The 54,972-nt window shown below is 43.9% G+C and carries 63 protein-coding genes (2 of these 63 running past the window's edge); 41 read left to right on the forward strand and 22 right to left on the reverse strand.

Annotated features, from left to right (window positions below):
- From ACH6CZ_RS13140 to ACH6CZ_RS13165, 6 genes are all read left to right on the forward strand, one after another.
- Positions 1–1,650, forward strand: the 3' portion of a protein-coding gene (locus ACH6CZ_RS13140) for a LytS/YhcK type 5TM receptor domain-containing protein (RefSeq protein ID WP_374097923.1). The gene continues 111 nt to the left of window position 1, outside the view; only the last 1,650 of its 1,761 coding nucleotides appear in the window; the start codon falls outside the window, past its left edge; it ends in the stop codon at positions 1,648–1,650.
- Positions 1,651–2,370, forward strand: a complete 720-nt coding sequence (locus ACH6CZ_RS13145; RefSeq protein WP_374097924.1) for a LytR/AlgR family response regulator transcription factor — start codon at positions 1,651–1,653, stop codon at positions 2,368–2,370.
- A gap of 138 nt (positions 2,371–2,508) precedes the next feature.
- Positions 2,509–3,966, forward strand: coding sequence for a carbon starvation CstA family protein (locus tag ACH6CZ_RS13150; protein ID WP_374097925.1), 1,458 nt, complete (start codon positions 2,509–2,511; stop codon positions 3,964–3,966).
- Between the two features lie 243 nt (positions 3,967–4,209).
- Positions 4,210–4,764: a methyltransferase family protein gene (locus tag ACH6CZ_RS13155; RefSeq protein ID WP_374097926.1), complete on the forward strand. Its 555-nt coding sequence runs from the start codon at positions 4,210–4,212 to the stop codon at positions 4,762–4,764.
- A gap of 18 nt (positions 4,765–4,782) precedes the next feature.
- Entirely contained in the window at positions 4,783–6,282 is a 1,500-nt protein-coding gene (locus tag ACH6CZ_RS13160) for a phytoene desaturase family protein (protein ID WP_374097927.1), read from the forward strand.
- 156 nt (positions 6,283–6,438) lie between these two features.
- Positions 6,439–6,918 carry a hypothetical protein gene (locus ACH6CZ_RS13165; RefSeq protein ID WP_374097928.1) on the forward strand — a complete coding sequence of 160 codons (480 nt, stop codon included), beginning with the start codon at positions 6,439–6,441 and terminating at the stop codon, positions 6,916–6,918.
- 44 nt (positions 6,919–6,962) lie between these two features.
- On the opposite strand, the gene ACH6CZ_RS13170 is transcribed toward ACH6CZ_RS13165, so the two are convergent.
- Entirely contained in the window at positions 6,963–8,519 is a 1,557-nt protein-coding gene (locus ACH6CZ_RS13170) for a BCCT family transporter (protein ID WP_374097929.1), read from the reverse strand.
- A 149-nt stretch (positions 8,520–8,668) separates the two neighbouring features.
- Here ACH6CZ_RS13170 and ACH6CZ_RS13175 point away from each other — a divergent pair, with 149 nt between their 5' ends.
- From ACH6CZ_RS13175 to ACH6CZ_RS13185, 3 genes are all read left to right on the forward strand, one after another.
- The gene (locus ACH6CZ_RS13175; protein ID WP_374097930.1) at positions 8,669–9,271 is read left to right on the forward strand and encodes a class I SAM-dependent methyltransferase; all 603 of its coding nucleotides are present in this window, start codon (positions 8,669–8,671) and stop codon (positions 9,269–9,271) included.
- A 288-nt stretch (positions 9,272–9,559) separates the two neighbouring features.
- Positions 9,560–10,612: a ribosome small subunit-dependent GTPase A gene (gene rsgA, locus ACH6CZ_RS13180; RefSeq protein ID WP_374097931.1), complete on the forward strand. Its 1,053-nt coding sequence runs from the start codon at positions 9,560–9,562 to the stop codon at positions 10,610–10,612.
- Between the two features lie 123 nt (positions 10,613–10,735).
- A complete protein-coding gene (locus ACH6CZ_RS13185; protein ID WP_374097932.1) occupies positions 10,736–11,374 on the forward strand; it encodes a DUF4166 domain-containing protein in 639 nt (212 codons plus the stop codon).
- 207 nt (positions 11,375–11,581) lie between these two features.
- On the opposite strand, the gene ACH6CZ_RS13190 is transcribed toward ACH6CZ_RS13185, so the two are convergent.
- The 3 genes from ACH6CZ_RS13190 to ACH6CZ_RS13200 form a co-directional block, all read right to left on the reverse strand.
- Positions 11,582–12,163, reverse strand: coding sequence for a sulfurtransferase TusA family protein (locus ACH6CZ_RS13190; RefSeq protein ID WP_374097933.1), 582 nt, complete (start codon positions 12,161–12,163; stop codon positions 11,582–11,584).
- Positions 12,164–12,183: 20 nt separating this feature from the next.
- A complete protein-coding gene (locus ACH6CZ_RS13195; RefSeq protein ID WP_374097934.1) occupies positions 12,184–12,483 on the reverse strand; it encodes a rhodanese-like domain-containing protein in 300 nt (99 codons plus the stop codon).
- Positions 12,484–12,549: 66 nt separating this feature from the next.
- A complete protein-coding gene (locus ACH6CZ_RS13200; RefSeq protein WP_374097935.1) occupies positions 12,550–13,962 on the reverse strand; it encodes an MBL fold metallo-hydrolase in 1,413 nt (470 codons plus the stop codon).
- A gap of 191 nt (positions 13,963–14,153) precedes the next feature.
- Here ACH6CZ_RS13200 and ACH6CZ_RS13205 point away from each other — a divergent pair, with 191 nt between their 5' ends.
- The 5 genes from ACH6CZ_RS13205 (at position 14,154) to ACH6CZ_RS13225 (ending at position 18,036) form a co-directional block, all read left to right on the forward strand.
- Entirely contained in the window at positions 14,154–14,957 is an 804-nt protein-coding gene (locus ACH6CZ_RS13205; protein WP_374097936.1) for an amino acid ABC transporter substrate-binding protein, read from the forward strand.
- Positions 14,944–15,645, forward strand: a complete 702-nt coding sequence (locus ACH6CZ_RS13210; RefSeq protein ID WP_374097937.1) for an amino acid ABC transporter permease — start codon at positions 14,944–14,946, stop codon at positions 15,643–15,645. The genes ACH6CZ_RS13205 and ACH6CZ_RS13210 overlap by 14 nt, the downstream gene beginning before the upstream one ends.
- A 12-nt stretch (positions 15,646–15,657) precedes the next feature.
- Positions 15,658–16,407, forward strand: a complete 750-nt coding sequence (locus ACH6CZ_RS13215) for an amino acid ABC transporter ATP-binding protein (RefSeq protein WP_374097938.1) — start codon at positions 15,658–15,660, stop codon at positions 16,405–16,407.
- Positions 16,408–16,713: 306 nt separating this feature from the next.
- A complete protein-coding gene (locus ACH6CZ_RS13220; protein ID WP_374097939.1) occupies positions 16,714–17,493 on the forward strand; it encodes an HAD family hydrolase in 780 nt (259 codons plus the stop codon).
- An 81-nt stretch (positions 17,494–17,574) separates the two neighbouring features.
- On the forward strand, positions 17,575–18,036 hold the full coding sequence (locus tag ACH6CZ_RS13225) for a DUF4064 domain-containing protein (RefSeq protein ID WP_374097940.1): 462 nt from the start codon (positions 17,575–17,577) through the stop codon (positions 18,034–18,036).
- Between the two features lie 148 nt (positions 18,037–18,184).
- Here the strand turns inward: ACH6CZ_RS13225 and ACH6CZ_RS13230 are convergent, their stop codons facing one another.
- Genes ACH6CZ_RS13230 through ACH6CZ_RS13240 form a run of 3 tightly spaced genes read right to left on the reverse strand, consistent with a single transcriptional unit; the run spans position 18,185 to position 20,954 of the window.
- Positions 18,185–18,898, reverse strand: a complete 714-nt coding sequence (locus ACH6CZ_RS13230; RefSeq protein ID WP_374097941.1) for a hypothetical protein — start codon at positions 18,896–18,898, stop codon at positions 18,185–18,187.
- Positions 18,895–19,956 carry a FecCD family ABC transporter permease gene (locus tag ACH6CZ_RS13235; protein WP_374097942.1) on the reverse strand — a complete coding sequence of 354 codons (1,062 nt, stop codon included), beginning with the start codon at positions 19,954–19,956 and terminating at the stop codon, positions 18,895–18,897. The genes ACH6CZ_RS13230 and ACH6CZ_RS13235 overlap by 4 nt, the downstream gene beginning before the upstream one ends.
- Positions 19,953–20,954: a FecCD family ABC transporter permease gene (locus tag ACH6CZ_RS13240; protein ID WP_374097943.1), complete on the reverse strand. Its 1,002-nt coding sequence runs from the start codon at positions 20,952–20,954 to the stop codon at positions 19,953–19,955. The genes ACH6CZ_RS13235 and ACH6CZ_RS13240 overlap by 4 nt, the downstream gene beginning before the upstream one ends.
- A 159-nt stretch (positions 20,955–21,113) precedes the next feature.
- On the opposite strand from ACH6CZ_RS13240, the gene ACH6CZ_RS13245 reads away from it, so the two are divergent.
- Positions 21,114–22,082, forward strand: coding sequence for an ABC transporter substrate-binding protein (locus tag ACH6CZ_RS13245; RefSeq protein WP_374097944.1), 969 nt, complete (start codon positions 21,114–21,116; stop codon positions 22,080–22,082).
- 126 nt (positions 22,083–22,208) lie between these two features.
- Positions 22,209–22,634, forward strand: a complete 426-nt coding sequence (locus ACH6CZ_RS13250) for a pyridoxamine 5'-phosphate oxidase family protein (protein WP_374097945.1) — start codon at positions 22,209–22,211, stop codon at positions 22,632–22,634.
- A 9-nt stretch (positions 22,635–22,643) separates the two neighbouring features.
- Here ACH6CZ_RS13250 and ACH6CZ_RS13255 read toward each other — a convergent pair whose 3' ends face one another.
- Entirely contained in the window at positions 22,644–22,772 is a 129-nt protein-coding gene (locus tag ACH6CZ_RS13255; protein ID WP_374097946.1) for a hypothetical protein, read from the reverse strand.
- Between the two features lie 84 nt (positions 22,773–22,856).
- Here ACH6CZ_RS13255 and ACH6CZ_RS13260 point away from each other — a divergent pair, with 84 nt between their 5' ends.
- Together ACH6CZ_RS13260 and ACH6CZ_RS13265 are read left to right on the forward strand one after the other, a co-directional pair.
- Entirely contained in the window at positions 22,857–23,324 is a 468-nt protein-coding gene (locus ACH6CZ_RS13260; RefSeq protein ID WP_374097947.1) for a GNAT family N-acetyltransferase, read from the forward strand.
- Positions 23,321–23,473 (forward strand): hypothetical protein, encoded by a 153-nt coding sequence (locus ACH6CZ_RS13265; RefSeq protein WP_374097948.1) that lies wholly within the window; start codon positions 23,321–23,323, stop codon positions 23,471–23,473. Before ACH6CZ_RS13260 ends, ACH6CZ_RS13265 begins: the two co-directional genes overlap by 4 nt.
- 44 nt (positions 23,474–23,517) lie before the next feature.
- Here the strand turns inward: ACH6CZ_RS13265 and ACH6CZ_RS13270 are convergent, their stop codons facing one another.
- Positions 23,518–23,709: a DUF2187 family protein gene (locus ACH6CZ_RS13270; protein WP_374097949.1), complete on the reverse strand. Its 192-nt coding sequence runs from the start codon at positions 23,707–23,709 to the stop codon at positions 23,518–23,520.
- Between the two features lie 252 nt (positions 23,710–23,961).
- On the opposite strand from ACH6CZ_RS13270, the gene ACH6CZ_RS13275 reads away from it, so the two are divergent.
- Entirely contained in the window at positions 23,962–24,423 is a 462-nt protein-coding gene (locus tag ACH6CZ_RS13275) for a hypothetical protein (protein WP_374097950.1), read from the forward strand.
- Between the two features lie 102 nt (positions 24,424–24,525).
- The gene (locus tag ACH6CZ_RS13280; RefSeq protein ID WP_374097951.1) at positions 24,526–24,795 is read left to right on the forward strand and encodes a hypothetical protein; all 270 of its coding nucleotides are present in this window, start codon (positions 24,526–24,528) and stop codon (positions 24,793–24,795) included.
- A gap of 321 nt (positions 24,796–25,116) precedes the next feature.
- Here the strand turns inward: ACH6CZ_RS13280 and ACH6CZ_RS13285 are convergent, their stop codons facing one another.
- The 4 genes from ACH6CZ_RS13285 to pulA all read right to left on the reverse strand — a co-directional run bounded on the left by ACH6CZ_RS13285 (position 25,117) and on the right by pulA (position 28,536).
- Entirely contained in the window at positions 25,117–25,374 is a 258-nt protein-coding gene (locus ACH6CZ_RS13285) for a metal-sensitive transcriptional regulator (protein WP_322422167.1), read from the reverse strand.
- Between the two features lie 79 nt (positions 25,375–25,453).
- The gene (locus ACH6CZ_RS13290; protein WP_374097952.1) at positions 25,454–25,681 is read right to left on the reverse strand and encodes a DUF2164 domain-containing protein; all 228 of its coding nucleotides are present in this window, start codon (positions 25,679–25,681) and stop codon (positions 25,454–25,456) included.
- A gap of 50 nt (positions 25,682–25,731) precedes the next feature.
- A complete protein-coding gene (locus ACH6CZ_RS13295; protein ID WP_374097953.1) occupies positions 25,732–25,917 on the reverse strand; it encodes a YqaE/Pmp3 family membrane protein in 186 nt (61 codons plus the stop codon).
- A 33-nt stretch (positions 25,918–25,950) separates the two neighbouring features.
- Positions 25,951–28,536, reverse strand: a complete 2,586-nt coding sequence (gene pulA / locus ACH6CZ_RS13300; RefSeq protein ID WP_374097954.1) for a type I pullulanase — start codon at positions 28,534–28,536, stop codon at positions 25,951–25,953.
- Between the two features lie 180 nt (positions 28,537–28,716).
- Between pulA and ACH6CZ_RS13305 the strand changes: the two genes are divergently transcribed.
- Entirely contained in the window at positions 28,717–29,340 is a 624-nt protein-coding gene (locus ACH6CZ_RS13305; RefSeq protein ID WP_374097955.1) for an FMN-dependent NADH-azoreductase, read from the forward strand.
- A 4-nt stretch (positions 29,341–29,344) separates the two neighbouring features.
- On the opposite strand, the gene ACH6CZ_RS13310 is transcribed toward ACH6CZ_RS13305, so the two are convergent.
- Together ACH6CZ_RS13310 and ACH6CZ_RS13315 are read right to left on the reverse strand one after the other, a co-directional pair.
- Positions 29,345–29,668: a DUF4870 domain-containing protein gene (locus ACH6CZ_RS13310; RefSeq protein WP_374097956.1), complete on the reverse strand. Its 324-nt coding sequence runs from the start codon at positions 29,666–29,668 to the stop codon at positions 29,345–29,347.
- A gap of 99 nt (positions 29,669–29,767) precedes the next feature.
- Entirely contained in the window at positions 29,768–30,580 is an 813-nt protein-coding gene (locus tag ACH6CZ_RS13315) for a DUF368 domain-containing protein (protein ID WP_374097957.1), read from the reverse strand.
- Positions 30,581–30,706: 126 nt separating this feature from the next.
- On the opposite strand from ACH6CZ_RS13315, the gene ACH6CZ_RS13320 reads away from it, so the two are divergent.
- The 4 genes from ACH6CZ_RS13320 to ACH6CZ_RS13335 all read left to right on the forward strand — a co-directional run bounded on the left by ACH6CZ_RS13320 (position 30,707) and on the right by ACH6CZ_RS13335 (position 33,508).
- Positions 30,707–31,606, forward strand: coding sequence for a diacylglycerol/lipid kinase family protein (locus tag ACH6CZ_RS13320; protein ID WP_374097958.1), 900 nt, complete (start codon positions 30,707–30,709; stop codon positions 31,604–31,606).
- A gap of 22 nt (positions 31,607–31,628) precedes the next feature.
- On the forward strand, positions 31,629–32,369 hold the full coding sequence (locus tag ACH6CZ_RS13325) for an SDR family NAD(P)-dependent oxidoreductase (protein ID WP_374097959.1): 741 nt from the start codon (positions 31,629–31,631) through the stop codon (positions 32,367–32,369).
- A 116-nt stretch (positions 32,370–32,485) separates the two neighbouring features.
- Positions 32,486–32,755, forward strand: coding sequence for a DNA primase (locus ACH6CZ_RS13330; RefSeq protein WP_374097960.1), 270 nt, complete (start codon positions 32,486–32,488; stop codon positions 32,753–32,755).
- A gap of 150 nt (positions 32,756–32,905) precedes the next feature.
- On the forward strand, positions 32,906–33,508 hold the full coding sequence (locus tag ACH6CZ_RS13335; RefSeq protein WP_374097961.1) for a pyroglutamyl-peptidase I: 603 nt from the start codon (positions 32,906–32,908) through the stop codon (positions 33,506–33,508).
- 88 nt (positions 33,509–33,596) lie between these two features.
- On the opposite strand, the gene ACH6CZ_RS13340 is transcribed toward ACH6CZ_RS13335, so the two are convergent.
- The 3 genes from ACH6CZ_RS13340 to ACH6CZ_RS13350 form a co-directional block, all read right to left on the reverse strand.
- Positions 33,597–33,770, reverse strand: coding sequence for a hypothetical protein (locus tag ACH6CZ_RS13340; protein WP_374097962.1), 174 nt, complete (start codon positions 33,768–33,770; stop codon positions 33,597–33,599).
- 63 nt (positions 33,771–33,833) lie between these two features.
- Positions 33,834–34,973, reverse strand: coding sequence for an MFS transporter (locus ACH6CZ_RS13345; protein WP_374097963.1), 1,140 nt, complete (start codon positions 34,971–34,973; stop codon positions 33,834–33,836).
- Positions 34,974–35,120: 147 nt separating this feature from the next.
- Complete coding sequence (locus ACH6CZ_RS13350; protein ID WP_374097964.1) at positions 35,121–35,537, reverse strand: organic hydroperoxide resistance protein; 417 nt, start codon at positions 35,535–35,537, stop codon at positions 35,121–35,123.
- A gap of 299 nt (positions 35,538–35,836) precedes the next feature.
- Here ACH6CZ_RS13350 and ACH6CZ_RS13355 point away from each other — a divergent pair, with 299 nt between their 5' ends.
- The 4 genes from ACH6CZ_RS13355 to ACH6CZ_RS13370 all read left to right on the forward strand — a co-directional run bounded on the left by ACH6CZ_RS13355 (position 35,837) and on the right by ACH6CZ_RS13370 (position 39,654).
- Positions 35,837–36,676 carry a M15 family metallopeptidase gene (locus tag ACH6CZ_RS13355; protein ID WP_374097965.1) on the forward strand — a complete coding sequence of 280 codons (840 nt, stop codon included), beginning with the start codon at positions 35,837–35,839 and terminating at the stop codon, positions 36,674–36,676.
- Between the two features lie 160 nt (positions 36,677–36,836).
- Entirely contained in the window at positions 36,837–37,766 is a 930-nt protein-coding gene (locus ACH6CZ_RS13360) for an ABC transporter permease subunit (protein ID WP_374097966.1), read from the forward strand.
- Positions 37,763–38,653, forward strand: coding sequence for an ABC transporter permease subunit (locus ACH6CZ_RS13365; RefSeq protein WP_374097967.1), 891 nt, complete (start codon positions 37,763–37,765; stop codon positions 38,651–38,653). The genes ACH6CZ_RS13360 and ACH6CZ_RS13365 overlap by 4 nt, the downstream gene beginning before the upstream one ends.
- Before the next feature lie 11 nt (positions 38,654–38,664).
- Positions 38,665–39,654: an NAD-dependent epimerase/dehydratase family protein gene (locus ACH6CZ_RS13370; RefSeq protein WP_374097968.1), complete on the forward strand. Its 990-nt coding sequence runs from the start codon at positions 38,665–38,667 to the stop codon at positions 39,652–39,654.
- Between the two features lie 390 nt (positions 39,655–40,044).
- On the opposite strand, the gene cls is transcribed toward ACH6CZ_RS13370, so the two are convergent.
- Positions 40,045–41,508, reverse strand: coding sequence for a cardiolipin synthase (gene cls, locus ACH6CZ_RS13375; RefSeq protein ID WP_374097969.1), 1,464 nt, complete (start codon positions 41,506–41,508; stop codon positions 40,045–40,047).
- Between the two features lie 284 nt (positions 41,509–41,792).
- On the opposite strand from cls, the gene ACH6CZ_RS13380 reads away from it, so the two are divergent.
- From ACH6CZ_RS13380 to ACH6CZ_RS13390, 3 genes are read left to right on the forward strand one after another with little or no spacing between them, the layout of a single operon-like run.
- On the forward strand, positions 41,793–42,116 hold the full coding sequence (locus tag ACH6CZ_RS13380) for a metal-sensitive transcriptional regulator (RefSeq protein WP_374097970.1): 324 nt from the start codon (positions 41,793–41,795) through the stop codon (positions 42,114–42,116).
- Positions 42,117–42,139: 23 nt separating this feature from the next.
- A complete protein-coding gene (gene copZ / locus ACH6CZ_RS13385) occupies positions 42,140–42,346 on the forward strand; it encodes a copper chaperone CopZ (RefSeq protein WP_374097971.1) in 207 nt (68 codons plus the stop codon).
- Positions 42,347–42,404: 58 nt separating this feature from the next.
- Entirely contained in the window at positions 42,405–44,825 is a 2,421-nt protein-coding gene (locus tag ACH6CZ_RS13390) for a heavy metal translocating P-type ATPase (protein ID WP_374097972.1), read from the forward strand.
- Positions 44,826–45,053: 228 nt separating this feature from the next.
- On the opposite strand, the gene ACH6CZ_RS13395 is transcribed toward ACH6CZ_RS13390, so the two are convergent.
- On the reverse strand, positions 45,054–45,461 hold the full coding sequence (locus ACH6CZ_RS13395) for a CBS domain-containing protein (protein ID WP_374097973.1): 408 nt from the start codon (positions 45,459–45,461) through the stop codon (positions 45,054–45,056).
- 263 nt (positions 45,462–45,724) lie between these two features.
- On the opposite strand from ACH6CZ_RS13395, the gene ACH6CZ_RS13400 reads away from it, so the two are divergent.
- Both ACH6CZ_RS13400 and ACH6CZ_RS13405 read left to right on the forward strand, forming a co-directional pair.
- Positions 45,725–45,859 carry an Lmo0850 family protein gene (locus ACH6CZ_RS13400; RefSeq protein WP_248782141.1) on the forward strand — a complete coding sequence of 45 codons (135 nt, stop codon included), beginning with the start codon at positions 45,725–45,727 and terminating at the stop codon, positions 45,857–45,859.
- Positions 45,860–45,969: 110 nt separating this feature from the next.
- Positions 45,970–46,878, forward strand: coding sequence for a diacylglycerol/lipid kinase family protein (locus tag ACH6CZ_RS13405; protein ID WP_374097974.1), 909 nt, complete (start codon positions 45,970–45,972; stop codon positions 46,876–46,878).
- Positions 46,879–46,921: 43 nt separating this feature from the next.
- On the opposite strand, the gene ACH6CZ_RS13410 is transcribed toward ACH6CZ_RS13405, so the two are convergent.
- Positions 46,922–48,103 (reverse strand): FtsW/RodA/SpoVE family cell cycle protein, encoded by a 1,182-nt coding sequence (locus ACH6CZ_RS13410; RefSeq protein WP_374097975.1) that lies wholly within the window; start codon positions 48,101–48,103, stop codon positions 46,922–46,924.
- A 232-nt stretch (positions 48,104–48,335) separates the two neighbouring features.
- Here ACH6CZ_RS13410 and ACH6CZ_RS13415 point away from each other — a divergent pair, with 232 nt between their 5' ends.
- The 7 genes from ACH6CZ_RS13415 (at position 48,336) to ACH6CZ_RS13445 (ending at position 54,333) form a co-directional block, all read left to right on the forward strand.
- On the forward strand, positions 48,336–49,088 hold the full coding sequence (locus ACH6CZ_RS13415; protein ID WP_374097976.1) for a hypothetical protein: 753 nt from the start codon (positions 48,336–48,338) through the stop codon (positions 49,086–49,088).
- A 142-nt stretch (positions 49,089–49,230) separates the two neighbouring features.
- Positions 49,231–50,448, forward strand: a complete 1,218-nt coding sequence (locus ACH6CZ_RS13420; protein WP_374097977.1) for an ABC transporter substrate-binding protein — start codon at positions 49,231–49,233, stop codon at positions 50,446–50,448.
- Positions 50,429–51,292, forward strand: a complete 864-nt coding sequence (locus ACH6CZ_RS13425) for an ABC transporter permease (protein WP_374097978.1) — start codon at positions 50,429–50,431, stop codon at positions 51,290–51,292. Before ACH6CZ_RS13420 ends, ACH6CZ_RS13425 begins: the two co-directional genes overlap by 20 nt.
- Positions 51,293–51,301: 9 nt before the next feature.
- On the forward strand, positions 51,302–52,093 hold the full coding sequence (locus ACH6CZ_RS13430; RefSeq protein ID WP_374097979.1) for an ABC transporter permease: 792 nt from the start codon (positions 51,302–51,304) through the stop codon (positions 52,091–52,093).
- The gene (locus ACH6CZ_RS13435) at positions 52,090–53,049 is read left to right on the forward strand and encodes an ABC transporter ATP-binding protein (RefSeq protein WP_374097980.1); all 960 of its coding nucleotides are present in this window, start codon (positions 52,090–52,092) and stop codon (positions 53,047–53,049) included. Before ACH6CZ_RS13430 ends, ACH6CZ_RS13435 begins: the two co-directional genes overlap by 4 nt.
- Positions 53,050–53,073: 24 nt before the next feature.
- Positions 53,074–53,739, forward strand: a complete 666-nt coding sequence (locus tag ACH6CZ_RS13440) for a TVP38/TMEM64 family protein (RefSeq protein ID WP_374097981.1) — start codon at positions 53,074–53,076, stop codon at positions 53,737–53,739.
- Between the two features lie 51 nt (positions 53,740–53,790).
- Positions 53,791–54,333: a CDP-alcohol phosphatidyltransferase family protein gene (locus tag ACH6CZ_RS13445; protein WP_374098007.1), complete on the forward strand. Its 543-nt coding sequence runs from the start codon at positions 53,791–53,793 to the stop codon at positions 54,331–54,333.
- 51 nt (positions 54,334–54,384) lie between these two features.
- Here the strand turns inward: ACH6CZ_RS13445 and ACH6CZ_RS13450 are convergent, their stop codons facing one another.
- Positions 54,385–54,972: the final stretch of an ABC transporter ATP-binding protein gene (locus ACH6CZ_RS13450; protein ID WP_374097982.1), read on the reverse strand. The gene runs 1,143 nt beyond the window's last position; the window shows 588 of its 1,731 coding nt (coding positions 1,144–1,731); its start codon lies beyond the right edge, outside the window; its stop codon occupies positions 54,385–54,387.

Here is a 54,972-nt window from a genome sequence, read left to right on the forward strand (position 1 = left end):
GTCAGACAGAGGATTCTTTTAGTCATTGTATTTGGCTGTTTTGGGATTATTGGGACATATACCGGTATTGTCGTTAACCCTGTTGATGACTCTTTGAACAGGTGGACCACTGTGTTAAATGAAGATGAGGCGCTCGCTAACTCCAGAGTGCTCGGCGTTGTGGTTGCCGGGTTGCTCGGCGGCTGGCGGATTGGTGTGGGTGCCGGGATGATTGCAGGGGTTCACCGCTTTTTCCTTGGCGGCTTTACAGGGTTAGCGTGTGGACTTGCAACGATTGTAGCAGGTGCAATGGCAGGTATAATCTCTAAGAAACAAAAGAAAACAAGAATTGTCTCACCGCAAATTGCATTTATCGTAGGGGCTTCCGCGGAGGCTGTTCAGATGTTTATCATCCTCGGGGTTGCGCGCCCATTTGATCTGGCGCTCTCTCTTGTACAGGATATCGGTCTGCCGATGATTATCGCCAATGGCATTGGAACAGCGTTATTTGTTCTTATTATACGCAGTGTTATTCAGGAAGAAGAACGGATGGGTGCTGTGCAGTCCCAAAAAGCGCTTAGAATCGCAAATCTGACGCTGACACATATGAGAAAAGGATTAACACCTGTTTCAGCAGGAGAGGTCTGTGCCATTTTGTATAAGGAAATTCCGTCTTTAGCCGTTGCGATTACAGATCGTCATAAGATTCTGTCACATATTGGCAATGGTCTTGACCATCATGGGTCAGGTGAAGAAATCCGGACGGAAGCAACTAAATATGTGATTGCTTCTGGTCAGGGTATAACAGTTGGAAAAGAATCGATTCAGTGTGAAAATCCGGAATGTATGCTGCAGGCTGCAGTGATTGCTCCGCTGAAAAGAAAAGACCAGACCATTGGTACGCTGAAAGTCTATTTCTCTTCGGAGCGTATCATTTCTCCTATTATGCTTGAATTGATCACTGGATTATCAACCCTTCTCAGCCATCAGCTTGAAATTGCAGATGGTGAGAAGCACCGTGAACTTGCAAGGGAATCAGAAATTAAAATGCTACAGGCACAGGTCAGCCCACATTTTTTATTTAATGCACTGAACACGATCGTATCATTGATCAGGACAAACCCGGATCACGCGAGAAAGCTCTTAATCTCCCTTTCCGCCTTTTTCAGACAGAACTTAGCAGGGACAACAAGGAAAGTCTCTACATTAAGTGAAGAAGTGGAGCATGTAAAATCCTATTTATCCATTGAAGAAGCAAGGTTTTATGACCGGCTGGATGTAACCTATGAAATTGAAGACGACGCACTGATGGCTTCAGTCCCGCCACTTACACTTCAGCCGCTTGTTGAAAATGCAGTGAAGCATGGACTAAAGGGGAAAAGTGAGAATGGAAGGCTGGTTGTAAGAGCCGGTAAAGAAGGAGAAAGAATCAGAATTGAGGTTGAAGACAACGGAGAAGGCATTGATCAGGAGCGGATCGCCTCTTTGCTTGAAAGCCCGGTCACTTCAGAAAAAGGCACAGGCATTGGTCTATATAACCTGAATGAACGCCTGGTTAAAATGATAGATGAACAATCGAAGCTTACGATACAATCCGGAACAGGGGAAGGGACTGCCATCAGCTTTTCTGTCCCATGTCCAAGTGTAAAGCGTCTTGAAGAGGTGATGTAGATGGAGATACGTGCAGTGATAATTGATGATGAGCCGCTGAGCAGACAGGAATTACGTCACCTGTTAACTGAACATCCTGATATTCAAGTAATAGGTGAAGCACCTTCTGCAGAAAAAGCAATGGAGATCATCCTGACAAAGGAACCGGACGTGTTGTTTTTAGATATTGAAATGACGGGTATGAATGGAGTCGAGCTTGCAGAAACACTTCAGCGTATGAAAAAACCGCCGGCGATCATTTTTGCCACGGCCTATCCGGACTATGCGGTGAGAGCCTTCCGCGTGGAAGCTGTTGACTATCTGTTAAAACCGTTTGACGAAAACCAGCTAGCACAGGCAGTCAACAGGTTGAAAATAAGGCTGCAGCCTCCTGATACAAAGCCGGCTTCTGCAGGCAGGCTGCCTGTGCAGAGTGAGGACCGGATCATATATCTGGAGCCGAAAGAATTACTATACGTATACAGGGAAGGGCGAGATACTTTTCTTGTAAGCGAAAAAGGAATATATCCTACAAAGACATCTCTGAAGGAGCTCGAAGCGAAGTTGAAGCACTACTCGTTTTTCCGCGTTCATAAGGGTTATCTCGTCAATATCAAAAAAGTGGAAGAACTCGTTTCCTGGAGTACCAATGTATTTGAATTAAAAGTAAGAAATAGCGAGAAACTGATTCCAGTCAGTAGAAATTACGTAAAAGAGTTACGTGAAACGCTTGAACTGTGAAGAATCTCTTCATACAGTTCAGGCGTTTTATTTTACTTTTCAATCTGGAAATATGGCACGTTAACCGCTTTTTGTCCAAAAAATGAACAGACACGATAAAATGTAAGCGGATACAAAATAGCTGAGGGGGAAACAGAGATGGTTACATTTCTCGTCGCAATTGCCATATTAATTGTTGGGTATTTTACGTACGGAAAGTTTGTAGAGAAAATATTCGGGGTGAAAGAAGAACGCATGACACCTGCCTATGCGAATGCAGATGGCGTGGATTACGTACCAATGGATACAAAGAGAAATTCAATGATTCAATTACTGAATATTGCCGGCGTTGGTCCAATTTTCGGTCCGATTATGGGAGCGCTGTACGGACCGGTTGCATTCTTATGGATTGTTTTCGGCTGTATATTCGCCGGAGCAGTTCACGATTATTTAACAGGTATGATCTCGATCAGAAACAGAGGAGCTCATTTACCTGAACTTGCAGGAAAGTTTCTTGGGAAAGCATTCAGACACGTTGTGAACGCATTCTCAATTCTTCTACTGGTACTTGTCGGAACAGTATTCGTTACAGCACCGGCAGCATTAATTGCAGACATCTCGCCAGCATGGATTACAATGGGCGCAATCATTGTCTGCATCTTCCTGTATTATATTGTTGCAACGCTGCTTCCGGTTGATAAAATCATCGGACGTTTGTATCCGTTTTTTGGCGCGTTACTAGTCATCAGTGCGATCGGAGTAGGAGGAGCACTGGTTGTTCAGGGACATCCAATTCCGGAAATCACACTTGAAAATATGCATCCGGGCGGACTTGCAGTGTTCCCGCTGTTATTTTTAACAATTTCATGTGGTGCACTGTCAGGCTTCCACGCAACGCAGTCACCGATCATTTCCAGAACGACTCAAAAAGAGAGCCAGGGAAGAAAAATTTTCTATGGCATGATGATTCTGGAGGGTATTATTGCAATGATCTGGGCGGCTGCAGGTATGGCGCTGTTCAACGGTGCAGGACTGAATGAAATACTTGCTGCCGGTGGACCGGCTGCAGTTGTCAGAGAAGTCTCGATTACAACACTTGGCGCAATTGGCGGAACGCTTGCGATTCTTGGTGTTATTGTTCTTCCGATCACATCAGGAGACACTGCGTTCAGAAGTGCGCGTATGATTATTGCAGATTATATTAAAGTGGGTCAAAAGAAAGTGTCGAATCGTCTGTGGATTGCACTTCCGCTGTTTGTGATTTCAGTTGTGCTGACGCAGGTTGACTTTAACCTGCTGTGGAGATATTTCTCCTGGGCCAACCAGTCAACAGCTATGATCGCCTTGTGGGTAGGTGCGATGTACCTGGCACTGCAGCGTAAAAATTTCTGGATTGCAGCAGTCCCGGCAGCATTTATTACAATGGCAACATTTACTTATATTCTGAATGCGGAAATCGGCTTCAGGCTGCCGATTGAATGGGCATACGCAGGCGCTGCACTCATTACAGCAGCATCTATTGCAGCATTTTTCTACACTGTCAGAGCACGTCTTGCTGCAAGCGATTCAGGAATTCGACCAATCGTTGTGGATGAGGAACTTGAGCAGTCAGCTTAATAGGTTAACTGACAGTAAATGTATATAAGTGTTGTGTAAGCGTCATTTTCTTATCAGTCAATTTAATGAGAGTAAATTAACTTTACTATATCTAGTAACAAAGAAAACCTTCTTTTATCTTTAAGAAGGTTTTTTTCTGTCCATAATAGGAAATAACAGCTATATACGCGCTTATTATTCATTGTTTTAAGTCAGAAAATTCTATATATTTAAAAGAAGCAATGAACGCGGAAGGAGAATCCAATGTCTCTAGCTGAATGGTTATTTATCATTGTCAGTATCGCATTGATTGGGGAATTTGTATTCTTCCGCAATCGGGGTACAGGAGAAGGAGACCCGCTTGAGCAGAAGTCCTTTTACTATATTCTCTTAAGCCTGCTTGGCATGATCGGACTTGCGCTGATCCTGCAGGAGTTAAGAGGTACCGGGGCAGAAACACCTGTTACCTGGGGAGGACTCATTTTGTTTGCGATCGGCGTAGGTCTTAGATACTGGGGCATTCTTCATTTGAAAGCCCAGTTCACACGTCACGTAACAGTAAGGGAAGGGGACCAGATTGTCAGCACAGGTCCTTACAGTAAATTGCGGCATCCGCTTTATACCGGTCTTTTTTTTATTGGAACAGGTATGACACTATTTTTTGCAAGCATCATCGCAACACTTGCAGGAGCAGTTCTTCTGACGGTTACACTGTTAATCCGGATCCGTTATGAAGAGAAACTGCTGATTTCAAAGTTCGGACCGGAATATGAACAATGGATGAAGCACAGATACAGGCTGATTCCATTTATATACTGATAAAAAGGGAGTGGAAGTATGAAGAAAAAAGCAATCGTAGTTGGAGCAGGACTTGCTGGCATGTCAGCAGCAATTCGCCTGGCAGGAGACGGGTATGATGTAAAGATCCTTGAGAAAAACAGCAATGTAGGCGGCAAGCTGAATAAAAGAGAAGGAAAAGGCTTCAGCTTTGATACCGGACCATCCATCCTGACAATGCCATGGGTACTTGAACAGCTGTTCTCAAGTGTTCATAGAAGAGTAGAGGATTACATAACAATTGAAAGAGTCGAGCCGCAGTGGCGCACCTTCTTTGAAGACGGCACTAAAATTGATGTCACAAGTGACCTGCCGGATATGCTTGAAGAGATGAAAAAAGTATCGGGGGACACATCTGCGAAGCTGACAGAGCTGATTCATTACGCTGAAAATATGTACGAGCTCTGCATGAAGAGCTTCTATAAATACAGCCTTGCTGACCTGAAAGATCTGAAGCAGCATCATACGTTAAAAGAACTGATGGCGATGGACCCGTTAAGCACTGTTGCGGACGGTACAAAAAAACGCCTGAATAATAAGTACCTTGAACAGATGTTTAACTTCTTCGTCATGTATGTCGGCTCCAATCCTTACCAGGCGCCTGCGATCTTAAATCAGCTAATTTATGTACAGCTTGGTCTTGGTATTCACTACGTAAAAGGCGGCATGTACAACATTGCTGAAGGAATGAAGAAGCTTCTGAATGAACTCCGCGTAGATGTTCAGTTAAATACACCTGTTGATCACCTGGTGATTGAAGGTAAAGAAGTCAAAGGCATCCGTACGGCAGATGGTACGCTGCACGAAGCAGATATTGTCGTATCTAACCTTGAGGCCATTCCAGCTTACCGCAGCCTTATACCAAACAAAGAAGGCAAGAAAGAAGCGAAAAAGCTCAACAAAAAGTTTGTTCCAAGTGTATCAGGCCTTGTCCTGCTGCTTGGTGTGGATCGTGAGTTTACAGATCTGAAGCACCATAACTTCTTCTTCTCAGAAGACCCTGAGAAAGAATTCCATGATATTTTTGAAAAAGGAATTCCGTCAGATGATCCGACTGTCTATATCGGCATCTCAGCAAGATCAGATGAAACACAGGCGCCAAAGGGTAAAGATAACCTGTTCGTACTTACGCATGTGCCACCTTTAAAAGAAGGAGAGCAGGGTAAATACGACTGGGCGGAATACCGTGAGCTTGTTCTGGATAAGCTTGAGCGCAACGGTATGAAGGGTCTTAGAGATTCAATTGAGTTCGAATACCGCTTCACACCTGAAGATCTTGAGGAGCTTTACGGACCAAACGGCGGCTCAATCTATGGTGTCGCTTCTGATAAGAAAAAGAACGGCGGCTTCAAGATTCCGGCTAAGAGTGAGCTCTATGACAACCTCTATTTTGTCGGCGGATCGACTCACCCGGGTGGCGGCGTGCCAATGGTGACACTATCAGGTCAGCTGACAGCAGATCTGATCAAGGAACACGAAATGCAAAAGCAGCCTTTATAAGAAAGCTAAATCGAAAACTGTCTGTGATATCAGTTGAATCTGGTATCGCAGGGAGTTTTTTTGTGCGGAGAAAACTAAATATTTTTTGGAGTGACACAGGATTTTCCAATCACATGCAGAATATAAGTGGAAAAGGATGTAGGGGATGAGCCAACTATGAGATTAAAAAAATCTGCCAAAACCGGGTTGACCGTTATCACACTTACAACTGCAATGATTATTGCTGTAAATGTTTTTGCTTCAATTCCTGAATATCACGCTGACAGTGCTTCAGCTTATCTGAAAAAAGAACTCGCTTACGTAAGCGGACAGGGACAGGTGACTGACTCATTTAAAGTATACGGTGGAAATAACGGAGAACTGTATATCTGGTACGCTTTTGAAGAATTTCATGCTGAAGAAAACGAAACGGGCTCCGGTGCGTCGCTTGCAGTGAAGTTGCTGATGGAGAACGGAAGAGTCATTGGACATGAAGTACCTGAAGAAGGAGAACTGTATGAAGACAGTATGAAAAAGTTATTTCCTTGGTATGTCAGGTGGCGTATGCCAAGTGGTGACGTACCTTTAGCAATCGAGCAGGAAATTGATATTAAACAGGCACGCATGCTGGCAGCGCTTGAGGAAAGTGAAGAATAACGTTCATAGAAAAAACGGCCGGGGACGCCCGGCCGTTTTGAATATTACTTCTCTTCACGTGCTTTTCTTTCAGCCTTCAATTGTTTAGCCGTCTTCAACTTAGGACGCGGAAACTCTTTGCGCAGTAAGTTGAATAAGGTAAAGATCATAAACAGCAGAATCACTGTAAATGGTAAGGCTGATACAAGCGAGGCTGTCTGCAGACCTTCAAGTCCGCTGGCTACAAGCAGTACAGCTGCAATGGAGCCTAGCAGCACGCCCCAGATAATACGTACAACCAGAGGTGGATTAAGTCCTCCGCTTGTTGTCATACTACTGATAATGTATGTTGCTGAATCAGCTGAAGTGATCAGGAATGTCAAAATCAGCAGAATCGAAAGGACAGATAATACGGTTGATAACGGTAATTGATCAAATGTTGAGAACAATGCACTGGTTATATCATTATTAACAGCTTCTGCGATCGAAGCTCCCTGGAATAAATCAAGGTGCAGTGCAGTACCGCCGAATACAGCAATCCAGAGTATGGCAATTGCCGGAGGAACAATCAATACGCCGACAACGAATTCCCGGATCGTACGTCCTCTTGATACACGTGCAATAAATGCGCCGACGAACGGTGACCACGCAATTGCCCAAGCCCAGTAGAAGATCGTCCAGTCGCGCACCCACGTGCCTTCTACATATGGCTGAAGGCGCAGGCTGTAACGGACAAAGTTTGTAATGTAATCTCCTAGACCAAGTACGAATGTCTCCAGAATAAAGACTGTTGGTCCAACAAAGAATACGAATAGCATCAGTAAAAGGGCTGCGCCAAGGTTGATATTACTCAGCCACTTAATTCCTTTATCAATTCCGGTAGTTGTTGACAGCAGGAATAATGCAGTTAATACCAATGTGATCATGACCTGTACAAAAGCATTATTTGGAATATCAAGTACACTGTTCAGGCCGCCATTGATCTGTAGAATACCGAGTCCAAGAGATGTTGCAACCCCCATAACTGTCGCAATAACAGCAAGAATATCAATCGTCTGATTAAGCGGCTGCTTCATTTTTCCTTCTTTAATCATTGGTGACAGACTGGTTGAAATTAACCCATTCGTTTTTCTGCGGAACTGGAAGTATGCAATGATCAAGCCCACAATTGCGAACGTTGCCCACTGACTTACACCCCAGTGGAAAAATGAATAAGCCATTGAAAGCCTTGCACCTTCCTCGGTTAATGGCTCAACGCCGGCTTCAGGAGAGGTATAGAAATGGCTCATTGGTTCTGCAATGCCCCAAAAAACAAGACTTACACCAAAGCCTGCAGAGAATAACATTCCGATCCATGTGAAAACAGGATAATCCGGACGTTCGTCATCCCCGCCAAGCCTTACTCGTCCATACCTGCTTAGTGCAATAAAAATTAGAAATATGACAAAGAAGAACACAGCAAGCAGGTAAAGCCATCCGAACGATTGGGTTGTGAATCCGAACGCAGCATTCGCACCTGCGGCAAACTGGTTAGGTAAGAATGCTCCAATCAGAACAAGTGCAGCAATGATTGCAGCGGATATGTAAAATACCCTTCCAAGTGATTTTTTCTCTTTTTTCATATTGACTCCTTTCTGATGTCCTGGTTATTTTGATCCACCTTAGTGCTTAATTCCCTATATGTAAAATGACTAAACAGCTTATTGAAAAGTTTAAAATGGTGAGAAACAGTATAAAGTAACTGTAAAAATAAATGAGGCAGGTGCGGAAAATGACAGTTCCATTTTTTAAACAGTTCAGCCACCCGGAGGGAAAAGCAGGAAAAGTGGCTGGCTTCATCATGTCAAAAGAAAATCGAAAACTCAACCGATGGGCATCGGGCTGTCTCGATCTACACCCGGGCGAACACGTTCTGGAAATCGGCTTTGGTCCCGGTGTATGTCTGGAAAGCTTATTAAAAAAGGGTGTCACAGTAGATGGACTGGATGCCTCAGCAGCAATGGCTCAGCTTGCTGAAAAGAGACTGAAAAAGCAGCTTGAAACCGGGAAGGTAAGAATTATGCAGGGAAAGGCAGAGCATATCAATCTGCCGGAAAAATACTATGATAAAATTCTTTCAGTAAATAATTTTACAATCTGGGAAGACCCGGACCGTGCACTGGAGAAATTATATACAGCCTTAAAAGATGACGGCCGGATCGTGATTACAATGCAGCCAAGAGAAGAAACAGCAAGTCCGAATCTTACCAGAATGATGGGGAATGATATGTATCACCGTCTGGAGAAAGCAGGATTTGAACATGTTACACTTACGTACCGCAATTTCTGGCCCGAAATGGCCGTCACTGCTGTCGGCTTTAAAAAGAAGAGATAGAGGCAAACCATTTCTTTATCAGCCAAAATATTAAAGAAAAACTTTTAAAAACCGCTAGTCAATCATAGTGCTATCATTTATAATGAACAAGAAGTAAATGGAAAAGGGAGTGATGTACGATGAGAAACTTAAATGAGATCATTGTTTCAATTGTACACAACCCGTATGCCCATTTAGAGGCTTCCATCTAAGGAATAGGATCTTTCTGTTTAAACACCAGAAGTCCGCGGGTTTGTGTACACACACAAATCAGCGGACTTTTTTATTTGAAAACAGGAGGAACCAACATTGAATACATTAACAAAATTAGGATGGAACGAAAAATGGCAGGACAAAGCAGGTCAAACAAACCTCACACCTGCAAGAGTCATTACTGAATACAAAAACCTGTACAAAATACAAACGGACACCTCAATCCATTTAGCAGAAGTGACAGGAAAATACCGTCATCAGGCTATGGCGAGAGAAGATTATCCTGCAGTCGGTGACTGGGTAATGGTATCACTGCCTACAAATGAAGGGCACGCTATGATCCACCAGATGCTTGAGAGAACATCTAAATTCTCCAGAAAAGTAGCAGGGACAGTCACTCACGAACAAATCGTCGCAGCCAATATCGACCTCGCTTTTCTCGTCATGTCACTTAATCATGATTTCAATCTGAGAAGGCTTGAAAGATATCTGATCGCTACCTGGGAAAGCGGTGCAAACCCGGTAGTTGTTTTATCAAAAGCAGACCTATGTGAAAACAGCGCTGAAAAAGCAGCCGAAGCCAAAACCACTGCGATGGGTGTTCCGGTACTTGTCACCAGTGCCTACAGCGGAACAGGGCTCGATGAATTAAGAAGTCACATTCACGAAGGTGTGACGGTTGCTGTCATGGGCTCATCAGGTGTAGGGAAATCGTCGATCATCAATGCCCTGATTGGTGAAGAAAAAATGATGGTCAATGACATACGAGAAGATGACAGTAAAGGAAAGCATACAACAACACACAGAGAGCTGATTATGCTTCCGGATAAAGGTGTGATCATTGATACACCAGGTATGAGAGAACTGCAGCTGTGGGAATCAGACAGCGGTTTATCTCAGGGATTTCAGGATATCGAAACACTTGCAGAAGCATGCCAGTTCAGAGACTGCAGTCATGAAACAGAGCCCGGCTGTGCGATCCGTGAGGCAATTGAAGACGGGGAGCTTGAGCAGGACCGTTATGATAGCTACGTGAAGCTGCAAAAAGAACTTGCTTATCTTGATAGAAAATCGAACAAACGTGAACAACTGCTAGAAAAGAAAAAATGGAAAAAGATCTCTCAGTACCAAAAGCAGATTCACAAATAACCCACACATTCCGCGCCGCTCATCACCTTTGATGAGCGGCGCTTTAACATACCTGTCCGGGGAACGCGCTGCTGTCCATGATATAATAAATGTGTACAGCAAGTCTAAAGGAGGCGTGTCCGGATGAAATCGATGTTTCAAAAAGCAATGGGTGAGGACTTTGACAAGCTGCATCCATCACTGCAAAAAAAATATGCACTGAATAGTTCATCTGACTATAAAGTCATTACCAAAGGAACGATGCACGAAATTAAGGGTGGATCCAGGCTGGTACGGAAAGTATCTCACTTAGGTGTAAAAATGAATTTTGCTTTTCCTGAGAGGGGAGAAGAGATTCCTTTTTATATGGAGAACGCTGCATACCGTGACAGGCACGGCCGGGAAACAATGTCCTGGAGACGAAGCTTTACATTCCCGGAAACAGTACGCTGCTTTTATGACAAAATGAAAGAAGGAGAGCAGCCGAATTCTGTCGATAATTTCACAGACCAGTGGGGGATTGCACGACTGCCGCTTAACCTGAAAGCGACCAAAACGGGTGGAATGCTGTTAACGTCACGTGATATGACACTTCATATAGGAAAGAAATATATGAAAATTCCAAGGATACTTGGTGTGAGGGCAACAGTACTTGAGGAATACAATGATCAGACTGAACTTTTTGATGTTCATATTCATATTTATCAGCCTTTATTCGGAACAATTTTATCTTATAAAGGATCTGTTGAAATGTTATTTCCAAAGATGGATGCCGGGGAGTAGAGATGCTCTCCGGTTTTTTTAATGGCGGCGGAGTAGGTCAAATGACATAATTCCACGAACCACGGCGATTATTCTTTGAACCACCGGAGTTATTCTCCGAACATCATTAAACATTCCACGAACCATCAAGACAGCCGCAGCCACGCCCTGCAAAAACACAACAAAAAACCCGGAAAGTCTCCGCTTCCCGGGTCATCTCATAATAATTTATCTCGCACCTGCAGTTGCTGCAAGTGAAGTCGCAATTGGTCCATTCCATTCGCTCATACCTGGTGACACACGGATCAGGTTCTCACGTCCATTAGATCTGATGTTGTCACAGGCAGCCTGACTGCGTTTTCCTGATTTACAAAGAACATATACTGTTTCTTCTTCAGGAAGTGCAGCAATATAGTTTTCTACCTGAGCAAGTGGTACTGAGTGAGCACCAGGAATGTGTCCGCCGGCATACTCTTCAGGCTCACGTACATCAAGAATGACTGCAGGCTTTTCAGCAATAATCGCTTCAAGCTCTTCATTACTAATAGACTTCAGCTCAGTCTTTGGCACATATTGCTTCTTTTCAACGCGCTTAATATAGTGTACCTGCACGTTTCCTTCTTCAGAACCTGACAGGTATTCATTACCTGTAGACTTACACCATGCCTTCATATCTGCAAGGGAACCTTTATCAGTCGTTGTGATTTCAAGCACTTCACCTTCCTGAAGGTTCGCCATTGATTTCTTCGTACGTACGATTGGCATTGGGCAAGCTAAGCCCTTTGCATCTAACTTGTGATCTGCATGCATAATATAAAAACACTCCTTGGTTAAAGTTGATTCATTCCGCCGCGGACATTCGCAACGTCTTTAAATCCTTTTTTCTTTAAAATTTTTGCAGCCTGCGCACTGCGCATTCCGCTTTGGCACAGGACAATCGTTTCTTTTTCCGGGTCAAGCTTTGATGTCTGATTTGGCAGCTTGCCAAGCGGTATATTGTCAAACCCTCTCATATTACGAGCCTTGAATTCTCCAGGTGTTCTCACATCGATCCACTGGGAATCCTTTGTTTTTTTCATCGACTTTAATTCATCCGGGGAAATGGTGCGTACACCCTTCGCCGGCATCATACGCCAGACGAAGAACAGTACAACTGCACCAATTAAAATCCATTCGATACAATATGAGCCCCTTTCTTAGTTTGTTACAACTTCTTTAGGGCGGTTATTAGACCATGCGTTGAATCCGCCGTTCAGGTGTGTCACATCGTCAAATCCCAGTGCGAGCATGACACTTGCAGCGATTGCAGAGCGTGCACCTGACTGACAGTGAATTAATACAGGCTTATCTTTATCAAGCTCTTTACCTTCCGTGCGGAGGTGTCCAAGCATTTTGTGTTCAGTTCCTTCAATACGTCCACTGTTCCACTCGGAATCGTTACGCACATCGATCACCTGATAATCAGTCAGATCCTTCTGCTTCGCAAACTCTTCAGTATCAACAGACTGATACGTTTCAGTTGCAACAGATTCAATCAGTGATGGTTCAGCAAGCTTCACGACGTTATCTAAATGAATAGAACGCAGAATCTTCATTGCTTCTTCAGCCTGATCTTTTTCAACAACAAGCGCGATGTTTTCATCATAATCCACTAACCAGCCTGACCAGTTTGGCAGCATCTTGCCAAATGGGATGTTGATTGAACCCGGAACAAGTCCTTTTTCAGCTACTTTAGACTGGCGTGTATCAAGCAGAATGTTGCCATCCTGCTTGCTGAATTCAACTACGTCTTCTGCATTTTCGAACCATTCAACTGATGGATCTTCAACAATTGCTGGTCCAAGCTTATTCACTTTTTTCATTTGAGCGAAATATTTTGGTGCTTCCGGCTGATCCTTCAGCAGTTCCTCAATAAATTTCTGCTCATCCTGCTCATTCAGTGCCCAGTTGAACTGTTTTTCATAACCGACAGTTGACTGAGGAACAGCGCCAAGTGATTTACCACAAGCACTTCCTGCGCCGTGACCAGGCCAGACCATCATATGATCAGGCAGCTCTTTGAAGCGCTGAAGAGACTTGAACATTGACTTCGCACCGGTTTCAGCAGTACCTGCAGCACCTGCAGCTTTCTCAAGTAAGTCAGGACGGCCGATATCGCCAACGAAGACGAAGTCTCCTGTAAAAATACCCATTGGCTTATCAGCACCGCCGCCAAGGTCAGTTAATACAAATGAGATACTCTCAGGGGTATGACCTGGTGTGTGCATGACTTCAAATTTAATATTTCCAATCTTGAACTCGTCGCCGTCATTCAGCGGCTGAACATCCAGATTGTCTGTATATTGATATTTCCAGTCGTTGTCGCCTTCATCTGAAAGGTAAAGCTTTACGCCGTGTTTTTCAGCGAGCTGACGTGCGCCGGAAACAAAGTCTGCATGAATGTGTGTTTCAGTTGCAGCTGATACGTTGAGTCCTTCTTTTTTAGCATCTGCAAGAATTGGCTCTATGTCACGCGGCGGATCAATCAGAATTGCTTCGCCTGTACGCTGGCATCCTACTAGATATGAATATTGTGCAAGTTTGTCATCAAAATAAGAACGGAATAACATAATTTAAACTCCTCCTCGATCGTTTCACAGAGATTTACGTTAATACCCTGTGGGGTATATTTGTATTAAATCATCTTCCGATCATAAATGCAACCCCAAAGCTTAAAAAACTTTTGTGTTTACAATTTACCCGATTCAACGTACAATCATGCTTATGAAATAATTCCGATAAGAATAGGTGGGTTTTTAATATGAAGAAAACATTAGCAGCATCATTACTATTAACAGGGGTTCTTGCAGGATGCGGATCTTCTGAAGAAGAAGGAAGCAATAGCTCATCAAGTGAAGATCTGAGCCTGCTTGAATCAATTCAGGAAGAAGGCGTTATCAAGGTAGGAACAGAAGGCACATATGCACCATTTACGTTCCATGATGAGTCAGATGCCCTTACAGGGTATGACGTAGAAGTAATGAATGAAATTGCCGAGCGTATGGGCGTTGAGGTTGAATATAATGAAACACAGTGGGATTCAATGTTTGAAGGACTGAACTCAGAACGTTTTGACGTCATTGCCAACCAGGTTGGTATTAACGATGAGCGTCTTGAAACATATGATTTCTCTGAGCCATATACATTATCATCAGCAGTCGTTGTCGTTCCTGAGGATAACAGTGAAGTATCAGCATTTGAAGATATCGAAGGTAAGCAGTCTGCACAGTCACTGACAAGTAACTATGCTGATATCGCAACTGAGTACGGAGCAGAGCTTGTACAGGTTGAAGGACTTGCGCAGGCAATTGAACTGATCAAAACAGGCCGTGCGGAAGTAACGGTAAATGATAAGCTTGCTATTCTTGATTTCCAGAAGCAGCAGCCTGATGCAGGTATCAAAATTGCAGCAGAAGAAAGTGATGTATCAGAAAGTGCATTTATGTTCCGTCAGGGGAATGAAGAGCTTGTAGAAGAGTTCAACAAGCACCTTGCAGATATGAAAGAAGACGGTACTCTGACAGAAATCTCTGAAGAATGGTTTGGCGAAGATGTTTCTCAGTAATTTTATCGTTGGGACAGCGGTTTTTGATTGGGAGTTATTCTGGTCGTCAATCGGTCCAATGATTGAAGGCGGGATCAAAGCAACGATCCCGCTTACACTTATTTCTTTTGCGATTGGACTGGTACTTGCAATCGTGACAGCACTTGCACGTATCTCCTCAAGTAAAACGCTTGGGGGTATTGCCCGTGTCTATGTATCTGCCATAAGAGGGACACCGCTGCTTGTTCAGCTATTCATCATTTTTTATGGACTGCCTAACCTTGGAGATGCTTTCGTCTTACAGCCATTCCCAAGTGCAGTCATAGCGTTTTCACTGAATGTCGGGGCTTATGCATCTGAAATTGTGCGTGCGTCAATCCTATCTGTGCCCAAAGGTCAATGGGAGGCGGGGTATACAATTGGTATGACCCGGAGACAGACACTATTCAGAATTATTCTCCCGCAGGCAGCACGCGTGTCAATTCCGCCACTGTCAAATTCATTTATCAGCCTTGTAAAAGACACCTCTCTCGCATCACAAATCCTGGTTGTTGAGCTGTTCCGTAAATCGCAGGAAATTGCAGCAAGAACGTATGATTTTCTTCAGCTCTACATCACAGCGGCTTTACTGTACTGGATTGTCTGCTTTATCTTGACACTCGTTCAGGACAGAATTGAGAAGAGGCTGGACCGCTATGTGGCAAAGTAAGGAGGACCAGAAATGTTAATCAATGTGAAAAATCTTCATAAATCATTTGGCGATCTGGAGGTTTTAAGAGGCGTTGACCTTGAAGTGCCAAAAGGAAATGTTGTCGCGATTATCGGTCCTTCAGGTTCAGGTAAGACTACATTTCTGCGTTGTTTGAATGCACTTGAAATGCCAAATGCCGGACAATATGAGTTTCATGATGGCTTTAAAATGGACTTTTCAAAAACGCCTAAAACAGAAGAAATCCTGAAGCTTCGCAGAAAATCCGGTATGGTATTTCAGTCATATAACCTGTTTCCACATAAAACAGCGATTGAGAATGTGATGGAAGGTCCGGTGATCGTACAGAAGCTGAAAAAGTCAGAAGTACGCACCAAAGCAGAAGACCTGCTCAAAAAAGTCGGACTGGAAGAGAAAATGCATCTATACCCTCACCAGCTCTCAGGCGGACAGCAGCAGCGCGTCGGCATCGCCCGTGCACTTGCCATACAGCCTGAACTGATGCTGTTTGATGAACCGACATCAGCGCTCGACCCTGAACTTGTAGGCGAAGTGCTCAGTGTCATGAAAGAGCTTGCCAGAGAGGGCCAGACAATGGTTGTAGTTACACATGAACTGAAATTCGCAGAAGACGTTGCGGATCACGTCATGTTCATAGACGGCGGTGTCGTTGTTGAACAGGGACCGCCAAAAGAGATTCTAAAAGCACCTAAAGAAGCGAGAACGAAGCAGTTTCTGGATCGTGTGTTGAATCCGTCATAATTTTTAGTGAGAATCCTCGTAGCCGGTGGTGGCTGCGGGGGTTTTGTTTTTTTCAGGGGAAATGGGTGGTGGAGCAATGATGGCGCGGTTAGGTCAAATTACACTATTTCCGGAACAAGGTGTGAAATTTTCGGAACCACCGCTGAAATCTCATGGACAACAGTGGGTATCTCCTGAACACGACATGTAATCTCAGGGACCACACACGAAATCTCCTGAACACCAACCACCAGCCCAAAATTCCAATTGCATTATCCACCGAATTTTGTGACAATATTACAATCAATCAGAACAGGAGCTGAGTTTATGCCATCTGCAATCTTTTTCGATCTTGACGATACACTTTTATGGGACAAAAAAAGCATTGAAACCGCGCTTGAGAAAACAGTGAAAGACGCCGGTAAGCTGTATGGAACGAACCCTGAAGAACTTCTTACAGCAGTAAAAGAAGCGGCGCCGCGTCTATATCAGGAATATGACTTTTACGATTTCACAAAAATGATCGGGATCAACCCTTTTGAAGGACTCTGGGGACAGTTCGGTGATCCGGTTCATTACAAGTTCCGGGAAATGGGTGCAGAGATTCAGGAGTACCAGCAGCGTGTCTGGCAGACTGCGCTCAAATCACAAGGCATTGATCAATCCGGCGAAACGCTCAGAGAAAAATTTATCAGCCACAGAAAAAGTTCTCCATTTCTATATGAAGAAACGCTTGATGTACTAGATCAACTCAAAGAACAGTATCAGCTTGTCATCGTCACAAATGGTGCGCCATCATTGCAGCTTGAGAAGCTCCGGATCACACCTGAGCTGGTGCCATACTTTGACCATATCGTGATCTCTGGGAATATCGCAGAAGGGAAGCCGGGGCAGCCTATTTTCGAGCATGCTTTGAGAGTCTCAGGTCAGTCTGCAGAGGAAGTCTGGATGATCGGGGATAATCTGAAAACGGATATTCTTGGTGCCAATCGGGCAGGTATACATAGCATATGGATTCAGCATGATGCGTCTGCTGAGCCCGGTGAAGGTGATGGGAAACCTGACAGAATCATCAGTCGCCTGAAAGAAATTACAAATCTGCTGTAAAATTTGAAACCTTTATGTGTGAAATTCCGTAAAGAAGGGGATAAGGAAATCATACATATTACATTACTGGGAGGTAATCAAATGAAAAGAACAGCAGAAGGTGCCTTAACGATTATTGGAATTGTATTAAATGTGCTGATGATCGTCGGTGTGTTTTTAATGAGTGCGTTATTTAGTGACCCTACAGTGCAACAGGATATTGAAACAGAATTTCAAAACGATCCTGCGTTAGCTGAGGCAGGAATAGATCCGGCCATGATCACAGACTGGTTTGCAAACCTTGGTGTTTTCTTCAATGTAGTCGTCATTATCAGTACAATCTTAAGCTTAATCGCAGTATTTGCAATGAAGCGTAATAAGAAGCCAAAACTTGCAGGCGGATTGTTAATCGCAAGTGCACTGGTTGTAGGTGTAGCAACACTTCTAATCGGCTGGCTGCCGGCACTATTATTCCTCATCGCAGGCATTATGTGCTTTGCACGCAAACCGAAAGTAGTAGAAGATCCTTATCAGCGTACAGATGATGAAATGAGACCACTCTAAAATAGAAACGCGCTGTTCCTTAAAAAGGAGACAGCGCGTTTTTTAATCATTAGCTTTGTTAAAGGTCATTGTTGTTTCTGCACAGCTGTTGATTGTAGAGGAAAGCGTCCCCCCTGGAGCTACAATCAACAGCCAACTTTAAAATAGCCTAATCTTTAATCAAACAGCACGTCCGGCAGTTTTTCTTGCCAGGCAGCATATATTTATAGCAGCATGTACTTCTGACACGTGCATCCTCAAGCTGCCGTTTCGCTTCAAAATTCTCCAGGTGAGTAAACGGATTCGGCTCATCTTCCCCAAAGAAATCCTCTGACACAATCTGCTGCCAGTGAGCATCCCAGTCCTGCTCCTTGAGCCCTTTTAATTCAGGAGCCAAACTTTGATAGAACCATCTCAGATAAATGAAAAAGTTTTCCCACAGCACAATCTGCTTCACCTTACCAGCTTTTTCAACAGATTGAATCAATGGCTTCACCCAGTCCACATATAATTTCCGCAGTAATACATTCCAATCAGGATTATCTTCATAAGACTGTATCCCGCTCAGGTGTACACCAAGCTGAAAAGGTGCCTCTTTGTCATGAACGAGTCTGACATCGGAAGACGCCAGATCCCAGGCTTCACCGCTTTTATAGTGGGCAAGCAGTACGCTGACCAGTGTAAAAGCCGTCCGCTTCATTGAAAGGGAGCCTGCCACCATCAGTCGTGGTGCTTCCTGGATCCGCTGAATATAAGCAAGGTCATCTGCGACAGTATCTGCCTCCAGCCAGTCTGCAAGCTTCCACTCTGTTCCAAGTTCAGTCTCACTGAACCTGACTGGAAAAGCATCTTCTATATATGAGAAAAGTTCCTGTTGATTCACGATTTTTTGCCCCTTTCCTTAAATAAAAGATAGATAAAGTAAGGTGCGCCAATTGCTGCTGTGAATACACCAGCCGGAATCTCAAGCGGTGCAGCAATTAACCGTCCCATCAAATCTGCCAGCATCACAAGCGCGGCTCCGATCAGTGCTGACATTGGAATCAGCGAACCGAACGATGAGCCAATTAACTTTCTCGCGAGATGTGGCGCCATCAGACCGACAAAGCCAATGCCGCCTGCAAATGCAACAGATCCTCCAACAAGTCCCGTGCTGATCAGCAGGATCAAGATCCGCTGCTTAGACACAACCGAACCCATTGATGTACTGATATCATCGCCGAGTTCAAGAAGGTTTAGATGCCTGGCCATTAAAAGAGCTGCAAGGAACAGTACAGTTACCCATGGGAGAAGAATCCATACCTGGCTCCATGTAGACCCATTGACTGAACCGGTGATCCAGATATTTGCCTGACTTGCCCGGTAAATGGGTCCAATCAGCATCAGCATCGTTGTAATGGCATTTGTAAATAAAGATAACCCGATTCCAATGAGTACAAGGCGAATTGGTGAAAGTCCGTTTTTCCAGGAAAAAATATAAACCAGTACAGCAGCGATCAGTGCGCCGAGAAAGGCTGCTACCGGAAGCCATTGAATCGAAACGGACAATGCCCCATTTGAGTCGCTGAACAGCACAAGAAATCCGACAACAAACACACTTGCACCGCCTGATATCCCAATTACATCAGGTGAAGCGAGCGGGTTTCTGACAATACCCTGAAGCATCGCACCGGCAACAGCAAGTGCAACACCGACGAGCAGCGCAATCAGTACACGCGGCAGTCTGAACTCCCGGATCACAAGCTCGTTAAGCGGTTCACCCATACCTAAAAATACTTTAATAATATCGAGTGGAGAAACCCAAACCTCACCTAACCCGAGGCTGATAAGAAAAGCCCCGATGACGATCACAAGCGCGACGGCAACACTGATTGTCGTACGCTTATCAAACAGGAAAGAAGGTCCTTTATTTCCGAAACGGACAGTTTTAAAACGGCTCATGATGAAGCACCTACCTTTCTTGCGATATAAATAAAGATAGGTGTGCCAATAATAGCCGTCATGACGCCAACAGGGATTTCCTGCGGCATAATCACGTATCTTGCTGCAATATCAGCTACAAGCAGCAAATTTGCGCCAAGCAGCGCAGACATCGGCAATAACACTCTATGATCCACGCCAATCCATTTTCTCGCTAAATGAGGAATCATAATGCCAATAAAGCCAATCGGACCAGCGACTGATACTGCTCCGCCGGCAAGGAGCACGACAATGATACCAATCCAGATTTTTAAAGGACCGGTTTTCACGCCAAGTCCATTTGCCACATCATCACCCATTGCCAGAATATTGAACGACCTCGAAAAGATCAGTGCAATGATAAAGCCTGCAATAAGATAAGGTAGCGCAGTCTGCAGTAATGCCAGATCACGCCCCTGCACAGAACCGGCCAGCCAGAACATAACAGACTCAAGCGCTGATTCGTTCAATACTAGGAGCCCTTGTGTAATTGATGCAAAAAGGGCCGATAACGCTGCCCCTGCAAGCGTCAGCTGAAGCGGCGATAACCCTCTCTGGTCCAGTGAACCTAATCCGAAGACAGCAGTAATCGCAACGGCTGCCCCGATAAAAGCCAGAATCGCAAAGGCGTGAAGAGAGCTGACATTTAACACTGTAACCCCGATCACAACCGCAAGCCCTGCACCTGCATTTACACCGAAAATACTCGGTGACGCAAGCGGATTTTTAGTCAGCGTCTGCATCAGCACACCTGACACTGCTAAAGCAGCGCCAACCATTGCTGCAATCAGCGCTCTCGGTATCCTGACATTTTGTATAATCAGATGGGCATTTGATCCGTCAAAATCAGTGAATGACTGGACAATCTGCTGCACTGAAGTTTGCTGATAGCCAAACCTCACACTTGCAAATAAAAGCAGCAGCATACAAACAAATGCCCCTGTAATTGAAAAGAACGTAAAAAACTTTGAAGATTTCATAGTAAAAGATCCTTCCTGAAACAAGTAGGTCCATTATATCGAAAAATCTGTTAAATGAAAACGGTTTTCATTTAGCTGTTGACACTGAGCAGGCAGTTGATTATGCTTGAAATGTAGTGAGAATCATTATCAATATTTTAAATACAGGGAGAGTCAGAAATGAAAAAGTTTAGTTTATTATTACTTTTAATGAGTGTTGCAGCTCTTATTCTTGCAGCATGCGGCGGGTCATCAGAGTCAACAGATGAAGAATCAGCTGACAGCGGAGAAACAGCTGAAACATATACAGTCGAACATGCAATGGGTACGACTGAAATCGAAGGAACACCGGAAAAAGTTGTTATTTTAACAAATGAAGGAACTGAAGCATTACTATCCATGGGCGTTACACCAGCAGGAGCGGTTCAATCATGGACTGGCGACCCTTGGTACGATCATATTGCTGATCAAATGGAAGGTGTGGAAGTTGTCGGAACAGAGAGTGAAGTAAACGTTGAAGCGATCGCTGCACTTGATCCGGATTTAATCATCGGTACAAAACTTCGTCAGGAAGCAGTATATGAGCAGCTTGAAGCCATTGCACCAACAGTGATGTCAGAAACACTAAAAGGTGACTGGCAGGAAAACTTTGAACTATATGCTAAAGCACTGAACAAGTCTGAAGAAGGCGAACAGGTAATGGCAGACTTTGAAACACGCGTTGACGAACTGAGCGGTCAGCTTGAAGAGGGCGGTCACCTTGAAAAAGAAATCTCAATGGTTCGCTTCCTTGCAGGCGATACGCGAATTTACCATAAAGACTCATTCTCAGGCATTATCCTCGACCAGCTTGGCTTCGCACGTCCACCAGAACAGGACGTTGATGACTTCGCAGAAAAAGGGGTCACAAAAGAACGTGTAGAAGCAATGGAAGGTGACGTACTGTTTTACTTCACATACGATACAGGAGACGGTGAAGCAAACCAGAGCGCAGAAGACTGGCTGAATGACCCGTTATTCCAGAACCTTGAAGTCGTTCAGGAGGGCAACGTACAGGAAGTAAGTGACGCGATCTGGAACACAGCAGGCGGCGTTCTTGCAGCCAACGTCATGCTTGATGACATTGAAGAGTATTTCTTAGCTGAATAAGTTTGATGGCGCTCTGCTGATGCAGGGCGCTTTTTAATGCAGCCTAAAAAAACCCACCCAAATGTTTCCCAGACCCCACTTCGTGGAAATACTAATACCATGACCAACAAAAGGAGTGGAGTATCAATGAATCAGAAAGAATTAAAAGACCATATATTGAATGTACTTGAAAACAATAAGACAGGAACGCTTGCGACAGTAAAGAATAATCGTCCGCATTCGCGTTATATGACTTTTTACAATGAGGGGTATGTACTTCATACGCCGACAAGTGTTGATACACATAAGGCTGAAGAAATTGATGAAAATCCGTTTGTGCATGTGCTGCTGGGCTATGAGGGAGACGGATACGCAGATTCTTATGTAGAAGTTGAAGGTACGGCTGTGATCCGTGATTCGCAAGAGATGAAGGAGAAGCTTTGGAATGACCGTTTCTCTAACTGGTTTGAAGGGCCGGATGATCCGAAATATGTCGTGCTGGAAATTGAACCGACGTCTATTCGCCTGATGAATTCAGGGGAAAAGCCGCAGTCGCTTGATTTAGATAAATAAAGTTGAGCTCTAATCGTCTTTCCGGCGGTTAGGGTTCTTTTTTTGCAAAAGGAGCATGATGACGATGCCGAAGCTTATCATAAATAAAATTCCGATGCCAAACAGCACTTGAAACACCCAATCCAGCGCACTTTCCATTTAAACCTCTCCAATCATGTGAAATTTACCTCTCATTCTAATATAATGTAAGGAGATGTTAAAGCAGAACGGAGGCGTACATAAATGGAATGGAAATGTAACAGCTTTGATGAGCTGTCTGCTCGGGAACTGCATGATGTTTTAAAGGCGCGCGTGGATATTTTCGTTGTAGAGCAGGATTGCGCATATCACGAGGTGGATGGATATGATCCTGAATCCTGGCATCTTCAGCTGCTGATTGATGGAAAGCTTGCTGCCTATGCAAGGTTAATGAAGGCAGGGACGAAGTATAACAAAGCGTCGATCGGAAGAATTATTGTCGTTGAGGAATTCAGAAGCCGACAGCTTGGTCGTCAGCTCGTGCAAAAGGCGATTGATCTGATGAAGGAGTGGGGCACAGAAGAAATTATGCTTCAGGGGCAGACTTACTTAAGAGATTTCTACCGGTCATTCGGCTTTGAAGAAATTTCAGTGGAATATCTTGATGATGGAATCCCTCACGTAGACATGCTGTTAACAATCAATCAGACAGAAAAGAGTGAAAAGTCATGAGCGGTAAAAAGAGCGTAATTGCAATTGTTGCATTGGTCGTGGTGATGATTATTCTGATCTTTATTCTCATGCTCAATTTTGACCCGGAACAATATGCGCTGTCAGCAGAAGTGCTGACAGAAAGTGAAAATCTCCTGTCAGCATCGTGACAGGAGATTTTTAAATATAGACAGCCCTGGCTGCTAGGTTACCATTAAGCTTTTTCTACCACTTTATAATTTTCATGAGAGACAACTGTGAAGTTTGTACCGTAATCTAAAAGCAAAGCGTCCTCTTCTGATATACTTACAATCACAGATCGTTCGAGAATTTTTGTTACTTCGCCAGTGATATCAAAGCCGTGGCGTGTAAATTGTACTTTCTGTCCTACATTAGCCTGTGTCATATCAGCACCCCATATTCTTAAAAAATAATTTGTAACGGACTGCACACTATTATACATCAGCTGAGCCGTTTCTTTAAATCCTACGTCTATTTACTAGATATATACCCCATTAGTACTTATGTATTCTACTATAAATAGCCCTGAATAGGGTGAAATTTCTGTAATTTCACGAAAAAATCACTGGGACTGTCGATCAGGTCTGCAGTCTGATAGAATAAACGTTAGCTGATTTAAAGCGGAGGGCCTGATTGAATGAAAAGTAAACGATCATTTTGGTTCACAGCCGGCGGTTACAGCATTATTATACTGTTAATTACATTAGCAGTGACACTGAATGTTTATCCTGGCGGCTATGGCTATATTTATGACGAAAATGCGCAGCAGTTAACGCTTGAGCGCGGTATGTTTGTAAAAGAAGCTGTCACGGTTGAGGTAAATGATGATAACACACTCAGATATTTACTGTTTCAGGACGAAGTTAATCGTGCGATCCAGTCCTGGGTATTATCACTGACACTCGGAATTTTCGCTGTCTATCTGCTGCAGCGTGTCATCCCTGCCTTTCAAAAGAGGAAAGAAGAAGGCGTCAAAGTGAAAGATATCCTGCATGCAGTTTTGCTGATTGTCTCAGTTGTCATGATGATCATGCTGCTGATCTCACTCAGCGGAAGTATTCAATATATGGAGCAGGTATTTACTACAGCTGTGAATTAGAAATCCCGTCTTGCACGGGATTTTTTATATGATAAAAGAAATGAATTTTCTGACAAGTTATGATAGGATTAGACTATCTTGTATAGCAAAGCGGGTGTGTGAATGCGTAGAAAAAGAAGCAGATCTTCAGGCGAAGGGCTCATAAATCTTACTTTCACAATCATTTACATCAGCTACTGGTGGTTAATTCTTCAGGAGATTTTTCAAGGAGCGTCTCATTTTATTTACATAAGCTTTGTTCCATTTATCGGGCTGATGTTTCTGCACTCTCTTGCTACAAAATGGCATGAGCGCCGCAAGGAAAAACAGCTTGTAGAAAGCGTTGAAAAAAGCATTGCAAGATACAAGGACCGGATCAAAACCGGAGCATGAAACTGCCGAAATGAGCCCGGCGGTTTTTTTATGTTTGAATCATTTCTTTACAATCAAAAAAGAAGTACTGCATGTTGGCAGTACTTCTTTAGAAATAGCTATGTTATAGTCCAATGTAATTTTAGCATAGCTGGTGATTGGAGCGTAAGGGGGACGACTCCAGCAGGAGAAATCGGACAGGTGAGACCCCGCAGTGCGAAGCGCGAGGAGGTCATATGGGACCACAAAACGGTCCGTCCGTGCGGAAAGCGTTCCCCCTGGAGCGGAAATCACCAGCCACCTTTAACAGAGCCTTAGATATAAATCGGTCCTTGTCATTACCTATCTCGACTTCACAAGCAGCTGCACAGCTTCATTAATATAATCCGCTGAGTCCTCACCCTTTTCAGCATTACGCAGGCACTCCTCGAGGTTTCGTGCCACAATCAGACCGATTGTGCGGTCCAGAGCAGTGCGCGTCGCAGAAAGCTGAGTGACAACATCTCTGCAGTCCTTGCCTTCCTCCATCATTCGTAAAATCCCTTTTATCTGTCCTTCAGCTCGTTTTAGACGATTTATTTGCTGTTTATCATATTCCATAGGATGAGCTCCTTTGATTTGAATTTCTAACTACTTATATCGTATAAGGCTACTCGGGATTTGTAAAGAAGGACGCGTCTTACTTTTGTATTGAAAAAAGGTCTTCAAGCTTGTCTTCTAAAAACTGGTGCGCATCCACAATCCCCTGATTATAGACTGCCGGTGCAAGTTCTTTTAAAAAGAAATCAAGAATCAGTGTAGCTTTCAATTGGCCGACCTCTTCATCGTGTTCATGAAGAAAATATGTCTGAATCTGATTTGTCATTTCGTGTTTTACTTCAGTACTTAAAGAAAATGGATCCTTCATTTTATCTCCTCCTGAATGAAAAAAATGCCGGATAGACCGGCATTACTTTACTATGATTTTTTCATATACTGCTGCATATCTTTTTTATGTTTCTCGTCACGTACGACGATTACTGCGTGAATCAGTCCCGGGATATAACCAAGGATTGTCAGCAGAATATTCAGCAGAAACGAACCGAATCTGCCTGTGAATAACACCGCAAGCGGCGGCAGGAAAATGGCGAGAATATAAAGCATATCATCATCAACCCTTCTTCATTGGATAGTAGATTATTCCCGACTATCCCTTGAATTAAACGGAAGTGCGAGGACGTAAGTGCTGTGACGGCTTACTTCAACCACATCTGATCTTAAGATCCCGAGAGGCTCACTGTCAGCGTGAATACCATCCGCCAGAATGTGCCACGGACCTTCAGCATCCAGGTGATATTTCACAGGGGTCCCGTGTGCATTGTGAATGACTGTAAAACGTTCATAAGGTCCTTCTTTAGCAATCAGGTCATACGCAATTAATCTCTCATCAGTTGGATGGAAATGCATATGATTAATAATGTCTTCTTTTGTTCTCATTCTGAATGCAGCATGAGCTTTTCTGAGCCTGATTAACCCTTTGATAAAGCTGACTGTCTGATTGAACTCCTCGCGGCGGTGCCAGTCAAGCTTGTTGATCTCATCCGGTGACCGGTAACTGTTTTCCACACCATATTTTGTCCGCATAAATTCCTGACCTGCATGCAGGAAAGGAACGCCCTGAGATAGCAGGATGATAGAGGTTGCGAGCCTGTGCATCCTTTTGTGATCGCTCATTGTAGCGTTTGGCGTGGTAAAGCAGAGTTTATCCCAAAGCGTGTGATTATCATGCGCTTCTGTATAATTCACGACCTGCTCAGGTGAGATAAATGTTTTCCGGTCATAAGGAACTTTCATCCCGGCGGACACACCCTGCAGCAGATGGTATCTCATGCCGATTCTGCCGTTAATAAAGCCGTTATCCTGCTTTGAGAACGTATTTCCTTTTAAATGATCGCGTAGGGCGTCATTGAAATGGGCGACACCTTTCATCTGATCAGCCTGATATTGATTCGCTTTTAAACGGTCAGGAAGTGCACTCTGCAGGTCCCAGCCTTCACCAAGCATGATGATGGCAGGATCAATTCTGTTGAGGGCTTCTCTTGCAGCCTGCATGGTCTCCACATCATGAATGCCCATCAGGTCAAACCTGAATCCGTCAATCTGATATTCAGTTGCCCAGTAGACAAGTGAATCGACAATAAAACGTCTCATCATTGCGCGTTCAGAAGCAGTATCGTTTCCTACTCCAGTCCCATTTGACAGTTTTCCATTACGGGTATAACGAAAATAATAGCCTGGAACGAGCTGATGAAAAGGAGATCTTGCCACATCATACACATGGTTATAGACTACATCCATAATGACACTCATTCCGCGGTCGTGAATGGACTGAATGAGCGTTTTCAGCTCTTTGATCCGCAGCGCATGATGCGTTGGATCAGTCGAGTACGATCCTTCCGGTGCATTGAAATGCTTTGGATCATAGCCCCAGTTATATTGAGGCTGATCGAGTTTTGTTTCATCAACAGTCCAGTAATCATAGAAAGGTAGCAATTGAACATGCGTGACACCGAGCTCTGATAAATAATCGAGTCCTGTTGAAAAGCCGTGTTCTGTCACCGTTCCCTGTTCAGCAAGTCCGAGATACTTCCCTTTATTGAATACACCGCTGTCCTCATGAATCGTTGCATCCCGGACATGCAGCTCATAAATGACTGCATCCACCGGTGATTCAAGTGTCCGTGTGACCGGTTTCCACGAAGCGGGATTCGTTTTGTCGAGATCGACTACAGCACTCTTCACACCGTTCACAGAGACTGCTTTAGCATAAGGGTCCTGCGTTTCACGCCACTCTTTCCCGATCCGCACGCGATACAGGTAATGCGCACCTTCCCAGTCTCCTTTAAGGATGGTGTGCCACGTCCCGCGCTCACCCTTTTCCATTCTGAATACGGAAACTTCATCATTTTTAAACATTTTTACTTCAGCCTGATGTGCAGAAGGTGCCCACACACAAAAAGCAGTCTGTTCAGGTAAATATTGTGATCCGAGAAATCCATCATATTTAAACGTCTGGTCAAACTTCTTCGTCCGCATAATATCTCCGAACGTCACTTCACAATAACCGAAGTGTGACAGGTTGACCTGATATTTTTTAGTTAAAACCAGTCTGTTTTTCGTTTTAATGACCAGGCGGTTGGCAAGATCTGAACCTGCATTGTCTTTTTCAACGCGGATTTTCTTGATTTCAGCTCCGCTCAGCGTGACATGGAGGTTATCGTGCTCCCAGTCAAATGACAGGTTAGTGAGAACAGAAATTTCATCCCATTTATCAATTTTTGCACTGATAATACCGGGGAAAACAGTTACGTCATTCAAGTCTTCATAGATTCGTTCCATTCCCTGCATGAGCCAGACTTCTGCCTGACCGGATGAATCAAAGGAAGTAATGAACCGGTCATCAAAGCGCTTGCCTACCCAGTCGTTCTCTTTTGTACTTTTACGGATAATAAATCCAACACGCTTAATTTCTTCAGGGCTCTGCAAGGAAAATACAGCCTTTTTGCCATAGTTGTCTTCATCAGAAAACTCAACCATTTTACCGGTTTCACCTTCAAGCCAAACCCACAGATTCCATCCTTCATAATCACGATCATAGCGATGATAATGGAGTGTTACGGTCACTTCTTTTAGAATTGGTGGCTGTTTTTCATAAGATTCTATTCTCACAATGGATATCAGACCTTTCTCTGTGGTGTACTGATAAAAGTTTTGAACATTCAATCTCTTTCTATTCATTATACGGCAGATTTCATAAAAGAGGCACTTTAAGTTGTGATGAGTATGTAAAGTTCATACGCTAAAGGTCTGAATTTTGAAAATATTAAGTACTGATACGTGGCAATACGATTGATTTCGCTTAAAATAGATGTAGAAGGACATTAAAGTTAGGGAGGAATTGTGATGAAAGTATTATATATTAACGCGAATCCACGCACGAAAAAATCAGTCAGTGAAGAGATCGCTGATACGTTCATAGAAGAACTGAAGAAAGCGGAGCAGGATGTGGAGGTTGAATATGCGCACCTGTATGAAATGGATTTGCAGGAAATTGATGAGGATGTATTAGGCTCGTGGGGAAAACATCGTACAGGTGAGGAATTTACAGAGACGGAAAAGGAAAAAGTGAAGCGGATGGATAATGTGCTTGATCAGTTTTTAGCAGCTGACCTCTATGTGTTTGTCACGCCGTTCTGGAACTTATTATTCCCGCCGAGAATGAAAACTTATATTGATTCACTTTGTATACCGGGCAAAACGTTCCGCTATACAGCAAGCGGTCAGGAAGGTCTCATTGAAGGTAAACGTGCTGTACACATTGAATCTGTCGGCGGCGTCTATAAAGGAACAGGGCTAAATTTCTCAGAGGATTATCTGCGCGAAGTCATGCGTTTCCTTGGCATTAAAGAATATGATTCAGTGATCTGTGAAGGGATGAGCCAGTACCCTGATATGGCAGAAAAGATTCTCGATGAATCGAAAGCTGAAGCAAGAGAACTGGCTCAAAAACTTGCTAGACTCGAATAGGCTGTTAATCAGGTGTGAAGAAGCGGATCACGAGTGGAATCTTGAACACTTGACCCTTTAACGCGTATAATCCGGCAATAATCGCAAATACGATCCATAAGACAGTCAATACGGTATTGATCACAAATCCAATGCCGATAAAGAATAAAAAGCCTGCAGCTGCCTGATATAAAAAGTAGCTGACAGCAAAATTTAAATAAGCATAACCGTGCTCCCTTACATAGGGGGCGTCTCTTTTGATGAACCAGAGAATCAGTGGTCCGAAAATAAATGTGACAGTACTCGTGAAATACATCATTGCTGCAACGAGGCGGTCTTCTGATTGCATGATCATGCTCCTTTCAAGAATCTGCGTATATAAGTATACGGATCACTCGCAGATAAGTTTCAAAAGGACCTTCCCCATCACCGGGAAAGGTCCTTTTCATCAGCTGCTTCTGCCAAGCAGCACGGCTGTATAAAAGCCTGCTGCAAGTGTAATCAAACACATAATAATATTTCCGGCTGTCAATGCAAGACCCGGATACACAACAAAAAGTGAACCGAAAACAAGCCCTATAATAAATGCATACATCATGATCGGATAACGGTGCAGCAGAAAACGGATGAGCTTACTTGTAAAAATAAACCCAAAGGCAACACCTGCTCCAATCAATCCAATCACCGGAAGATTCAAATTACTGACTGCCGAAATAGCAGTATTGTATACACCAATCACCAGCAGCAGAAACGAGCCGCTAATACCGGGCAGCATCATCGCTGAGCTTGCAAGAATTCCTGCACCAAAAAGTAACAGCATATTCGGAGCTGTTAAGTTCGAAATCACTGCACCGTCCTCAGAAGGATTTGAAAAACCGATAATCAGTACAATCACTGCACCAATCACCAGCATTGCAATATGCTTCCCCTTAAAGTTTTCTTTCGCATTAGATTCTCTCAGAAGATAAGGTAAAATCCCGCCAATTAATCCGATAAAAAAGAAATAAGTAGGCTGAGGGTGGACATCAAGCAGCCATTCAATCAGGTTACTGAGTGCAAGAATTGAAATCCCCATTCCTGCTCCAAGTGTGATTAAAAATGGCAGTTGTTTTTTCCATTCTCTCGTTGTAATGCCGCTTAAAGCATTGATAAACTGATCATAAATGCCAAGTAAAACGGCAATTGTACCGCCGCTGACGCCAGGAACAACATCGCTTGCACCCATCGCCATCCCGCGGAATATATTTCTCCAGTCAAACATACATGCATGCTCCTTTTAAATTGGTAAAATCAACAATCTTCATTATACGGCAACAAAACGGTTTCGTCATGGCTGAAAAAAGGAAAGATAGAGAGTAAACGTTCACAGTTAGGGGAGGCTGAAGAGATGAAAAAAGCAATGTTGATTTTAAATCCTTCTTCCGGTAAAGAAGAAGCGCTTGATCATAAAGAATCCGTGCTTCAGGTATTAAAGGAAATGGGTTATGACGTCACATTAAAAGAAACCGAAAAAGAAAATGATGCAACAGTGTTTGCTGAACAGGCATGTCAGGAACGCTTCGATGTTGTGGTATCAATGGGCGGGGACGGTACGTTAAATGAAACGATCACGGGTCTTGCGAAAAAGGAGTACCAGCCAGCACTCGGGATTGTTCCACTTGGCACCGTAAATGACTTTGCACGTGCACTGAATATATCAATGGATCCTGAAGAAGCCATTCAGCAGCTGAAGACAGCTGAGACAAAGCGTGTGGATATCGGCCGCATTAACGATCGTTATTTTATGAATATTATTGCGCTTGGCGGGATCGCAGAAGCGACGTTTGGCGTATCAGTTGAACAAAAAACAAAGCTTGGACCGCTTGCGTATATGATTGAAGGGTTCAAAACGATTCGTGAAAAAGAGCCATTTGACTCGGAGATTACATATGACGGAAAAAAATGGGAAGGCAGTGCACTGTTATTTTTAATGGCACTGACAAATTCGGTTGGCGGCTTTGAAAAGCTTGCTCCGGAAGCGGAAGTTAACGATGGTCATCTCCACTGTTTTATCATTAAAGACGTACCGCTTTTTAAGCTGATCACGATTATGACCGCTTTGTTAAAAGGTGAGCTCGAAGAAGATGAGAATGTTGAATATTTTAAAGCAAATGAAGTGCACGTCAATTCAGACAAAGATCTCATTTCCAACGTAGATGGAGATGAAGGGGCGCATGTTCCACTTACAGTAGAAGTATTAAGCAGCCATATCCCGATCTTATGTCCAGTTGAAGATAATGAAAACTAATCGTCAAAATAGGAGGCTAAATATGATTAAAGCAATTGTAACCGGTGGATCTAAAGGGCTTGGAGCTGCGATTGTCAGCCATTTCATCGACCATGAGATAGAGGTGACTGACGTATCCAGATCAGGCAACAGCAGTCTGAAAGGGAATGAGCGCTATCAGCACCGGAAAGTTGATATGACCTCACTCTCTGAATCACTTCATTTTTTGCGTTCCTGGACCGAGGAGCAAAAAGAACTGAGTAAGCTTTACCTGATCCAGAATGCAGGAACCGTACAGCCAATGGAAACGGTCGGAGATATGGACCCTTCAGCGATTGAGACAGCCATCGCATTGAATTATACAGCACCTGCTGCATGGGCAAACCTTGCGTTTAAACTCGCAGATGAACAGGGGTTTGAACTGGTGATTGTGAATATCACATCAGGTGCAGCTGATAAGCCGAACCACGGGTGGAGTGTATATGGCAGTACAAAAGCAGCACTGAATCTTTTTACAGAAACTGCGGCACTCGAGCAGGGTGATGGCGGTCATAAAATCATTTCATTTAGTCCAAGTATTATGGATACAGGTATGCAGGAGGAAATCAGATCAACAGACGCTGCTTCCTTTGCAGCAGTAGAAACCTTCCAGCAGTATAAGGAGCAGGGGAAGCTGCGTAAGCCTGAGGAAGTAGGCGGTGTACTGGTTAATATTCTGATGAATGAAGAGATTGTTAACGGCAGGCTTTATCATGTGAATGATTACCTGCCGTCAACCAAGTAATATATTGAGGAAACATTTTTTACTTAAATGTAATGTGTTTCCAGTGTTTTTAAAAAACTCTTTTGGGTAAAGATAGATATGAACAAAATCGCAATATCTAAAAGGAGCGGATGAATATGGATTTTAAAAAGTTGATGAAGGTTGGGGCAGCAGGCGTACTTAGCTTGGGAGTATTAGCAGCATGTGGAGACGAAGGCGAGGAAATGGATTCCAACATGGAGGAAGAAGAAGCGCCGATGGATGAAAATACAGATGACAACATGGAAGAGGATATGGAGGATACTGGTGAGGACATGGAAGAAGGCATGGATGACGCCGGTGACGAAATGGAAGAAGAAACAGATGAAATGGAAGAGGACATGGAAGAGGAAGACACTGAGGAATAATATGTATCAGGCTGCAACTGTCTATTATGACAGTGCAGCTTTTTTGTTATTTGTCTAGCTTCAGAGCTGGACAAGCGCCTTCCGCTTTCCAGTTCTCTTTCGTCTTTCGAAATAGAATGGTAAGCTGGTAAGAAAAAGAAGGGAATACATATGATGAAAACTCTTTTATTAACTGGATTTGAACCTTTTCTGCATTTTAAAAAGAACCCCACAATGGAAATCATTAAAGAATTGGATGGACAGGTCATCGGTGGGTGGCAGATAGCAGGCAGGATTATGGAAGTGGACTTTCATAAATCCGGCGACCAGGTGATCGGATACTATGAAAAAGTAAAACCTGATGCAGTCATCTCACTTGGACTTGCCGGTGGGCGTACCCACATAACGCCTGAGCGAATTGCGATTAATTGTAATGACGGGGAGAAGGATAACAGCGGATTTGCACCGGCTGGAGAAAAGATTGCGGACGACGGACCGGATGGAATCTTTTCAACACTGCCAATCAGTGATATGGTCCAGTACCTTCATGAGCAAGACTATCCTGCGAGCATTTCAAATTCCGCTGGAACATACCTTTGCAATCACGTGATGTACAGAATGCTTCATCACCTGCAAAAAGAAGGCAGAAACATTCCGTCAGGCTTTATTCATATACCGGCATCTCATGATATGGCGGTCGAATCGAGAAGACTCCCAAGCTGGTCACAGGCAGATCTAACTGCTGCGATCAGACTTTGTATTGAAGCACTTTGAAACAGCTATATTAAAGCTGTGTAGAAACGCTAATGGTCTTTAGAGAATCGATTCAAAAAAGCCGGAACAATGTTGTCCCGGCTTCTCCTTATGCATTTTTAATGTTATTAATCCGCTGATCACACTTGTTCAGCGTTTTTTCGATTTCGTCAAGCGATGCCACAAGTGCTTCACGGTCTCTCTGTCTCGCTGCTACCATGCGGTCAATTGAATCTATTAGTGAAAGTACATGTTCTTTATTAAAAGAAGTATCTTTTTTCATAAAAAAAGCCTCCGTTTATTTGTTTATTAAAAAATACGGAGGCTTTTTTATTTTAAGGGGGTGTTACGCAATTCTTTTTTGATGCATCACAATGGACAGCAGGATTGCCGGAGCAACCGCGATGCTCATGCCTGTAAATGCGAGTCCTGAATCAATATCATAGAGCAGTCCGCCAACCTGGGTGAGCACTGCGGCACTCAGACCCATTCCAAGAGAGGCATACACACCCTGCGCAGTCGGAATCAGCTGTTTGTCTACTGATCTGTACAGATAGCGGATAAATGCGTAATGTGCAAGACCAAATGTCAGCGAGTGGAACAGTTGTGTAATCAGGAAGATCCAAAGTGACGGAAACAGTCCGACAAGTGCCCATCTGACTACAGCGGCAACAGACGCGATAAAAAACATAAACGCTGCCGGTCTATTCTTAAATAATTTGTCCGCCACAGCAAAGAATACAATTTCAGATAGCACGGCAATATTTAAAATAAACCCTATGTATGCAGTTGAAACATTGAGCTCCTGCAGATAAATAAACCCATAATTATAGTAGGAAGCATGTGCGCCCTGAATCAGGACGCAAATTGAAATAACGAGTATAAAGCCTGGTGTCTTAAAAACAGCTGCATAACTTCCGCGTTTCGGACTGACTTTTTCCTGTAATGCGTCAGGTGCATACTGAAAAGCGCCGGCAATCATCATCACAGATCCAACAGCCATAACAACAAAAATAGAAGATTCAGTCCAGATCGCTGCCACAATTCCAACTACGATTAAGCCAACAGTGTAACCGACAGATCCCCATGAACGGCTTCTGCCATAATGGATATTGTCTGTCCTCATAAGCAGTGATGCATTGCTTTCCATCATCGGCAATATATTGGGATAGAATAAACTGAACAAAATCATGACAAGCATCAGACCGTAAAATGAATCAACAGGTAAGAACAGCAATAGTATACAAGTTGATATGACCGGTAATGCTTTCATTAAAAAAGCCAGCGAAAACCGTTTGCTGAGCTCAGGGAATAAAAAGAGTGTAGAAAATGACCGTGCAAATAAGCCCGCAGCGATAATCGAACTTGCAGCTGCGACTGACAGATCCTTTTCAAATACCAGCCACCCTGTCCAATATGGGAGAAAAATTCCCCATGTGAAAAAGAAAGTAAAGAAATTAATAGAAAGCCAGGATTGTGCCTTCATATCATCACGCTCCATCCGGCAAATGAGAGTTTGCCATGAGCTAGTATAGCACAATTCATTAAAAGAATAATGAGAGAAAATATTACTCTATCTTGTACACAAAAAAACTGCCGGAAGTGATGATTCACTTCCGGCAGCTGCATTGTATTATACTGCTGTAATCTCCAGATCAACATCAATATTTCCGCGTGTAGCCTTCGAATATGGGCAGAAATCATGTGCTTTTTTCAGCAGTTCTTCTGCTTCATCCTGTGATACGCCGCTTACTTCAACTTCAAGCTTCACAGAGATTTTTACGCCATCGTCTTTTTCGTCTTTATTCAGGCTTACATGCGCAGTAGTCGTAGACTCCACTTTCTTACCCGCATTTTTAGCCATGAGATTAAATGCACCATCAAAGCAGGCAGAATAGCCGGCTGCAAATAACTGTTCAGGATTCGATTTACCCTCGGGATCCTGACCATCACCTGGCATTGCAAGATCCAGCTGAATTAAATCATCTGAAGATTTTACATGTCCATTTCTACCATTCTTAGCAGTTGCAGTACTCGTCAAAATTGCCATCAATCTCATCTCCATTTCATGTTTTAAAGAATTTTAACTACTCTTGTATGATTCACTTTTGAGCGTGTTATTAAACATTTTTAGATGGTGAAAGGAGCGTAAGGCGGGCGACTCCTGCGGCGGGAAGGGCCTGATGAGACCCCGCAGGCGCGGAAAGCGCCCGCCTGGAGTGCAGTGAACCGGTCCTAAAGTAAATTCCAAACATTTAAAGACATTTTCTGAATCACTACATAGATCACTACTTTTTTGATAAACTGAAAGAATGTACAGAAACGCAATCAGAAAGGGACCTGAACATCATGAGACTGGAAAATAACCAAAAAAAGAAAAGAACAAAATGGTGGATCGCACTCGGGGCAACAGTCACAATTCTTGCCGGTGCTTCACTGGGTGCATTAAGCGCATATAACTGGTCTCCTGAAGAAACAATTGAAGGCCTGTTTGGAACCTCAGCAACAACATCAATCTCACAAAACAATCATGAAGAACGCAGTATAGATGAAGATATAAAAGAAATTACACGTACAGATAAGGATGACGATGCACCAATAGACGAACCCGCAGAGGATGGTGACACTGTGTACCCTGATGAACCGGAAAGAACGCCTGAAACGTTGGAAGAACCGATCTATGTGAAAGATGTACTGATTGCAAATAAACAATACCCGCTGCCGTCAGGTTATGCACCGGGAGAAAATCCTGAAGCCCGTGCAGCTTATAACGAAATGCAGGCGGCTGCGCTTGAAGCAGGCTACAGCCTTGTGGCATTCAGTACATACCGGTCATATGATTACCAGACAGACCTGTATAACAGATATGTAGAACAGCACGGTCAGGAAGAAGCAGACCGCTTCAGCGCAAGACCGGGTTACTCTGAGCATCAGACCGGACTTGGTTTTGATATCGGAGCAGAAGGTCAGGAAGAGCACTGGGCAAGCGACAGCTTCAAAGATACAGAAGAAGCAAAATGGCTTGCAGAGAATGCACATCAATACGGTTTTATCCTGCGTTATCCTGCAGGAAAAGAACATATTACCGGCTATCAATATGAATCCTGGCACTTCCGCTACTTGGGTAAAGACCTTGCTACAAAAGTGTATAACAGCGGATTAACACTTGAAGAATACCTGGGAATCTAAAAATTTCCCGGGAAATGTGATGAAAGACTGAGAGGCAGCGACTGCTTTTCAGTCTTTTTTTACTACAATCCTTTTTTCTTAGTTTCCCTAAACAATTTTTTCCGTTATACTACTATTCAGAACAGTAAAATAATGGGGGGCGAAGATGGGGAACAGGGTTTTGAAATTAATCATACAATGGGTGGCAGCGTTCATTGTGCTGATGCTCTTGTTATTGCTACCAAGAGACATGGAAATAGAGTCCGGACCCTCCGGTGAATTTATAGCGGCGCATTATCAGTATTCTGTCAGTGCACATGTGGAAAGTATAAAGGAATTTGTGATGCCGGTCTTAAATGGAGAGGGACTTGGTCATGACCGCTATAACCGGTCGTTTTTCAGTCACGCATGGGAAATGATGCAGCGGAGCCTCTGGTTGATTATCCCGGCATTTTTCATCAGTATTCTAGCCGGTGTTGCAAAAGGGGTATTTGATTTCCGGACACGTCACGGTAAAAGAAAAGTAGTAGGGCTCCAGACAACTTGGCTTGGTTTGTCGGTACCTGATCTGGTATTTATCGTCATGATTCAGATGACGTTAATGTATCTGAATATGAAAGGCATCATTACAGGGCTGAGCCTTTACAGCGCCGGAAATCCGGAAGCTGTTGTAATGAACGTGATTTACCTGTCAGTCTTTCCAATGTTTTATTTAGCCAATGTGACATTTCAGGCGCTCAGCGATGAAAATGGAGCTGAATATATCAGAACGGCAAGGGCAAAGGGAACTTCTTCTTATAAGCTGCTATATATACATATGCTCAGAAACGGTCTGGCAAAGATTTTCGTTCACACGAATACGGTCGTACTTTATTTATTATCAAACCTGTTTGTGATTGAGTATCTCACACAATATAAAGGTGCAGCTTACTACTTTAAGGAATACGTGACGGTATCAACCAAGATTGTGAATGGACAGTCATTGAATCTGAATGAGGGAGCAATTGCAGCATTTACGTTCTTCTTTACAGTTTTGATCTTCCTTGCAGGATTAATCAGCCAGCTGGCCCGGGCATACTTACTGCCTCATGAAAGAGGTGGAGAGGGGTGAATAAACATCTGACAATCGGAAGTGTAATGCTTTTATTACTGTTGATCCTTACGTTTTTAGGCCCGCTATTACCGGTAGTAGACAACGGAATTTCACAGGAAGGCGCACGTTTTACAGATGAAGGCATTGAAGTGCCTCCTTTCCCGCCTTCTGCTGAAGACCCGCTTGGCAGTGACAGGGAAGGAAGGGATGTATTGAGTCTGATCGTAGCAGGTGCCAAGGAAACCTTTATGGTGATTTTTACCATCGTGATCATCCGGTTCATGGTGTCTGCAGTACTTGGGATTGGCAGCTTTTATTCCAAGTCGATCAGGAGTTTTCTTTCAATCTGGAGCCAGCTGTTTTCATTTATGCCGCCAGTCTTTTTTGTCATATTCTTCTCAGGTCTGCCTTTCGTTATTTTTTCAGAGCATCGGCAGATCTGGCTGATTGTCATCATTGCGGCAGTTGAGGTAGGCAGAACGGGTGATATGATCAAAACATCAATGGATTACAGTGCGGAAAAGCCTTTCTTTGAAGCGGGTATTGTGGCAGGTTGCTCACAGTGGACATTATTTAAAAGCTATTTCTGGCCACAGCTCAGGCTGACCATTGTGACGAATTTTATCAGTGATTTAGGAAGAACGCTTTTCCTGCTCGCTCAGTTTGCAGTCATCGGCGTCTACCTTCAGAATGCCTTTTGGTCGATTCGGGGCGGGGGAGTAGAGACGGTGAACAATTCATTTATCTGGCCTTCTCTATTTATCAATATCCACCACGATGTATTTTCAGCAGAGTGGGTTGTACTTTCGACTGTTAGCGTCATTACCTTTACAATGATCACATTTTATCTCTTAAGCAGCGGAATCAGACACTACTATCAGAAGAAATACCATCAATCCAGTTAGAAGGAGTGGCAATGAAAATGAAACTGTTAATCTTAGGCGGAACTAAATTTCTTGGCAGACATATTGCAGAAAGCGCAGTTAATAAAGGACACGAGGTCACGCTATTCAATCGGGGACAGACTAATACCTCATTGTTTCCTGACGCTAAAAAACTGACTGGCGATCGTAATGGAGACCTGTCTGCACTTGAAACGGGCAAATGGGATGCAGTTATTGATGTGTCAGGCTATACGCCGTCACAGGTCAGAAAGACAGCTGAGCTGTTAAAAGACAGAGTGGGTCATTATACATTGATCTCAACGATTTCTGTCTATGAAGATTATACAAATGGTCCGGCCGTTGAAGAGGTTACAAAGCTAGCCGAACTGAAAGAAGATACTGAAGAAGTGAATGGTGCTACATATGGTCCGTTAAAGCAGCAGTGTGAAGAAGTTGTAAAAGAACTTTATGGCGACCAGTCATTGATCATCAGACCCGGTTTAATTGTTGGTCCGCATGACCCGACAGACCGCTTTACGTACTGGGTGTGGCGTGCTCAACAAGGCGGGGAAGCACTCGCACCGGGGAAACCTGATCGGAAGGTACAGTGGATCGATGTCAGGGACTTAAGTGAATGGGCAATTCATATGATTGAGCATCACGAGTCAGGTACATTCAATGCAGCAGGTGGTGATCCACTGCCGACAATGGAGAAATATCTTGAAACCGCTAAGCAGGTTGCAAACTCTGATGTAACCTACCAGTGGGTCAGTGATGAAGTGCTGACAGAAAATGAGGCGGGACCATTTGTGGAAGTGCCATTCTGGCTGCCAATATCTGAAAGCTACCCGGACGGCTTTTTACTTGCAGATGCATCTAAAGCAATCAACAAAGGGCTGACATTCAGACCGCTTGAAGAAACAATCAGCGATACATTGCTCTGGCTGAATGAACGTGAGAATCATGATTGGCAGGCAGGGCTAACCGAAGAAAGAGAGCGAAAACTGCTGAACGAAAATTAATTGATTTTTCTGAAAATATGATATAATGGAGTTAAATATTTGCGGGGGTGGAAAAAATGAATCGTATTTCGCGTGCTGGATATATCTTTACGGCTTTGCATACGTTATTTTTCCTTAACCTGACCTTTGATTTCATCATGTTTTACTGAAAAAAGAGCTGACTCCTTTAACGGGGAATCAGCTCTTTCTATTATGGCTCTGTAAGTAGGGCTGATAATTTCCGCTTCAGGGGGACGCTTTCCGCATGGATGGACCGTTTTTTGGTCCCATTTGACCTCCTCAGGCTGCGCCTTGCGGGGTCTCACCTGTCCGGCTTCTCCTGCTGGAGTCGCCCCCTTACGCTTCAATCATCAGCTGTGAAGAAACAAAGATAGTCACTTATTAATTATTTTATAAAATCGGCGACAGCAGTCTTGAGATTGACTCCTTGAACTTAATCAGGTTTGAGCGCTCCTGGTAAAGCTCAGGTGTCAGCTCAGTAGAATCCTTCATATCCTCTTCAAAAACCATCGCCAGGGAAGTAGCCGTTTCTTGATGGTACAAAAATGCATTGACTTCAAAATTAAGACTGAAGCTGCGGAGGTCAATGTTTGCTGTTCCAACCGACGCTGCTTCATCATCTGTTACAAGTGTCTTGGCGTGGATAAAGCCTTTTTCATAAATATAAATACGCGCGCCTGCTTTCATCAGCTCGCCTACATGAGAATAGGTTGCCCAATACACAAACATATGGTCAGGCTTGTTTGGGATCATAATTCTGACATCAATCCCTGAAAGAGCGGCAACTTTCAGTGCGTCAAGCAGGCTGACATCCGGGATAAAATAAGGCGTCTGGATATACACATATTTATCAGCATTATTAATCAGCTTCAGATAACCGGTTTTAATCTGTTCCCAATCAGAGTCCGGTCCGCTCGATACAATCTGCATCGCAACGTCGCCTTTTTGAGGGATCGGAGGGAAGTAGACATCAGAATATTCAATATCATAACGGTGTGAAGCCTGATTCCAATCCAGAATAAATCTGGTCTGAAGGGGGTGAAGGGCACTTCCTTCAATTCTTAAGTGTGTATCACGCCAATAACCGAAACGTGAATCAAGTCCGAGATACTCATCCCCGATATTAAAGCCGCCTATATACCCCACACGCCCATCAATAATGGAAATTTTACGGTGGTTTCTGTAATTGAGGCGCGGATTAATCAGCGGTACTTTTGATGGGAAGAAAGCTTCCACTTCCCCGCCGGCTGCCCGAAGCTCCCGGAAGTAACCCCTCGTCATACCGCGAGAGCCCATATCATCATAGAGCACTCTTACCTTTACGCCCTGCTTCGCTTTTTTTACAAGCAGTTTGTATAGCTCGTGGCCCAGATTATCCCGTCTGAGAATATAAGTTTGAATATGAATATGATCTTTCGCATCTTCAATATCTTCGAAAAGCACTTTAAATTTTTCTCTGCCATCTACTAAAATATCTACCTGATTATCCTGGGTCAGCACTGCTGCATTATTCACCAGCTGCATATAAATCAGGTCCTTCATTTTTTCGGTTTCTTCAGATTTAAAGTGGAATTTCCGATCGTGAATAGCATTGATCTGGTAGCGGATCAGCTGCTCAATTCCAACGCGCTTTCTGCCTTCCCAGTTAAAAAGATGTTTTTTGCGGAGGCTGCGTCCAAACAGCAGGTATAATGCGAATCCTGCTACAGGGATAAAGAACAGAACCATCAACCATGCCCAGGTTGCGCTTGCATCTTTTCTTTCCAGAAAGATCAGGATCCCTGCAAAAATAAAGTTTAAAATAAATACAAATCCAACAATAATAGAGATCCAGTCAAAGGAGTTAAAGTCCATATTCAGCCCCTGCCTATCTGATAAATTCTTCTTTCCTACATTATACGCGTATTAAGTGATAATCTCTAATAACGATTGAAAGTGCTACAGGTTTCACTGAAGTTATGCTTTTCACAATTTTTACAATCGTTTGAATGATAAACACGTTAAAGTATTGAAATGTTGGTGCGTATAGGATACTTTTGATATAGAAGAAATAGAGCATTCAGACTTTTATGTTGAATACCTAGTAGGGGTATGTTAAAGTGTAATTGTATAGAATGCAATGCAGGGAGGGATTGTGTTTGGAAGCAACTGAACTAAACGAACATACACATTGCGGCAGCGAGCGTAAAAGTCACCATTCAGAGGATATGAAAAAGAATCTTCAGACGCGTCTGAACCGAATTGAAGGGCAGGTCCGCGGCATTAAAGGAATGATCGAGAAGGATACGTATTGTGATGATGTGATTACACAGATCGCAGCAACGCAATCTGCATTGAACAGCGTATCAAAACTGCTTCTTGAAGGACACATGAAAAGCTGCATTGTGGACCGTATCCAGGAAGGTGACCTTGAAGTTGTCGATGAATTACTCGTGACAATGAAAAGGTTAATGAAGAAATAATCAATTTTCAGGAGGAATAAAAGATGTCTCAGGTTACATTGAATGTAGAAGGAATGTCTTGTCAACACTGTGTAAAAGCAGTTGAATCTAACGTAGGTGAAATGAGCGGAGTCGATTCAGTGAAAGTACACCTTGATCAGGGAACTGTAGATGTTGACTATCAGGAATCATCTGTAACAGTTGACCAGATCAAAGATGTCATTGAAGATCAGGGCTACGACGTAAAATAATAAAAGTGCGCAGTCAATCTGCGCATTTTCTTCAGAAATTAATATACCCCATATAGGTATGAGAGGAGGGTGTACTGTGGCAGAGAAAGAATTAAACATAACAGGCATGACCTGCGCAGCATGCTCAACAAGAGTCGAAAAAGGGCTAAATAAAATGGATGGCATGGAGAAAGCAAGTGTGAATCTTGCTTTAGAGCGCGCGACAGTTTCTTATGATACCGACAAATTAACACTCGATGAAATCCAGGATAAAGTCTCCAGTTTAGGCTACGGTGTATCTGTTAAAAAGGAAGAATTCGATATCACCGGGATGACCTGTGCAGCGTGCTCAGCAAGAGTTGAAAAGGGACTTAACCGCCTTGAAGGTGTTAAAAGTGCAACAGTGAACCTTGCATTAGAACAGGCGACGGTAGAGTATACAGACGGCGTCCTGTCAGTTGAAGATATCATTGCCAGAGTCGAAAAGATCGGCTATGGTGCCACCCGCAAAGAGGACCGGGCACCTGAAGAAGATCATCGTCAGACCGAAATCAAGCGTCAGCAGAAACGCTTTTTATTTTCACTGATTTTTGCCGTGCCATTGCTCTGGACGATGGTTGGACATTTTTCATTCAGCCAGTGGATGTATGTACCGGATATCCTGATGAATCCGTGGGTACAGATGGCACTCGCCACACCCGTACAATTTATTGTGGGTGGTCCTTTTTATACAGGTGCTTATAAAGCGCTCCGAAATGGCAGTGCGAATATGGATGTTCTTGTAGCGCTCGGAACATCAGCTGCGTATTTTTACAGTGTCTACCTGGCGATTCAGAGTCTGTCCATGCCAGGGCACATGATGGGCCTATATTTTGAAACGAGTGCAGTATTAATCACGCTGATCGTACTCGGAAAGCTTTTTGAAGCGAAAGCAAAAGGCAGATCATCTGAAGCCATCAAAAAACTGATGGGCCTTCAGGCAAAAACGGCTTTTGTCATCCGTGATGGGGAAGAAGTCGAAATTCCGCTTGAACAGGTAAAGGTAGGAGATCTGCTTGCAGTGCGTCCTGGAGAAAAAATTCCGGTAGACGGCGTAATCCGTGAAGGGCATTCTGCTGTCAACGAATCAATGATCACTGGTGAAAGTGTTCCGATTGATAAAACAGCAGGAGATGAAGTGATCGGTTCAACCATTAATCAGCAGGGATTCTTAAAAGTGGAAGCTGTAAAAGTAGGAAAAGATACTGCGCTCGCACAGATTATCCGTGTAGTGGAGCAGGCTCAAGGGTCTAAAGCGCCGATCCAGCGGCAGGCAGACCGGATCTCAGGTATTTTCGTTCCAATCGTTGTCGGGATTGCGATTGTCACATTTATTGTATGGATCACCCTTGTTTCACCTGGTGAAGTAGCACCGGCGCTTGAGGCAACCATTTCAGTTCTCGTGATTGCATGTCCTTGTGCGCTTGGTCTTGCAACACCTGTGTCCATTATGGCAGGTTCAGGACGTGCGGCTGAAGCCGGTATTCTTTTCAAAGGCGGGGAACACCTCGAAGCAGCACAGGGTATTAATACAGTTGTGCTTGATAAAACAGGCACAGTGACAAAAGGTGAGCCTGTGCTGACAGATGTTTTCCCATTAAACGGCTGGTCAGAAGAAGACCTGCTTATCTATGCAGGTTCAGCGGAAGCGGGATCTGAACACCCTTTAGCAAAAGCAATTGTTAGCGGTGTACGTGAGCGTGACATTTCAGTATCGGAAGCAGCGGACTTTGAAGCTGTATCAGGATTTGGTATCCGCGCAACCGTTCATGACAGAAATGTACTTGCAGGTACAAGAAAGCTGATGAACCAGGAAGGCGTTAAAGTGTCAGAAGTTGAAAAAATAATGCTGTCACTTGAAGAAAAAGGACGTACAGCAATGCTGATCGCAGTTGATGGAGAGGTAGCCGGCATCGTGGCAGTAGCTGATACAATGAAAGAAACCTCAAAAGAAGCAGTCAGTCGCCTAAAGGAAATGGGGATTGAAGTCATCATGATGACAGGTGACAATGAGCGCACAGCCCGCGCCATTGCACATGAAGCAGGGATTGACCAGGTCATCTCAGAAGTACTGCCTGATGAAAAAGCAAATGAGATTAAAAAGCTTCAGGAAAAAGGACGCACAGTTGCAATGGTGGGTGACGGCATTAACGACGCGCCAGCACTTGCAACGGCAGATACAGGACTTGCGATCGGTACAGGAACCGATGTCGCAATGGAAGCGGCCGATATCACGCTGATCCGCGGTAACTTGAACAGCATTGCAGATGCAGTCATGATGAGCCGGAAAACGATGAGAAACATCCGCCAAAATCTTTTCTGGGCATTCGGTTATAATACGCTCGGTATCCCGATTGCAGCAGTCGGTCTGCTTGCCCCGTGGGTAGCAGGCGCTGCCATGGCGTTCAGTTCAGTATCTGTTGTGTTGAATGCACTGCGTCTTCAAAAAGTAAAACTGTAGAAGTGAGAAAAGCCTTTCAGCGTGGTTTTGGCTGAAAGGCTTTTTTGTGTGGTTGACGTTGGTGTTTAGGTTGCTGAGTGTGGTATGCGGCCGGCTGAGAGTGCTATCCAGCCTATTGAGTGCGCTATCTTCCCGGTTGAGTGCCTCGTCCACCGCATTGACCGTGCTATCCCCCGAGCCGAGTGCACTACCCGTCCGTTCAAGCGCACCACCCACCACTTCATCCCATCAAGGCTGTGAAATATCACTAAGTGTATCGCCAGCTTTATCATCTGACTGTGGATTCACAGCCAGGTCACCAAGCGACACCAGTCCAATTACCTGACCATTTTCAATGACAGGCAGACGTCGTACCTGGGCAGATGCCATCAGATCAGCAGCGTGCTCAGCCGGTGTATCAGGTGTGACGTGAATTAATTCATGTGTCATCACCTGATCTACAGTCTGATCTTTATGTTCAGCGACACCGCGAATGACGATATCTCTGTCAGTGACCATTCCGGCAGGACGGCCGCTTTCATCAATCACTGGCAATACGCCAATATTATGTTCCTTCATCAATTCGGCTGCTGTCTCAACAGTGTCATTCATATTGCAAGTCACAATATCATCAGCCATTACTTCTCTGATATTCATTTCTTCCACCTCCATATTTTATACGACATTATTATTTCACTTAAATGGCTTATTATTCACCATCTCTGCGATTCACAAAAATGTGTTGATTTCTTTAATTTTTTTGATTTTTAAGGTTAAACCATGTGTTCTGGTGGTATGATAATCGTAATGAAACTTATTTAGAAAAATGTATGTTGAAAATAGAATGTTATTGAAACTTTTTTATAAGTTGATTCGTATATTTACTCATTCAGACTATATTGCGGGAGAGGTGCTCACACATGTCAAGAAACAGAGAAGGCATCAAAGAACTGATGACGAAAATGACTGAAGTAGGCGTAAAGATCACCACTACAAAATCACGTCTCGAAATACTTGAAGCTGTCAAAGAACCTCACCAGGTATCAGGAACATAACCAGCTTTACGAGGAAAGGTGCTCATTGACAGAGGACCTTTTTTATTTTAGGATTTTTTGCACCAATTGTGAAAATACATATTAAATATAAACAGTAAGGAGGTGCAGAAATGTTTCAAAAAGCAATGCTGATCTATAATGGGAATGCGGGACAGCGGGATGCTGAGAAGATATTGAGCCAAACCGCGCCGATTCTGGCTTCAAAAATTCCAAAGCTGTTTTTATTTCAGACGCAAAAACCGGGAGATGCAGAACACTTTTGCCGTCAGCACGGAGAAGAAGTTGAACTGGTGATTGTCATGGGCGGTGATGGAACGGTCCATGAATCGATTAATGGACTTGCGCCGCTTGATAAGAGACCCAGTTTGGCCATTTTACCCGCGGGAACCTGTAATGATTTTGCAAGATCACTTGGGATTCCATTAAATCTTAAGCAGGCTGCAGAACTGATTGCATTTAGCGGAATAGAAAAGGAAATTGACCTTGTCGAAACTGATCACCGTTATTTCAGTAATTTCTGGGGAACAGGGCTCATTGCAGCCGCTTCAAAAAGTATAGATGATACTTCTAAAGGAATGCTTGGGCGCTTCAGCTACTATATCAGTGCGCTCAGAACATTATCAGAACAGGATAAATTCAGTTTTAAGCTTGAGATGGATGATCAGATCATTGAAGAAGAGGCGGTTATGCTGCTGTTTATGAACGGTAAATCCATTGGGGCAACTGAATTTCCGATGGACTCTATACAGATGGATGACGGGTTGTTAAATGTGCTCGTTGTTAAAGAAGCAGGTTTCACGCTGCTAAAAGAAATATTTACTGCAAAAACCTCCGTTGACTGGGAGGAAGATGAGGCGACAATCACACAGTATCAGACAGCCTCCTGCAGAGTGACGCTCGACAGTGATAAAACGATTGATCTTGACGGTGAACATTACAATGGCAGTCACGATGAAATTTCCGTGCTCAAACAGCATATATCAGTGATCGTTCCCAAGCCGGAAGAGATCGCTGACTAAGTAAAAAACGTGTTAAAAGCATTGAGCTTTTAACACGTTTTTATTAATCTTCTTCTTCATTTGAGAACATGTAGGTACGGTGATGGAATTTCATTGAGAACAATAATCCGAGTGCAAACATAGTACCGATCAGTGAGCTTCCCCCGTAACTGATCAGCGGAAGCGGAATACCGGTAATCGGCAGAAGCTGAATCGTCATCCCGATATTCTGAAATACGTGGAAGGTAATCATACTGATGACACCTGCACACACATACACATTGAATTGACTCTTTGTCTCAAGCGCTACTTTCGTTAAATGATAGATCAGCAGGAAAAATAAGCTGACGACCACACTTGCGCCGATAAATCCGTATTCTTCACCAACAACAGCAAAAATAAAGTCGGTATGATTATCAGGTACATATACCTGACGATCCTGATAGCCTTTACCAAAGATTTCACCTGAACCGATCGCACTCATAGCGGTCGTCAGCTGATAGGCATCACCTGAGGCGTAGCTGTATGGATCAAGCCAGGAATAGATCCGGCGGAGCTGATAATCCTCGAAAAAACGTTCCATTAAATCCTGTCTGAAAAGAACAAGGTAGATCGCAGTTGAAGCAGTTAGTGCAACTGCTGAAAAAGTAGGCAGCAGCAGCTTCCATGTAATCCCCGATACTAGAATAATCCCAACCGTAATCGCGATAAAAACGAGCATCGTACCAAGGTCAGGCTGTTCATTAATGAGCACAAAGGGAATGCCTGAAACAAGACCGATCTTTACAAGAAGCAAGAGGTCACTTTTCAAGTCTCTATTCACAAATGCTTCATTATGGGAGGCTACAACTCTTGCCAGCACAATGACGGTAAAAGTCTTCATAAACTCAGAAGGCTGAAGTGTACCAATGACAGGGAAACGATACCAGCTGTATGCACCATTGATATAAGGCACTATACTTTCCGGCAGAACCAGCAATCCTACTAAAAGCACGATGCCAAATCCATATAAAAACCAGGCCATTTTCCGGTACTGATCCATATCAAAATACATCATCATGCCGATCAGGACGAAGCCGGCAATATAAATCATACCCTGCCTGATCGCAAAGTTTGTGCCGATTGCAGCGTACTGCCCGGTCGTCTGTGCAGATGAAATGGCAAGCACACTTGCGATCATAAATAAAATCAGCAGTGAAGCAAGCGTCCAGTCTATTCTGTCTGAAAAGTGTTTATTTGTATTCAATCTATTCACCTGAATTCTAATTTTTCCTCTGTTGAACAATGCTTTCAGCGTATCAGATTATACACTGTTTCACAATTCACTAGAAGTCACATCACCTGAAAAATCATCATTACTTTTGTCACGGCTGTCACAATTAATAGACGAAAACGCATAAGGAAAAGTTTCTTTTTCTCCTTTTTCAAACTATTTGATACAATGGAAAAATAAGAGGTTAGTGTGAGGAGATGATGACATGAAAAACCAGGGCTGGATCTACCTTCACCTGAATACGGCTCAGGACTTTGCAATGTCGAGCGGAATTGAGATGAAAGACTTTTATCATGCATTATCAGACAAAATGCATCATCTGCTCCTTTTGAAGCATAAGTTTGAGCAGTCTTCTTTCAATATGCATACCTATCTTGAATATGTTCATGAACAGGAAGTGCAGGAATTGGTTAAAGAAGATATCTCAGCGTACGGAGACTTTTGCTGGATCGACTTTGAAGATGAAGCAGGCGTTGATGAAATGAGTGCCCAGGAGCTTGCTGAGCTGTTATATCTCGGGCATATGAAGTATCATCTGAACATTCCGTTTTACAAAAAGCTGAATAACCGTTTTGTTTATCTGTCATCTGAAGATGGAATGCTGAACCGTACATATTACAAAGATTGGACAGACTTTTTCATGATGGTCGGAAAAGTAATTCCTGAGAAAATGGCTGGGCGTAAAAATACGAAGTTACTTCAATGGAAAAAGGAAAAACCCATTCCACCTATTCCAAAAGAAGTCGTCATGACCATTTCACACCTTTTAAGAGAAGGTGTTGTGATCTCTTTTCAGCACGGTGCAATCAATAAAGGGAATGTCGAGGTGCCGGTCTGGGTAAGCGGTGATTATGTCAATATGGACGATCTGCAGGAGGATATGCAGAAAAAATACAAGAGAGAGCCGTCAGCGGTGTTTTCCTATGACCGGAAAACAAAAGAATGGTCGGCAATCTGAGCACAGGCACTTGCATCAGGCAGGTGCTTATTTTAATCATGAAATAGAAGTTGTAAGACATCTAACAGAAATACTGTGTGGGAATGTATATCCTATACAAGCTGTTAGAAACAAACATTTATATAGCAGGGTGGTTAACCATATGAAAAAAAGCTACATCCTTATAACAGGACTGCTGCTTGCCGGCTGCAGTTCAGAGCAGGCAGAGGAAGAGCTTGACCTCTCCAATTCATCCTGGGAAGACATCACTGAAGCATCAGCGGGTGAAACAGTCCGTCTTTATATGTGGGGCGGGGACCCTGGCATCAACAGCTACATTGATGACTATGCGATTCCGTCTTTACAGGAGGAATATGACGTCACGCTTGAGCGGATTCCGCTTGATACAAATGAAATCATTCAAAAGCTTGAAACGGAAAAAAGAGCGGGTCAGGATGAAGGAACCGTTGATCTGATCTGGATGAATGGAGAAAACTTTAAGCGGGCAAAAGAAGGGGAACTTCTTTTTGGGCCGTTTGTTGACCAGATTCCTTCTTATCAGGACCATTATCAGCCGGAAGACTATGAATTTGATTTCGGCACCGCAACAGAAGGGTACGAAGCACCGTGGGGAAAGGTACAGTTCGTGTTTAACTATGACACGTCTAAAATAGACAATCCGCCTGCAACACTGGATGAGCTGAAAATCTGGATCAATGAGAATCCGGGGAAATTTACTTATCCGGAAGCAAGCGACTTTACCGGTAATGCATTCATCAGACACGTGATGCTTGGAGAAGCGGTGGAGCCTGAAGAGTTGCTTGGCGAGCCATATGCGCCGCTTGAAGAAAGTCAGGCGAGTACCATGTGGGATTACTTAAATGACATTGAGCCTGATCTGTGGAGAGGCGGGGAAACCTACCCTGCTTCACTTGAAGAACTGGATCGCCTTTACAGCCAGGGGGAAGTGTGGATGACGATGGGCTATAACGAAGCGCGTGCAGAATCACTTGTACGTGACGGTTTATTCCCCGAAACGACTGAATCATTTGTACTTGAAGATCCCGGTTCGATCGGAAATACGCACTTCCTGTCCATTCCTTATAACAGCCCAAATAAAGAAGCTGCCATGGCTGCGATCGACTTTTTCTTAAGTCCTGAAGCGCAGCTTGAAAAATTGCAGCCCGATTACTGGGGTGAAAGCTCGCCGATTGATGTTGGCAGTCTAAGTGATGAGGAGCGGGCAGGCTTTGAAGAGCTGGACCGTGGAAATACGGTGCTTGATGCGGATATTCTTGCTGAATCATATCTATCTGAAGTAGATGCAGGGTATGTAGAGTGGATTGAATCGGAGTGGCGCAATGAAGTGGCAGCAGACTAGCCGGCTGATCCTGTTGCTGCTCCCTGCCTGTGCATTTTTGCTGCTCGCAGGAGGGAGTCTCATTCTCGCATTTATGGAAAGTGTGAGAGGAGAAAACGGGTTCACCTGGACTTATTACAGTGAACTTTTTGGCAGACAGGAGCTCGTTGACAGCCTGCTCTACAGTATCCTGATAACGTTTAGTTCAACACTTGTCTCACTCATTGGCGGCTGGCTGATTGTCAGAAGTTTTTATCAGTATATTGACGGCATAGGAAAGTGGATGGTGTGGATTCCGATGCTTTTCCCGCATTTTGTGTGGGGATATTTTGTGCTGCTTTTACTCGGTCAAAGCGGATTGATCTCAACTTTCTTAGTGCAGACCGGTTTGCTTGAGGACGCAGCATTATTTCCAATCCTCGTACAGGACCAATCGGGGATCGGTATTTTCATCACTTATATATGGAAGGAAATACCCTTTGTGATTCTGATGCTGCTGCCTGTCTATCTTCAGCTGCCAAAGCAGTTCAAAGAAGTCAATGCAGTACTTGGCGGAGGCAGGGCGGACTGGTTCAAGACAGTTGAATGGCCATGGGTGAAGCCTGTGATGTTTGAGACGGTACTGATTATCAGTGTATTTGTTTTCACTGCTTATGAAGTGCCGGGTCTGCTCGGTGTCTCCTATCCGCAGCTGACACCGGTGCTTGCTTACGAGTGGTTTTACAGTGCTTCTCTGGATGAACGGACAATGGCTTTTGCCTTATTAATGTTTGTTGCACTCATCTTTGGAACGCTTGCACTCGCAGGCTTTGCACTGATGAATAAAAGAAGAATGCTGCTGTCAAAAAGCAGCCATCGTTATTAGGAGGGGACTATGAAAAAGAAACTTTTTTATATCAGCTGTCTGATCTTTTTTATCGTCCCAGTTCTTTTGATGCTGATCAAAAGTGTCACAACACCCTGGCGGCCAGGCGTTGCGCTTGACTGGACATTAAGAGGGTGGGAAGTTGTATTTCAGGACAGCAGAGTCATTGAGTCAATGTGGACAACGCTTTTCATCGCGCTTGCTGTTGCGTTGATTAATCTGCTTGCAGGTGTACCTATTGCAAAAGCATTATCCCACCGCTCTTTTCCATTCAAGAATACACTCGAAGTGATGCTGCTTCTCCCATTATTTCTACCTATCATGGCAGCAGCAATGGGTCTTCATATCACAATGATCCGCATGGGATTGGCTAACACGTGGCTCGGTGTCACAATCGTTCATCTCGTTCCAACGATTCCTTATACGATAAAAGTGTTGAAAGCAGGTTATGATCGGATTCCACAGGATATGCTGAGTCAGGGCAGAATGCTAAAAGCCGGAGCCTGGCACGCTTTCCGTTCAATCGAACTGCCATTATTGATTCCGAGTATCAGGAGTTCAATCTTTCTTGCTGTGACGATCAGTGCAGGTCAGTATGTCCTAACCGCAATTATCGGAGGCGGCAGTGTACTGACAATGCCGATTATTTATTATCCATTTCTGCAGTCAGCTGATGATACGGTGATGGCTGCATTTTCGATTGCATTTGTACTGATTCCTGCAGCCGCGATCATCATCGCAGAAGCAGCCGCCATGCTTGTTGCAGGCCGATTTTTTATGAAAAGGAGGAGCATATTGTGAGTCTCCCCTATTTACAGGTAAAAGGTGTGTCAAAACAATTTGATACTGCCGATATTTTTACAGACCTTTCCTTCTCACTGCAAAAAGGAGAAATCCTTTCACTTGCAGGTCCATCCGGAACCGGTAAATCAACGCTTCTCCGCTGTATCGCAGGGCTCGATTATTTTTCAAACGGAGAAGTGCTGATAGAAGGTGCTGACCTGCTAAATCAACCGGTCAAACGCCGTCCTGTCGGAATGGTCTTTCAACAGGCTTTGCTTTTTCCGCATATGACACTGCTTGAGAATGTGGCATATGGAAAAAAGATCACGGATGGAAAAAAGCAGGCGTTTGAAATGGCACATAGCTACTTACAAGAAGTAGGACTCGAAAAGCAGGTTGATCGTTACCCTCACGAACTTTCAGGCGGTCAGCAGCAGCGGGCAGCGCTCGTGCGGGCAATGCTGTTGAAACCAAAGCTGCTCCTGCTTGATGAGCCATTTTCAAGTCTTGATCCGGGACTGCGTAAAGACTTAAGGGAATGGGTCAGAACATTTTTGAAAAAAGAAGATATGACATCAATCTTTGTTACTCATGATAAAGAGGAAGCGATGCTGCTCGGTGACAGGACAGCGGTAATGGCGGAGGGACGGCTTCAGCAAATCGGTCATCCGGAAGAGTTATATCACACACCGCACAATGCACTGGTTGCTTCACTTTATTCTGATGTCATTGTTCTTGATGAAAATAGATATTGTCCTGCCGACAAAGCAGAATGGTCTGAAGAAAAATCAGCAGGTGGGGAGTGGTTTGCGGCAGAATGGGTAAATGAAACATACCACTTCGGTCGCAGATTTGCGCATGTCAAACTGGATTCCGGTCGACGTGTAACAATTCCGGTTGAAAACAGGCAGTCAGGATCCAGAGGATACGTGATGCTGCCGGCAGACGAGATCCGGTATTTTAAAGAGCGTTAAAGCATCAGGGGAAGGGGGCAGGGGATGAAAAAGAAAACAATCTCAACGGCAGTCGGATTGATCGTCATCGTCATCTTTCTGTACTGGTTCAACAGAACGTATCTGAATGTATCACCAACAGATATTCAGCAATGGATCCAGTCACTTGGCTGGTGGGGCCCGTTGCTGTTTATCATCATTTACGCTTTCAGACCGATCATATTGTTTCCTGCCTCTATTCTTTCAATCGCCGGAGGGCTTGCTTTTGGAGCAATATTCGGTTTTATCTATACAATGATTGGTGCAGTACTCAGCGCGATTGTCGCTTACTTTATTGCACGACGCTTCAACCGGACTTTTATCAAAAAAATACAGGATCCACGTGTACAGCTGGTCACAGAAAAAATGGAGGAAAAGGGGTTTATCTATGTGCTCCTTCTCAGGCTGGCGCCGTTATTGAACTTTGATCTCGTCAGTTATTCTGCTGGACTTGCAAATGTGAAGCTGAAGGCATTTACACTGGCGACGATCATCGGAATTCTGCCAGGCACATTCGGATACATCTTTTTAGGATCAAGTCTGGCAGAAGGAGACATGAGGATTATTCTGCTTGGGCTGACATTCTTTGCTGTTGTAATTACTGTTCCAATTATATTCAGAAAGAAAATGGCTGTCTGGTTAGGCCTTCAAAAAGAAGATAAAGAGAAATAGGGGGTGTAGACACTGCTCGATACATATGGAAGAAAGTATGCAGAGCCTGTCATTCGTAAAACAGCTGACCGTTTCCTTACATTTGGCTGGACGGCCAACCAGGTCACGATCGGTGCTTTTATAATTGGCTCTGCTTCAGGAGTGATTTATTATTTTGGATTTCCTGTGATCGCCGTCATTGTATTATGGCTGTCAGGGTTTCTGGATGCAGTAGATGGTTCAATGGCACGTGCGACGAAAACATCACCATTCGGAACGGTCATGGACGTCACTTTTGACCGGGTTGTAGAGATCAGCGTCATCCTCGGCGTCGCGTTTCTTTATCCGGATATCATGTGGGCTGCCCTTTTGCTGATGGCCTCAATTGTGATTTCAATGACGATCTTTCTGACGGTTGGAAATGTGTCTGAAAACAACGGTGTCAAGTCGTTCCGCTATCAGGCGGGGCTTGCAGAACGGACAGAAGGCTTTCTGTTTTTAAGCGTGATGATGCTTGCACCGTCAATTGTTTTATGGACGACGCTCGCATTTTTTGCGGTAGAACTGTTTACAGCCGGACAGCGGTTTATGGAAGCGAAGAGACTGCTGAGTTAAATACAGTGAAACAATCAAAAAGAGGATGAACAGATGTCCATCCTCTTTTTTCTATGCGAGCTGCTGTTCAGCAAATTCCCTATAGAGCGGGTGCGTCTGGATCAGCTGGTGGTGTGTGCCAATCCCTGTAATCCGACCCTTTTCTATAAAAATGATTTTATCCGCATCTACAATTGTCGACAGCCTGTGGGCAATGATAAAAGTGGTGCGCCCTTCCATCAGCCTGCTCAGCGCCTGCTGTACAATCGCTTCAGATTGACTATCAAGGCTCGCTGTCGCTTCATCCATCATCAGGATTTTCGGATCTCTCAGGAAGGCTCTTGCAATCGCAATCCGCTGGCGCTGTCCACCTGAGAGCTTCACGCCTCGTTCACCAACCTCAGTATCAAGCCCTTCAGGAAACTCCCTGATAAAAGGTTCCGCATAAGCCATTGCAGCAACTTCCCAGAGCCGTTCATCGCTGATCGAATCAGCATCCTTCAGCCCATACGTTAAATTATCACGAATCGTACCTGCCATCATCGGACTGTCCTGTGAGACGTACCCGATCTGACTGCGCCATGCATCCATTGAAAGATCGGTAACAGGTGTATCACCAATAAAAATTCCACCTTCTGACGGCTCATAAAAGCGTTCAAG

This window comes from Jeotgalibacillus sp. JSM ZJ347, from assembly GCF_044383825.1.
Lineage (GTDB): Bacteria > Bacillota > Bacilli > Bacillales > Jeotgalibacillaceae > Jeotgalibacillus.

What these genes read in the sequence shown, in the direction of transcription:
- ACH6CZ_RS13145 (WP_374097924.1), top strand. Translation starts at nt 1,651, where the DNA reads ATGGAGATACGTGCAGTGATAATTGATGATGAGCCGCTGAGCAGACAG.
- ACH6CZ_RS13150 (WP_374097925.1), top strand. Translation starts at nt 2,509, where the DNA reads ATGGTTACATTTCTCGTCGCAATTGCCATATTAATTGTTGGGTATTTT.
- ACH6CZ_RS13155 (WP_374097926.1), top strand. Translation starts at nt 4,210, where the DNA reads ATGTCTCTAGCTGAATGGTTATTTATCATTGTCAGTATCGCATTGATT.
- ACH6CZ_RS13160 (WP_374097927.1), top strand. Translation starts at nt 4,783, where the DNA reads ATGAAGAAAAAAGCAATCGTAGTTGGAGCAGGACTTGCTGGCATGTCA.
- ACH6CZ_RS13165 (WP_374097928.1), top strand. Translation starts at nt 6,439, where the DNA reads ATGAGATTAAAAAAATCTGCCAAAACCGGGTTGACCGTTATCACACTT.
- ACH6CZ_RS13170 (WP_374097929.1), bottom strand. Translation starts at nt 8,519, where the DNA reads ATGAAAAAAGAGAAAAAATCACTTGGAAGGGTATTTTACATATCCGCT.
- ACH6CZ_RS13175 (WP_374097930.1), top strand. Translation starts at nt 8,669, where the DNA reads ATGACAGTTCCATTTTTTAAACAGTTCAGCCACCCGGAGGGAAAAGCA.
- ACH6CZ_RS13185 (WP_374097932.1), top strand. Translation starts at nt 10,736, where the DNA reads ATGAAATCGATGTTTCAAAAAGCAATGGGTGAGGACTTTGACAAGCTG.
- ACH6CZ_RS13190 (WP_374097933.1), bottom strand. Translation starts at nt 12,163, where the DNA reads ATGCATGCAGATCACAAGTTAGATGCAAAGGGCTTAGCTTGCCCAATG.
- ACH6CZ_RS13195 (WP_374097934.1), bottom strand. Translation starts at nt 12,483, where the DNA reads ATGATGCCGGCGAAGGGTGTACGCACCATTTCCCCGGATGAATTAAAG.
- ACH6CZ_RS13200 (WP_374097935.1), bottom strand. Translation starts at nt 13,962, where the DNA reads ATGTTATTCCGTTCTTATTTTGATGACAAACTTGCACAATATTCATAT.
- ACH6CZ_RS13205 (WP_374097936.1), top strand. Translation starts at nt 14,154, where the DNA reads ATGAAGAAAACATTAGCAGCATCATTACTATTAACAGGGGTTCTTGCA.
- ACH6CZ_RS13210 (WP_374097937.1), top strand. Translation starts at nt 14,944, where the DNA reads ATGTTTCTCAGTAATTTTATCGTTGGGACAGCGGTTTTTGATTGGGAG.
- ACH6CZ_RS13215 (WP_374097938.1), top strand. Translation starts at nt 15,658, where the DNA reads ATGTTAATCAATGTGAAAAATCTTCATAAATCATTTGGCGATCTGGAG.
- ACH6CZ_RS13220 (WP_374097939.1), top strand. Translation starts at nt 16,714, where the DNA reads ATGCCATCTGCAATCTTTTTCGATCTTGACGATACACTTTTATGGGAC.
- ACH6CZ_RS13225 (WP_374097940.1), top strand. Translation starts at nt 17,575, where the DNA reads ATGAAAAGAACAGCAGAAGGTGCCTTAACGATTATTGGAATTGTATTA.
- ACH6CZ_RS13235 (WP_374097942.1), bottom strand. Translation starts at nt 19,956, where the DNA reads ATGAGCCGTTTTAAAACTGTCCGTTTCGGAAATAAAGGACCTTCTTTC.
- ACH6CZ_RS13240 (WP_374097943.1), bottom strand. Translation starts at nt 20,954, where the DNA reads ATGAAATCTTCAAAGTTTTTTACGTTCTTTTCAATTACAGGGGCATTT.
- ACH6CZ_RS13245 (WP_374097944.1), top strand. Translation starts at nt 21,114, where the DNA reads ATGAAAAAGTTTAGTTTATTATTACTTTTAATGAGTGTTGCAGCTCTT.
- ACH6CZ_RS13250 (WP_374097945.1), top strand. Translation starts at nt 22,209, where the DNA reads ATGAATCAGAAAGAATTAAAAGACCATATATTGAATGTACTTGAAAAC.
- ACH6CZ_RS13255 (WP_374097946.1), bottom strand. Translation starts at nt 22,772, where the DNA reads ATGGAAAGTGCGCTGGATTGGGTGTTTCAAGTGCTGTTTGGCATCGGA.
- ACH6CZ_RS13260 (WP_374097947.1), top strand. Translation starts at nt 22,857, where the DNA reads ATGGAATGGAAATGTAACAGCTTTGATGAGCTGTCTGCTCGGGAACTG.
- ACH6CZ_RS13265 (WP_374097948.1), top strand. Translation starts at nt 23,321, where the DNA reads ATGAGCGGTAAAAAGAGCGTAATTGCAATTGTTGCATTGGTCGTGGTG.
- ACH6CZ_RS13270 (WP_374097949.1), bottom strand. Translation starts at nt 23,709, where the DNA reads ATGACACAGGCTAATGTAGGACAGAAAGTACAATTTACACGCCACGGC.
- ACH6CZ_RS13275 (WP_374097950.1), top strand. Translation starts at nt 23,962, where the DNA reads ATGAAAAGTAAACGATCATTTTGGTTCACAGCCGGCGGTTACAGCATT.
- ACH6CZ_RS13280 (WP_374097951.1), top strand. Translation starts at nt 24,526, where the DNA reads ATGCGTAGAAAAAGAAGCAGATCTTCAGGCGAAGGGCTCATAAATCTT.
- ACH6CZ_RS13285 (WP_322422167.1), bottom strand. Translation starts at nt 25,374, where the DNA reads ATGGAATATGATAAACAGCAAATAAATCGTCTAAAACGAGCTGAAGGA.
- ACH6CZ_RS13290 (WP_374097952.1), bottom strand. Translation starts at nt 25,681, where the DNA reads ATGAAGGATCCATTTTCTTTAAGTACTGAAGTAAAACACGAAATGACA.
- ACH6CZ_RS13295 (WP_374097953.1), bottom strand. Translation starts at nt 25,917, where the DNA reads ATGCTTTATATTCTCGCCATTTTCCTGCCGCCGCTTGCGGTGTTATTC.
- ACH6CZ_RS13305 (WP_374097955.1), top strand. Translation starts at nt 28,717, where the DNA reads ATGAAAGTATTATATATTAACGCGAATCCACGCACGAAAAAATCAGTC.
- ACH6CZ_RS13310 (WP_374097956.1), bottom strand. Translation starts at nt 29,668, where the DNA reads ATGCAATCAGAAGACCGCCTCGTTGCAGCAATGATGTATTTCACGAGT.
- ACH6CZ_RS13315 (WP_374097957.1), bottom strand. Translation starts at nt 30,580, where the DNA reads ATGTTTGACTGGAGAAATATATTCCGCGGGATGGCGATGGGTGCAAGC.
- ACH6CZ_RS13320 (WP_374097958.1), top strand. Translation starts at nt 30,707, where the DNA reads ATGAAAAAAGCAATGTTGATTTTAAATCCTTCTTCCGGTAAAGAAGAA.
- ACH6CZ_RS13325 (WP_374097959.1), top strand. Translation starts at nt 31,629, where the DNA reads ATGATTAAAGCAATTGTAACCGGTGGATCTAAAGGGCTTGGAGCTGCG.
- ACH6CZ_RS13330 (WP_374097960.1), top strand. Translation starts at nt 32,486, where the DNA reads ATGGATTTTAAAAAGTTGATGAAGGTTGGGGCAGCAGGCGTACTTAGC.
- ACH6CZ_RS13335 (WP_374097961.1), top strand. Translation starts at nt 32,906, where the DNA reads ATGATGAAAACTCTTTTATTAACTGGATTTGAACCTTTTCTGCATTTT.
- ACH6CZ_RS13340 (WP_374097962.1), bottom strand. Translation starts at nt 33,770, where the DNA reads ATGAAAAAAGATACTTCTTTTAATAAAGAACATGTACTTTCACTAATA.
- ACH6CZ_RS13345 (WP_374097963.1), bottom strand. Translation starts at nt 34,973, where the DNA reads ATGAAGGCACAATCCTGGCTTTCTATTAATTTCTTTACTTTCTTTTTC.
- ACH6CZ_RS13350 (WP_374097964.1), bottom strand. Translation starts at nt 35,537, where the DNA reads ATGGCAATTTTGACGAGTACTGCAACTGCTAAGAATGGTAGAAATGGA.
- ACH6CZ_RS13355 (WP_374097965.1), top strand. Translation starts at nt 35,837, where the DNA reads ATGAGACTGGAAAATAACCAAAAAAAGAAAAGAACAAAATGGTGGATC.
- ACH6CZ_RS13370 (WP_374097968.1), top strand. Translation starts at nt 38,665, where the DNA reads ATGAAAATGAAACTGTTAATCTTAGGCGGAACTAAATTTCTTGGCAGA.
- cls (WP_374097969.1), bottom strand. Translation starts at nt 41,508, where the DNA reads ATGGACTTTAACTCCTTTGACTGGATCTCTATTATTGTTGGATTTGTA.
- copZ (WP_374097971.1), top strand. Translation starts at nt 42,140, where the DNA reads ATGTCTCAGGTTACATTGAATGTAGAAGGAATGTCTTGTCAACACTGT.
- ACH6CZ_RS13390 (WP_374097972.1), top strand. Translation starts at nt 42,405, where the DNA reads ATGAGAGGAGGGTGTACTGTGGCAGAGAAAGAATTAAACATAACAGGC.
- ACH6CZ_RS13395 (WP_374097973.1), bottom strand. Translation starts at nt 45,461, where the DNA reads ATGAATATCAGAGAAGTAATGGCTGATGATATTGTGACTTGCAATATG.
- ACH6CZ_RS13400 (WP_248782141.1), top strand. Translation starts at nt 45,725, where the DNA reads ATGTCAAGAAACAGAGAAGGCATCAAAGAACTGATGACGAAAATGACT.
- ACH6CZ_RS13405 (WP_374097974.1), top strand. Translation starts at nt 45,970, where the DNA reads ATGTTTCAAAAAGCAATGCTGATCTATAATGGGAATGCGGGACAGCGG.
- ACH6CZ_RS13415 (WP_374097976.1), top strand. Translation starts at nt 48,336, where the DNA reads ATGAAAAACCAGGGCTGGATCTACCTTCACCTGAATACGGCTCAGGAC.
- ACH6CZ_RS13420 (WP_374097977.1), top strand. Translation starts at nt 49,231, where the DNA reads ATGAAAAAAAGCTACATCCTTATAACAGGACTGCTGCTTGCCGGCTGC.
- ACH6CZ_RS13425 (WP_374097978.1), top strand. Translation starts at nt 50,429, where the DNA reads ATGAAGTGGCAGCAGACTAGCCGGCTGATCCTGTTGCTGCTCCCTGCC.
- ACH6CZ_RS13430 (WP_374097979.1), top strand. Translation starts at nt 51,302, where the DNA reads ATGAAAAAGAAACTTTTTTATATCAGCTGTCTGATCTTTTTTATCGTC.
- ACH6CZ_RS13440 (WP_374097981.1), top strand. Translation starts at nt 53,074, where the DNA reads ATGAAAAAGAAAACAATCTCAACGGCAGTCGGATTGATCGTCATCGTC.